Source organism: Streptomyces tibetensis, from assembly GCF_007655005.1.
In the GTDB taxonomy this organism is placed as follows: Bacteria; Actinomycetota; Actinomycetes; order Streptomycetales; family Streptomycetaceae; genus Streptomyces; species Streptomyces tibetensis.
Genome location: NZ_SZVW01000016.1, coordinates 57,672 through 113,571 on the forward strand (window position 1 = coordinate 57,672; position 55,900 = coordinate 113,571).

The following is a 55,900-nucleotide window of genomic DNA, read 5'->3' on the forward strand; positions in this document are numbered from 1 at the left end:
GTGAACCGGCCTACCTCCAACCGAAGTTGCAACCGTCAGATTCAGAGAATCAGGAGCACTCGCCGTGGCTGAGAAGACCTACAGAGTGTCCGGCATGAGCTGCGGCCACTGCGCCGCGAGCATCACCGAAGAGGTGGTGGAAGTCCCCGGCGTCACTCAGGTCGATGTCGACGTCCCGACAGGGCGGGTGGCAGTCCAAGGAGAGTCGGTCGACGACGACGCCGTACGGGCTGCGATCACCGAGGCGGGCTACGAGGTGACCGCCGCCGCACAGGGCGCCGCAGCCTGAACCGTATGCCCGGCCGACCGCCCTCGGCCGGGCGTGTGCCTCCAGGCGGGCCGGGGCCGTCCACGTGCCCCGGCCCGGCTGCGGGACCCGCCCCCCGCTTACATACAGCAGCCCCTACACCGCAACTAGGGAGTTCCCCATGCACCGTCCGACCCTGGCACGCAGCCTGCACCGTCTCGGCGCCCTCACGGCAGCCGCGTTTGTGGTCACTGTCGCCACCGCGGGACCCGCCGCGGCCCATGCCGAGGTCGAGGCGAAAGGCGCCCGGGCCCTCGACCAGAACGTCGCGCTGACCTTCTCCGCAGAGTCGGAGTCCGGATCTGCGGGCATCACCAAGCTGGAAGTGATCCTGCCCGAGGGCATCACAGCCGGCGACATCACCTACAAGCAGGGCCCGGACGGCTGGAAGCTCGCGCCTACCAGCCGGGGCTACACCGTTTCGGGACCGAAGCTCGCCGTAGGGGAGGACGCCGAATGCATCGTCACCGTACGGCAATTGCCCGATGCCGAGTCCCTCGTCTTCAAGACCCTGCAGACCTACAGCGACGGCAAGGTCGACCGCTGGATCCAACTGGACGATGAGGAGAGCGGGGACGGCCACGGACACGGCCATCCCGCACCGCGCCTGGACCTGAAGCCGGCCGCGCCCGGCGCCAAGGAGGTCAGTCCCACGCCCGCCGAGGAACCCACCACCGCCTCCAGCGAGCCCATTGCCCAGTCGCCCGCCCCGGCTTCCTCGGCGAAGCCCGCGGCCGACGACGGCGAGGACGACGACGGCATGCCCCTCGCCGTGCCCATCGGTATCGGTGGAGCCCTGCTCGTCCTCGGCGGCGGAGCATGGTGGCTCAAGGGCCGCCGCGCCGGGCGCGCCTGACACCGGACGTCCGGTGAGCCAGGGCGTTCGGCTGCCGCTCCGGCTCGGGAGCAGCCCTTACGCCCTTGCCGGGTGGTCCGGGCGGGCTTGTCGGCCGTTTTCATGGCCGAGGGATCTGGGAAGAGGAGCCGTGCCGGGTGGTGCGGCCGGCCTCCTCGATGTCCAGGGTGCGCACGCATCTCGCGCCGAGCTTGGGCACGCTCTCAGCGAGGAAGGAGTCGTCGGCGTTGGAGAGGATGACCAGCTTGTAGTGCTCGGCCACCTTCTTCAGCGGCTCCACCACGTCCGGGTGGGGTCCCCAGCTGCGGACGCCGTCGGCGAACCGCTTGCCCGCGTCCGGGACTGCCTTGGTGCCCCACTTGCGGCAGACCCGCTCGAAGGAGTCCTGCAGCACCTGCTCGTAGGGGTAGTAACTGCTGCAGGCCTGGTCGTAGCGGTAGCCGCGGAACTCGCGGACGAACCGGTCCCACTGCTCGGCGGGGATCTGATCGCCGACGAGCTCGTAGGTGATGGGGGTGATCGGGTACTCGATCAGGGTGTCGTAGCAGTCGAACGAGACGTATGTCGGGCGATTGTCAATACCTTCAGGTCGGCGCTCCCTCGAACCACCGTCGCCCTGCGTCGTTGGCTGATGCGCAGCGGGCATGGATCGAGCCGTTGCTTCCGGACCGGACGCCGATGCGGGGTGGACGCTGGAGGGATCACCGAGAGGTGATCGACGCGATCGCGTTGAAGTTCCAGAACAGAACGCAGTGGTGTGCCTGCCGGAGAATCACGGGAACTGGCGCGGTGTCCACAACCGTTGCGGATGTGGGCCGTCGACGGCACCTGGGGGCGGGTGTTCACCGCGCTGACGGCCCAGGGCGACACCGATGAAGACCTCGACTGGGCGGTCTCGGTGGATTCCACGATCGTGCGAGCCACCAGCATGCGGCCGAGGCCCGCAAGGAGGGGCCCCCGGTCGGCGAGCCCGGCGACCATGCCATCGGACGGTCCTGCGGCGGGCTGACCGCGCAGATCCGCCTGGCTGCCGATGCCCGCTGCCGCCCTCTGGCGTTCGTCCTTGCTGCCGGTCAGGCAGGCGACGCACCGGCCTTCACCGAGGTCATGGGCGCAGGAGCCGATGCCTTGGTCGGCCGACATCGCTGGGGCGGATGCGGGACAGCGCGGGGCGAGGTCGTACAGATCGACCTGGTTACCCATCAGTAAAGGCGGCGAGTGGTCAGCATGAGTCCTGCTGAAGCCTGTGAAGGCTTGCCGAACCTGCGAATCGTCGCGGAGGTGCCCTGGTGTGCGTAAGTCGTGAAGGTGCAGGTCAGGGTGAGTGGCAAACCCCCCCTTCGATGCCCCGCGATGCATCCTGCCCGCTTCCGATCAACCCCGTTCGCCCCTCGCTCGCTTCCCTGCACATTCCTTTGGAAAATGCCAAAGCGTTCACCTGCGCCCACCACATTCCGTAGTGTCGTGCTCACGTTCGCGGGAACGGCCGTGCAGGGGGAGGGGATTCGGCGTGCCCGGAATCGACGAGAGTCTGCTGGAAGCCATGCGCTTGCCAGGTGCTCGAGGGGCGTCGGTGGTCGACTGGATCAGTGGTCTCGCCCTGGGCGCGGTGGGTGACGCACCCGGTGGCGACGCGGAGGCGACGGCTGCGGAAACCGCCGAACTCGCCCGCCTCGCCACCGAGAGCGGCGCCCTCGCCCTCACCGCACCGCCGGGTGACGGCACCGGCGCATCGCCCGGCGGCGCTCCTGGCGACCCCGACGGGCCGTCCGGCAAGGAACCCCCCGTACAGGACCTGATCATCACGAACGCCGACTCGTACCACCTGCTCAGGTTCGTCACGACGACCTTCGACAGCACCGTGTTCGTGCACTTATGGCTCGACCGCAGCGAAGGGAACCTGGCCCTGGCCCGCATCCGGCTGGCCGAGCTGACGGACCGGCTGGTGCTCGGATGACCACATCGACCCGGGCCCCGCGCACGGGCGAACCAGCCTCGGCCCTGCTGAGCACCCTGGCCGCGCAGGGGGCGACAGGTGCCCTGTCCACCGAGTCGGGGATCGTCTACCTCGCCACAGGGCACGTCGTCCACGTCGAATCCGCCGTCACACCCGACCTCGGCGACCTGCTCACCCACAGCGGTGCGCTCGCCCCGGACGGCTGGTGGGAGGCGATCGACCAGGCCGGGCGCCGCTGCCGCGTCGGACGGCAGCTGGTGGACAGCGGTCAGCTCCCTGTCGGCGCGCTGGAACTGTGCCACCTGGGCGCCCTCTTCGACGCGGCGTACTTCGTCCTCGCCCACGACGGGCCGGCTCTCCGGTTCCGACCCGGAGCCGCACACTGGCTCGGCGCGGTCCGGGCCGTCCCGGTGGACACCGTCCTGCGCGAGTCCAGACGCCGCCGCGAACTGCTGCACCGCATATGGCCCGAACCCGCCGTCGACCGCGCTCCTCTCGCCCGCGTGCCCGGCCCGGACGCCGCCGACCTGCCGGCCCGCCGCGGCCGGACCCTCGCCCAGGTCGACGGTGTCCGCACCGCCGCCCAGATCGCCACGGCCCTGGCCTGCCGAACCTTCCACACCCTCGTGGAACTCCGACGCCTCGCCGCCGCCGGGCTGGTGGCTCCCGTAGCCCCCCTGGTCGCCGCCCCCGCCCCGACCCCAGCCCCCGCGACCGTGTCCGCCGAGCCGGGCCCCCCTCCTCGTCCCACCGCACGGGACGAGCCCGACACCGCACTGCTGCGACGGCTCCTGCACGCCTTGGAGGCACTGTGATCCGCGCGCGAAGACAGCGTGCCGAAAGGAGACTGCTCATGGCCGTCGAGACCGACGTCCTGGACGAACTGCGTCGGCTCCGCACCCGCGTACCCCGGCTCACGGGCTCCCTCGCGGCCACCGTCGACGGACTCGTCCTCGCCCACGACGTGCCGGACACCGAACCGGAGGGACTCGCGGCGCTCACCGCCGCCGCCCTCGGCGTCGCCTACCGCATGACCGACGCCGCCGCCCGCGGCGACTTCCGTGAACTGCTGGTGCGAGGCTCGGGTGGCTACGTCGCCACCTACGCCGCCGGAACCACCGCCGTACTCACCCTCCTCGCCGAGGACCGCGTCAACGTCGGCCGCCTCCACCTCGAAGGCCGGCGCAGCGGAGCCCGGATCGCCGACCTGCTGGTCACACGCGTGGGCCCGGGAACCGGCCGCCACGCCGACCGGCCGGCGCCCGAAGAGCACCTCGCCACGGTGCCCCCGGCCACGGACCGGCCCATCGGCACCCTCCCGGTACGCACCCCGCAGCGGCCCACGCACCAGCCGCGCCCGCAGACCGGCAGCTGAGCCACCCGAACTTCCTGACCCCTCGAAGTGGAAGACCCAAGGAAAGGAACCGAGCGCATGGCCAACACGGAGACCGCGCTGAAGGAATGCCTGAGCTCCATCGACGGAGCGACGGCCGTCGCCCTGGTCGACTACACCAGCGGCATGGCCCTCGGCACCCTCGGCGGTACCAAGGACTTCAACCTGGAAGTCGCCGCCGCGGGCAACACCGACGTCGTGCGGTCCAAGCTGCGCACCATGGAGCACCTGGGCCTGAAGGAGGAGATCGAGGACATCCTCATCACGCTGAACACCCAGTACCACCTCATCCGCCTGCTGAAGGGGCGCGGCGGCAGCGGACTCTTCCTCTACCTCGTGCTCGACGGGAGCAGGGCCAACCTCGCGATGGCCCGCCACCAGCTGCGCCGTATCGAAGCCGACCTGGAGGTCTGAACCGGCACCACCGGACGGGAGCCCTCCGCCACGCACGTGTCGCGGAGGGCCCCGGCACGCCGCACGGGGACGACATGCGTCCAGCCGCACGCGTCTACGGTATGTGTCATGACGGCACCCCTGGACGTGCTCGTGGTGGGCGCGGGCCCCACCGGACTCGCCCTCGCGACCCAACTGCGCGCCTACGACACCCCGTTCCGGATCGTGGACCGCTCAACGGACCGCGCCCGCGAGTCGCGCGCCCCGGCGATCCAGCCCCGGACCCTGGAGATGCTGTCCGCGTTCGGTGTGGCGGACGACCTCGTCGACCGGGGCAACGCGACGGTCGGGCTGCACCTGCACCTGCCCCGGCGGGTGCTGCGCGTCCCGGTGTTCGACGTCGGCTGCGACGACACGCCGTACCCGTTCCTGCTCTTCCTCCCCCAGTCGGAGACGGAAGCCACCCTGACGGCTCATCTGGCCGCACGGGACGTGATGGTCGAGCGCGGCACGGAGCTGCTGAGGGCCGAACCCGGGGGCGAGTACGTCACCTGCCGCCTGCGACACCGGGACGGGACCGAGGAGAGCGTACGGGCCCGCTACGTGGCCGGCTGCGACGGCGCGCACAGCACCGTGCGCTCCCAGGCCGGCATCGGCTTCGAGGGGTACGCCTATCCGCAGACGTTTCTGCTCGCGGATCTGGAGGCCGACGGACTCGAGCCGGGCGTCGCGCACACGTACATGACCGCGGCCGGCCTGTTGTTCTTCTTCCCGCTCGGCACTCCGGCCACCTGGCGGATGATCGCGATGCACCCACCGGGCAGTCCCGGCGGTAAGCTGAGCCTGGACCTCCTCCAGCGGATCGCGGACGACTGGACGCCTGACAGGCTGTCCCTGCGCGACCCGGTCTGGATGACGAGCTTCCGCATCCACAACCGCGGCGCCACCCACTACCGCAGGGGCCCCTTCTTCCTCGCCGGCGACGCGGCGCACATTCACAGCCCGGCCGGCGGACAGGGCATGAACACCGGCATTCAGGACGCGCTCAACCTGGGCTGGAAGCTCGCCCATGTCTGCCGCGGCGCGGCGCCCGAGGAGTTGCTGGAGACGTACGAGGCGGAGCGCGCCCCGGTCGGCCACGGCGTACGCCGCCTCACCGACCGTGCCTTCACCGTCGGTACGAGCAGCCATCCGGCCCTGCGGCTGGCTCGGACGCGACTCGCCCCGCACATGGCCCCGCTGCTGCTGCGAGCGACCGGCGCCCGGGCGCGCCTGTTCCGCACCGTGTCCGAACTCGGCATCCACTACCGCCGCGGCCCCGCGTCCGTCACCGGGCGGCACCGCCCCCGGCAGGGGCCCCGCGCCGGAGACCGACTGCCCGACGCCCCGGCCGGACTCCAGCGACGCGTCGCCGGACCGGGCTACCACCTCCTGCTCACCGGCCCCGCCCACGTCTGGCCCGATGACCTGCCCCCGGGCGGACGGCGCGACCTGCTGACCGTGCACCACCTGGGCCCGCGAAGCCCGTGGCCGGGCCTCACCCACGCCCTCGTACGGCCCGACGGATACGTGGGTCACCTGGCGGGTGGCACCGACCTCACGGGCCTGCGCGCCTACCTGGACCGCTGGCTGCCGACCCCCTAGGCCGGGAGGCCGGCGAGCCACTCGACCAGGAGCCGGTTGGTGTCGGCGGGACGCTCCTGCTGAACGAAGTGACCGCAGCCGTCCAGAAGGTGCGAGCCCCTCAGCCCGGGCAGCGTGGTCGGGTACGCCTCGATCGCGTCGGCCAGCCAGGTCGTCGACGCGTCCAGGGTGCCTCCGATGAACAGCGACGGCTGGGTGACAGGGGCACCGGCGAAGTCCGCCAGGTCCCACCAGTCGCGGTCCATGTTCCGGTACCGGTTCAGCGCCCCCGTCAGTCCGGTGCGTTCGAACTCCGCGGCGTAGACGTCGAGGTCGGCCTCACTCAGCCACTCCGGCAGCCGGCCGGCGGGGAACCGGTCGCGCAACCGACCGCCGCGGGCCACGAAATGAGGGTCGGCCTCGGGCCGCGTGTCCGCCGACAGGGCCGCGTAGAAGCCCGCGAGCCAGCCGCGCACGTCGGGCTCGATCTCCGCCTCGGCCCGGCCCGGCTCCTGGAAGTAGGAGACGTAGAACTCCTCGTCACCCCCCATCCGCGCGAAAACCTCACTCGGTCGCGGCCCGCCGGGCGGGGTGTAGGGCACGCTCAGCAGCCCCACCGCGCGGAAGATCTCCGGCCGGACCAGAGCGGAGGTCGCCGCGATGGTCGCGCCCCAGTCGTGCCCGACGAGCACCGCGGACGGCTCGCCCAGGGCCTCCACCACGGCGACGTTGTCCTCCACGAGCTCGAGCATCCGGTACGCGTCCCCCTCCGGGGGCCGGGACGAGCGTCCGTAGCCGCGTACGTCCACGGCGACCGCGCGGTATCCGGCCGCTGCCAGAGCCGGCAACTGGTGGCGCCAGGAGTACCAGGACTCGGGAAACCCGTGCAGCAGGAGGACGAGCGGTCCGGCGCCCTGCTCCACGAGGTGGGTGCGGCCGGCCGGTGTGGGCACCAGACGATGTGTGCGGTCGGCGACGGACGTCTGCGGCATGGATCCTCCCGCGATGTGAAGGGCGTTCGGTCCATCGATCATCCAGCGCCCGCCGCGCCGCACGCCAAGCCTGTTGCCGGATCGGCAAAAGGCTCAGCCGTGGTAGGTGATGTACCCGTTGCCGTCCGCGTCGGAGCCGCGCTTGGTGTACGAGTGCACGTCGGCACGGCTGCCGGACGGCTTGTACACGTAGATGGTGTCCTTGTCGTTGTTCCACATGAAGTTGCAGTTGTCGCGGTAGACGACGTTCTTGGAGTCGGAGTCGGCCCCGTTGCCGCCGCGCAGCTTCACGTAGTCACCCGGCTGAAGGGTGTGGCTCGCGGTGAAGGTGAACCTGTTGCCCGCGGCGTCCTTCACGACGTACCCCTTGAGGTTCACGGTCGTCGAGCGCGAGTAGTTCTTGATGGTCAGGTACTCCGCGGCGGTGTTCCCGCCCGAGCACCGGTTCGAGTCGCTGCCGGGAGCGTCGTACTGGATGCCCCGGATCTTCAGCGCGGAGTCGTACTCGGCGGCCTGGGCGGGAACCGCCGAGAGGGCGGTGAGAGCCCCGGCGGCGACGGCCGTGGTGGCGACAAGGCGTATACGCATGGATGTTCGTCCCCCCTGCATGACCTTCAAGTGAAGGCGATGTGATGGTTCGGTGAAGCATCCGGATCGTACACGCTTCAAGTACGCGGAAGGGCGGGTCCGGTGACATTGCCACCGAACCCGCCCCGCGGAATGTGAGACGTCGGGCGTGAAGCGTCAGGCGCCGCTGGCCCGCAGCATGTCCTCGCGCTCGACGATCTTCACGCGCTCGCGGCCCTCGGGCTCGCCCAGAGCCTTCTCCGCCGCGTCCAGCTTGTACCAGCCGTCCCAGGTGGTGAAGCGGATGTCTCGCTCGGCGAGGAACGCGTCCACGGCCTCGGGGTCGGGGGTGGCCGGCGTGTGCAGCCGACCGCCGGCGTAGTCCTCCAGCAGGTTCTTCACCGTCTCGTTGGCGTCGCCCTTGGTGTGCCCGATGAGGCCGATGGGGCCGCGCCGGATCCAGCCGGTGACGTACGTCGACTGCAGGTGCTCGCCCGTCTCCTGGACGACCCGGCCGCCCTCGTCCGGAACGGTGCCGGAGTCGATGTCCCAGGGCAGCTTGGGGAGTTTGTCGGACAGGTAGCCGACCGCGCGGTACACCGCGCCGACGTCCCAGGTGTTGAAGGTGCCGGTGCCCTTGACGTTGCCGGTGCCGTCGAGCTCCGTGCGCTCGGTGCGCAGACCCACGACCTTGCCGTCCTCGCCGAGGACCTCGACCGGCGACTCGAAGAAGTGCAGGAAGAGCTTGTGGGGCCGGTCGCCGGCGTCGCGGATCGCCCAGTTCTCCAGGGTCTTGGCCACCATGTCGGCCTGCTTGTTGCCGCGCCGTGTGGTGATCGAGCCCTCGTCGTAGTCGATGTCCTCGGGGTCGACGATGACCTCGATGTTGGGGGAGTGGTCCAGCTCCCGGAGCTCCATCGGGCTGAACTTGGCCTGCGCGGGGCCGCGTCGGCCGAACACGTGGATCTCCTTGGCCCTGTTGGCCTTCAGACCCTCGTAAACGTTGGCCGGGATCTCGGTCGGCAGCAGCTCGTCCGCCGTCTTGGCGAGGATGCGCGCGACGTCCAGCGCGACGTTGCCGACGCCGAGCACGGCGACCTTCTCCGCCTCCAGCGGCCAGGTGCGCGGGACATCCGGGTGACCGTCGTACCAGGACACGAAGTCCGCGGCGCCGTACGACCCGTCGAGGTCGATGCCCGGCAGTGAGAGCGCCCGGTCGGCCGTCGCACCGGTAGCGAAGATCACGCCGTCGTAGAACGCGCGCAGGTCGTCCAGGCCGATGTCCGTGCCGTAGTCCACGTTGCCGAAGAGCCGGATCTGCGGTTTGTCGAGCACCTGGTGCAGGGCCGTGATGATGCCCTTGATCCGCGGGTGGTCGGGGGCGACGCCGTAGCGGATCAGGCCGAACGGGGCCGGCATGCGCTCGAAGATGTCTATGGACACACCGGGTTCGGCGGCCACCTCGGACTTGAGCAGGGCGTCGGCGGCGTAGATCCCGGCGGGGCCGGATCCGACGATGGCGACCCGCAGGGGGCGGGGCATGGTCAGGTTCCCTTCGAGCGGCGACAAGCGATCTCAACGGGAAGCTTAAACTAAGGCATGCCTAACCCGGTACGAGGGTCCGGTCTATGAGCTCATAAGGCTACTTTATGACAAGTCCCTGGTGGCGCTTATGGCGAGGCTTACGGCCGTGCTCACCGCCGTCTCAGGGCAGGGACTGCTCCGCCCAGATCACCTTCCCCGCGGGCAGATAGCGCGTCCCCCAGCGCTCCGCGAGCTGCGCTACGAGGAACAGGCCCCGCCCGCCCTCGTCCGTCATCGTCGCGTACCGCAGGTGCGGCGAGGTGCTGCTGCTGTCGAACACCTCGCAGATCAGGTTGCGGTCCCGCAGCACCCGCACGCGCATGGGGCCGCCGCCGTACCGCAGCGCGTTGGTGACCAGCTCGCTCAGGATCAGCTCCGTGCTGAACGTCAGCTCCTCCAGGCCCCACTCGGCCAGCTGCCGGCTGACCGCCGCCCGCACCTCGCCCACGGCGGCCGGGTCGGCCCGCACCGGCCACTCCGCGACGTGGTCGGCGGTCAGCGCCCGGGTACGGGCCACGATCAGCGCGATGTCGTCGCTGGATCGGGCCGTGAGCTGCGATTCGAGCACGACCCGGCAGGTGTCCTCCGGAGACTGCCCGGCCCGGCCCAGCGCCTCGCGCAGCATCTCCAGCCCGACGTCGATGTCCCGCTCCCGGTCCTCGACCAGCCCGTCGGTGTAGAGGACGAGCCGGCTGCCCTCCGCCAGTTCCAGCTCCGCCGTCTCGAACGGCAGGCCACCGAGCCCCAGCGGGGGACCGGCGGGCACGTCGGGGAACTCCACGCTGCCGTCCGGGTGGATCAGCGCCGGCGGCGGATGCCCGGCCCGCGCGACGGTGCAGCGCCGGGAGACCGGGTCGTAGACGGCGTACAGACAGGTCGCGCCGGTGACCGGGGCGCTGCCGTCCTCCTCCGTCTCGTCCTGGTCGATCCGGCCGACCAACTCGTCCAGCAGGGCGATGAGTTCCTCGGGCGGCAGATCGAGTGCGGAGAAGTTGTGCACGGCGGTGCGCAGCCGCCCCATCGTGGCCGCGGCGTGCAGCCCGTGGCCGACGACGTCCCCGACCACGAGCGCGACCCTGGCACCCGACAGCGGCAGCACGTCGAACCAGTCGCCGCCCACCCCGGCCTGCGCCGGCAGATAGCGGTAGGCGATCTCCAGGGCGTCCTGCTCGGGCAGGTTACGGGGGAGCAGGCTGCGCTGGAGCGTCACCGCCATGCTGTGCTCGCGGGTGTAGCGGCGGGCGTTGTCGATGGAGACGGCGGCCCGCGCGACCAGCTCCTCCGCCAGGGCCAGCTCGTCCGTGTCGAAGGGTTCCGGCTTCTCGTAGCGCCAGAAGCTCACCACGCCGAGTATCAGGGTGCCGGCTCGCAGCGGCACGGTGATCAGCGAGTGGATGCCGTACGCGACGATCTGCGCGGAGCGCTCCAGGTCCTGCGCCCGCCAGCCCGGGGCCTCACCCAGCCGGGGCTCCAGGACGGGACTGCCCGTGGCGAGGCTGCGGCCCTGCGGGGAGGACTCGACGAACCTGATCCGCTCCCCGGACGGATAGAGCGGCGCGTCCTTGCGGATCCCGCTCACCGCGGTCCGGCTGAGCGCGGCCGCCGCGTTCGGCTGCCCGCCGCCCAGCACCGCGTCGAACAGGTCCACGGTGACGAAGTCGGCGAACCGGGGCACGGCCAGTTCGGTGAGCTCCTCGGCGGTGCGGGTCACGTCCAGGCTGGTCCCGATGCCCACTCCGGCGTCGTACAGCATGTTGAGCCGCTCGCGCGCGGTCTCGGCCCGCCCGGACAGGGCCCGCAGCTCCGTGGAGTCGCGCAGGGTGGCGACGCTGCCGGGCGGGACGCCCGCACGGTCCGTGGTCCGCTGGTTGACGGCGAGGAGCCGGTCCCCGACCAGGTGCACCTCGTCCGTGGCGACCCGGCCCGAAGCCAACAGGTCGGCGATGCCCGGGTCCAGACCCAGACCGAGGACGTGCCGGCCCTCGGCGTCGGCGGGCAGCCCGAGCAGGCGGTGCGCCTCGTCGTTGGCGAGCAGCAGGGTGCCCCCGTCGTCGACGATGAGCACGCCCTCGCGCACGGCGTGCAGCACGGCGTCGTGGTGTTCGTACATCCGGGTCATCTCGTGCGGCCCGAGCCCATGGGTCTGGCGCAGCAGCCGCCGGCTCACCAGCGCGGCACCCGCCGTCGCCAGGGCGAGCGCCGCGGCGGCGGCCGCGAGCACGAGCGGCAGCTGGCGGTCGGCGGTCCCGCCCACGTTCTTGGTCGTGATCCCCGCCGAGACCAGACCCACGACCCGGCCATCTTGGTCCTTCACCGGTACGACGGCCTGGACGAGCGGGCCGAGGGTGCCGTCGACCTCGTCGGTGAAGGACTTTCCGGCCAGCGCCGGCGCGATCGTCCCGACGAACTTCTTCCCGATCCGGTCCGGCTTGGGGTGGGTGTAGCGGATCCCGTCGGTGTTCATGACGACGATGAAGTCGACCTTCGACCGCTCACGGGCGGCTTCGGCGCGTGGCTGGAGCACAGCGGTGGGATCAGGTCCCTGCAGCGCCTCGACGGTGCCCGGTGCGTTGGCGAAGGTCTCGGCGACGGCGAGCGAACGGTTGCGGGCCTCCTGCGTGGTGTCGTGCCGCACCTGCAGCACCAGCGCCACGACGGCCGCCACGACCAGCAGCAGCACGATCACCACGACGAGCAGGAACACCTGTCCGGCGACGCTGCGTCCGCCCAGCACCGACCGCAGCCCCGCCACCGGTTGCCACCGCGACGGGCCCGCCTCCCGCCGCTGCCGTGCCGACGGCGCAGCGCCGGGCCGCAGGGGCGATCGAGTCCCGGATCGACCCATGAGTCGGACCATGTGCCATGTCTACACTGCCGGGCTCCGGGAGGCGAGGGGCATCACCCATGGTGACAGGGGGTTCTCACCGTTTCATCACGTCCGAGGACCTGCACGGGCTCCCTGCCCACCGCACACCGTACGACGGTTTCAGGCGCCCAGCGAGCGGGCCAGCTCGTTCGTGGCACGGGCGATCTCGCGGTCCTCGTCGGCCAGCAGCCGGCCGAGCTCGCCGCGCCGGGCCCGCACGGCCTGGCGGGCCGCACGCTCCCACACCACCGGGTTCTCCCGGTGGTTCAGCAGTTTCGGATAGACGGCGGCGGTGCTCTCCCACTGCCGGGCGTCGGCGATGCTCTTGAGCAGCCGGATGATCTGGGCACGGCAGGTCACCTGCGGCAGCTTGGCCAGCTCCCACAGGAACGGAACAGTGGCCGCCGTCGCCTGCTCCACGACGAAACCGAACTGGCAGATCCGTTTCCGCAGGTCGTCGAGGGCGGAGCGGGCGGTGTCGGCATCACCCGCGGCGATGCCGTTGAGCAGGAGGGGAATGGCCGCCGCCGAGCCGGTGGAGTCCTGGATGTCGCCCCACGGCACGCGGTCCAGTGCCGTGAGCGGCGTGTTCCGGGCCGTCCCGGTGGGGGCGTCGGGGCGCTCGGGGCGCTCGCTGCTCGGGTGTTCCGTCGAAGCGCTGCGCATGGCGAGGGGCCTTTCCGCGGCAGTCGTGTCAGATGGGTGGACAGGGTGCGGCCGGGCGGGTCGACAACCAGGCCCAGACCGTCTTGCCCGCCGGGGTGCCGGGGGACCAGCCCCACTCCTCGGACAGGGCGTCGACGATGCACAACCCCCGGCCGTGCTCCTCCAGGGCGACACCGGTCGGCGCGAACACGGGCGGGTGGTCGTCGAGGTCGGAGACGGTGACCAGCAGGTGGCCGGGATCCAGGAGGAATCCGAGCCGGATCTCCGGCACACCGGGGGTTCTCGGCGCCGCGTGCGTCGCGGCGTTGGCGGCGAGCTCGGTGATGACGAGGGCCGCGTCGTCGCAGCGGTGGTCGAGTGACCAGCCGTGCAGGGTGTCGCGGGTGAAGGACCGGACTCGGGCGAACCCCTCCCGGCTGCACTCGACCCGCAGGGTGGCCGAGGCGGACAGGGCGCCGGAGAACTGCGGAAGTGTCTTCGGCACCGAGGGCGGGATCCCGTACGGCATGACCTTGTGCGGGTCGGCCGGCACGGTATGACTCGCTCCGGGTGCGCCTGCGTGCGCCGCAGCCCCACTCGGCGGCCGGAGCACGTGCTGCGCAGGTGATGACACGGCATCTCCCCGATGCGACATCAGGACACGGCGCCCGCCCGGGGGTTGACGCCGCAGCTATTATCCACGCTGAAGGCGTCCGCGTGCAATTGCACGAGAAATTGCGTGAAAATCCAGCCGTTGTGGGTACGCAAGCCGGGACGAGTGCGGTCGAAGGGACGCGGCCGCCCTCGGAGGAACGGCCGGGCGCACCGTGCCCGGCGGGGAACGAGAACAGCAAGGAGACTGCGGTGCCACCAGTGCAGAACGGAGTGCAGGCAAGCTCGTTGGACGCCTGCTGGATCAAGAGCCGGCACAGCAACGCCGAGGGCAACTGCGTCGAAGTCGCACCCCTCGTGGACGGCGGGATCGCCGTGCGCAACTCCCGTGACCCCGACGGCCCCGCCCTCGTCTACACCTCGGCGGAGGTGGCGGCGTTCCTGGCCGGCGCGAAGGACGGCGAGTTCGACCATCTGCTCTAGTTCGGCCACCTGCTCTAGTTCGACCACCTGCTCCGCGGAGCGGTGCCGTCTCGCGTGCGGTGTCACGCCCCGGAGGTGAAGCGGAGCCCAACTCCCCACTTCTGCCGGGCTGCTTGGGTGGATGCGTGAAGACCTGGTGAAGTGCGATAGTGTAAGTCGCCCTTTGTGCCGGTCTGCTGGGAGTCAGGATGTCCGCCGCGTCGCATCGCATCTCCCGTCTGGAACCTTACCTGGACAGGCCCGAGCCGGCGCCGACTCTGCTGAAGATGCTGGTCGGTGTGCAGCTCGCCGGCTTCCGGGAGGACGCCGGGCTCGCCCAGGACCAGGCGGCGCGCGCTGCCGGGTTCAGTGCCGCGAAGCTGTCCCGCATCGAGTCGGGCAAGGGCCGCCGCCCGCCGACGGAGAACGACGTCCGCACGCTGCTCGAGCTGTACGGCACCGACGACTACGAGGCCTCGGTGCTGCTCAAGCTGCTACAGCGGGCGGGTGAGCCGGGCTGGTGGCAGCGGTACGACAAGCGGCTGATGCCCGAGTGGTTCGACCGGCTGGTCGGACTGCAGGAGGCCGCCGCCACCATCCGTACCTTCGAGATCCAGTACGTGCCCGGCCTGTTGCAGACTCCCGCCTACACCAGGGCCGTGGTGGAGCGCGGCCTGCCGAACGCGCCGGCCGGTGAGGTGGAGCGACGCGTCGAACTGCGCAGGCACCGCGCCCGGTTGGTGTCGCGGGCCGACGCCCCGCAGCTGTGGGCGATCATCGACGAGTCCGTGCTGTTGCGCGTCCTGGGCAGTGCCGAGGTGATGCGGGAGCAGCTCGCGCACCTCGTGGAGGTGGCCGAACGCCCCAACGTGACGCTGCAGATCGTGCCGCTGAGCGTCACCAATGCCTCGGCCCCGGCCATTCCGATCACGTATCTGCGCTTCGGCGGCCTCGATCTGCCCGACGTGGTCTACCTGGAGCACATCAAGAGCGCGAACTTCCTCGAGGACCGCGACGAGACCGAGGAGTACCGGATCGCGCTGGACCGGCTCGCGGACGAGGCACTCAAGCCCCGTGACTCGCTGGAGCTGCTGCGGCAGACCATGGAGCAGCGCTACCTCTGACGCGAGGGTGCCCGGCGCGGGACGACGGCCGTCCCGCGCCGGGCACCACGGTCACTTCTCCAGGGGAATCCTCCCGACTCCGCCGAACTCGATCCACTCGTGCGTGAGCTGACGGGGCGTCACCTCGGTGTCCGGGCGCCAGGTCGACACCTCCACGAGCCCGGGCTGGAGGATCTCCAGGCCCTCGAAGTACGTCTCCACGTCCTTCGGTTCCCGCACGCGGCCCCAGTGGCCCTGGGTCGCCTGGTCCATGAAGTTCGTGACGAAGGCGCGGACCTCCGGGTCCTCGCTGACCAGCTGGCACATCACCATGAAGCTCCCGGGCGCGAGCCGCTCACGTACGCGGCGGGCCACCGCGAGCGGTCCGTCGGTGTCGCTGTCCGGGATGCAGTGGAACACCGAGTTGAAGAGCACGCACACCGGCTCGTCGAAATCGATGAGCCGCTTGGTGTCCGCGTGGCCGAAGATCAGGTCGGTCTCGCGCAGGTCCGCGTGGATGACGGTCGTGCGCTCGTCCTGCTCCAGCAGCGCACGGCCGTGGACCAGCACCATCGGGTCGTTGTCGACGTAGACGACGTGGGTCGTGGGGTCGATGCGCTGGGCGACCTGATGCACGTTGTCCTGCGTCGGCAGACCTGACCCGTGGTCCAGGTACTGGCGGATGCCGTACTCCTCGGAGAGGGTTTTCACGACCCGCTGGAGGAAGCGCCGGTTGTTCAGGGCGAGGCGGCGCGTGCTGGGCACGACCTTGTCGAGTTCCTCGCACGCCGCGCGGTCCGCCGCGTAGTTGTCCTTGCCGCCCAGGTAGTGGTCGTACATGCGCGCTGCCGTCGGCACGTTCGCGTCGATCTCGGTGGACAGCTGCTTCTCGGAGTGCATCGTTCCCCCTGCAAGGTGCCGCGCCAACGGACTGGCTGGACAGGAAGTACATCCTAGGGAGCGGGAGTTGGGCGGGCCAGCCCACTGGCCGAGGTGCCCCCCGATCGAACGACAAGATGATGGGCACCCACCCTGCCGCGTGTGCCCTATGTCGCGATCTGTGCACTTTGTGTCACATGTGCTCGCGCGGGTACTCGCGGACCACGGTGTCGTCGTGGGAGGTGGGACCGTGGACCAGCCGGCCGACCGGATCACCGACGTCTGGGGCGCGCGCACGCCGTACGCGCCCGGCACCCCCTGGCCGTCCCGGACCGACACGCACCTCGCGGCGGGGCTCGGCGAGCGAGACGTGGAGCGGTGGGTGCAGGCCGCCTCGCTGCTGCACTCCAACGGCGACGCGATGGACATCGCGCTGCGCGAGGGCCGCATCGTGGGCGTCCGGGGCCGGGCCGCGGACCGGGTGAACCGCGGGCGCCTGGGGCCCAAGGACCTCCACGGCTGGCAGGCCAACGCGTCCCCGGACCGGCTCACCAGCCCCCTCGTCCGCGAGGACGGCCGACTGGTGGAGTGCGACTGGGACACGGCCATGAACCGGATCACAGCCCGCACCCGGCAGCTGCTGGACGACAAGGGGCCGGGCTCCATCGGCTTCCACACCACCGGCCAGCGTTTCCGGGATTGGAGCAGGACCTGCTGGCCGCCGCCGCGCGGCACCGCACCGACCACGAGTTCCACCATGTCGCCCTGGACATCGCCCGCTGGTCACGCGAACACGCCGCCCGGCTCGCCGACGCGGGCCGCGACCACGGCCTCGACCTGTCCGGCCCGCGCGGCGACCCGTCGCCCAGGGCTCTGGCCGCGCTGCGGGAGAAGGCCTCCGAAGCACTCGGTCGCCGCCCCGAGTCCGGACTGCTGCTGCTGAACGATCTGCGGGACCTGCACCTGGCCGCCGCACGCAACTCGCTCCACTGGGAGATGCTCGCCCAGGTGGCACAGGCCACCCGGGACGAGCCGCTCCTGACGCTGGTCGCCGACTGCCACCCGCAGACGCTCCGGCAACTGCGCTGGACCAACACCATGGTCAAGATCCTGGCGCCGCAGCTCCTGAGCAGCGTCTGACGGGGCCCGTCACCGCCGCTGCGCGGCGATCATGGCCCGGTACCAGTGGTAGCTGTCCTTCGGTGTCCGCTGCTGGGTGGCGTAGTCGACGCGCACGATCCCGAAGCGCTTGTCGTAACCGAAGGCCCATTCGAAGTTGTCGAGCAGCGACCACACGTAGTAGCCGCGCACCTCCACCCCGGCGTCCATCGCGGCCCGCAGCGCGGCGAGATGGACGCGCAGGTAGGCGACCCGGCCCGGGTCGTGGACGGCCCCGTCCGGGCCGGCCTCGTCGTCCTCCGCGGAGCCGTTCTCGGTGATGAGGACGGGCGGCAGGGCCTGGCCGTACCGCTCCCTGAGCCCCACGAGCAGATCGGTGAACGTGTGGGGCGCGACCGCCCAGCCCATGGCGGTGCGCCGCACGCCGGGCATGGGTACCTCCGCGTACCGGTTGTCGGTCGCGACGCGCCGTGAGGGGTCGCTCTCACGGTAGGGGGCGTCGGCCACGACGATCGGCCGGTAGTAGTTGATGCCGAGGAAGTCCAGGGACCGGGAGACCAGTTCGAGGTCGCCGTCCCGCCGGAAGTCCTGACCGCTGATCAGCTCACCCCACGTCTCCTCCTCGGCCGCCGGGTAGCGGCCCGCGAGAAGCGGCTCTGTCCACACCAGGTTGTGCAGGGTGTCCGCACGGGTGACGGCGGCCCGGTCGGCGGGGGAGCCGGTCGCGGGCAGGTGGTGGTCGAGGTTGAGGGTGATGCCCACCTCGCGCACCCCGGCCGCCCGGAGCGCCCGTACGGCAAGGCCGTGCCCGACCAGCAGGTGGTGGGCGGCGGCCAGCGCGCCACGGCCCTCGCGGGCGCCCGGGGCGTGCCGGCCGACGGAGTACCCGAGGAAGGCGCTGCACCAGGGCTCGTTGAGGGTGATCCAGCGTGGCACGCGGTCGCCCAGGTGCTCCGCGACGACGGCCGCGTACTCACCGAACCGCTCGGCGGTCTCCCGCACCCGCCAGCCGCCGCCGTCCTCCAGGGCCTGCGGAAGATCCCAGTGGTAGAGGGTGGCGGCCGGCGCGATCCCCGCGGCCAGGAGCTCGTCGACCAGCCGCGAGTAGAAGTCCAGCCCCTTGACGTTCACCGGACCGGAACCGTCCGGCACGATCCGCGGCCAGGCGATCGAGAAGCGGTACGAGCCCACGCCCAGCTCACGCAGCAGCGCCACGTCCTCCGGGTACCGGTGGTAGTGATCACAGGCGACATCACCGGTGTCCCCGTTCGCCACCAGCCCCGGAGTGTGGCTGTAGGTGTCCCAGATCGACGGCCCGCGTCCGTCCTCCTGCACCGCTCCCTCGATCTGGTACGAGGCGGTCGCGGCCCCGAACACGAAGCCGGGCGGAAAACTCGGAAAGTCAGTCATGCCCTCCACCATGCCCGGGGCCGCGGGCAGCCGTAATGAGAACCGCTAATCTGGACATACGATAATTTATCGAAAGCCTGAAGGCGTGTCCGCAACCGCTATTCTCACGGCCCCGGCCGCCTTCCCAGGAGAAGCTCATGGGCGACTACTACGATCTCGGCACGCACCGCCGTCCCGTCACCACGTCCTCTCCCGATGCCCAACTCTGGTTCGACCGCGGTTTGATGTGGACATACGCGTTCCACCATGAGGAAGCCGTCGCCTGCTTCGAAAAGGCGGCCGAGGCCGACCCGGACTGCGCCATGGCCTATTGGGGTATCGCCTACGCGCTCGGCCCGAACTACAACAAGCCCTGGGAATTCTTCGACGGCGAAGAACTGACGCGAACAGTGGAGCGCACGCACACCGCAGTGGAAAAGGCCCATGAGAAGGCCGCCCGCGCCACCTCGATCGAACAGGCCCTCATCCGCGCGCTGCGGGCGCGCTACCCGCAGTCGCAGGCGGTCGAGGACTGCTCGGTGTGGAACGAGCCCTACGCGGACGCCATGCGCACCGTCTACGAGCTGGCGCCCTTCGACCCGGACATCGCCACCCTGCACGCCGACGCAGCGATGAACCTCACCCCGTGGCAGCTGTGGGACCTCAGGACCGGCCGGCCGGCCGAGGGCGCACGGACCATTGAGGCCAGGGCCGTGCTGGAAGACGCCCTCGCCACCGAGGCCGGCTTCCGGCATCCCGGCATCCTGCACCTGTACATCCACCTGATGGAGATGTCGCCGACGCCGGAGCAGGCCCTCACCGTCGCCGACCGCCTGCGCGGCCTCGTGCCCGACGCCGGGCACCTGCTCCACATGCCCTCACACCTGGACGTCCTGTGCGGCGACTACCGCCAGGTCGTCTCCGCCAACAGCGACGCGATCGCCGCCGACGAGAAGTACCACCGGCAGGCCGGCGCGATGAACTTCTACACCCTCTACCGGGCGCACAACCACCACTTCAAGATCTACGGCGCGATGTTCCTCGGCCAGGCGCAGGTCGCCCTGGACACCGCCGCCCAGCTGGAAGCCGCCATCCCCGAAGACCTGCTCCGTGTCCAGAGCCCGCCGATGGCCGACTGGCTGGAGGCGTTCCTGGCCATGCGCGTCCACGTGCTGATCCGCTTCGGCCGCTGGACCGAGATCCTGGAGCTGCCCGCCCCCACCGACCCGGAGCTCTACGCGACGACCGTCGCCATGCGGCACTACGCACGGGGCGTCGCCCTCTCCGCCACCGGCGAGGTCGACCGGGCGGAGACCGAACGCGCACTCTTCCGTGAGGCGGTCGGCCGGGTGCCCGAGACCCGGATGCTGTTCAACAACACCTGCCACGACATCCTCGCCATCGCCTCCGCCATGCTGGACGGCGAACTCGCCTACCGCCGGGGCGAGTACGACCTCGCCTTCGCAGCCCTGGAGCGCTCCATCCGGCTGGACGACAACCTGCCCTACGACGAGCCCTGGGGGTGGATGCAGCCCACCCGCCACGCCTACGGCGCCCTGCTGCTCGAGCAGGGCCGCGTGGCGGAGGCGGAGGCCGTCTACCGTGCCGACCTCGGCCTCGACGACACCCTGCCCCGCCCCCTCCAGCACCCGGGCAACGTCTGGGCCCTGCACGGCTTCCACGAGTGCCTGCTGCGCAGTGGCAAGACCGGCGAGGCGGCCCTCGTGGCCCACCAGCTCAAGCTGGCGAGCGCGCTGGCGGACGTACCCGTCCAGGCGTCCTGCTTCTGCCGCCTCGACACCACCCCAGGCCCCCAGCCGGCCGACGGGTGCTGTCACTGACCGGGGGGTATCACGGCCCGCTCAGCGGCTCGTGCCCACGCGCGGTTCCGGTACCAGCAGACACAGCCCAGCTCACATCCGCTCAGCAGGCCCTTCAGATGCTCGAGAGGAAGCCGGCCAGGTCCACGTTTGAGCTGCGCTTTTCCGGTCACTCGGTGCGGTGACCCCGTAGTCGGACACGACGTGGAGTGAACGAACCGTGGCTGGAGAGCAGAAGGGCAAGGCCAAGGCCGAGCAGGCCAAGGGCAAGGCCAAGGAGACGATCGGCCGTGCGGTGGGCAACGAGCGCCTGACGGCCGAGGGCAAAGCGGAGCAGTCGAAGGGTGACGCCCGGCAGGCCAAGGAGAAGACCAAGGACGTCTTCAAGCACTGAGATCACATCGCGGTGCCGCGTCCCCGTCGCGGGACGCGGCACACGCATGCCGGGCAGCCGGTCGAGGGGGCGGTCTGCCGCCGCCGGCCCAGTCCCTCCTCGGTGGACGGGCCCGCGCGTTCTCGCCGCGGACCCCTTCCGTACGCACTCGTTGCGCAGCGGCACACCCCGCCTGCTCCTCGTCCCCGGGCCCCGCCACCGCCGCGGCCGGCCGGCAGCGGGACGACTCCCGGCTCATCCGGACGCGCGCGGCGTCCTGGCCACGAGTCCCACGCCGTACGGCGGCTGCGGCGCACCGATGCCACAAGTGGCGTCCCTCATCGCATGTCCGCACGGCAGCGTGCCGGTTCCCAACTCGCCCCGCCTCTTGACGTGTTGATTGCCGTCCTAAAACATTCGGGAAGCTCGATCGACTCTGCGCGGTTCTGTTCGCTCCCGAAGGGAATCCATGTCCAGCAGACATCGCCTCGCCCGAACGGCACTGGCGATCACCGTCCCCCTGGCACTCGGCGTGGGCCTGGTCGCCGTGCCTCCTGCCACCGCTGCTGCCGCAGATCCGCCGGCGAACGCGGTCACGGTACGGATCGACCCGTCCTACCGGCAGCAGGAGTTCGAAGGGTGGGGCACGAGCCTCGTCTGGTTCGCCAACATCACCGGCCGCTACCCGGAACCCATCCGGCAGAAGCTCGCCGACATGCTGTTCGGCGAGGACGGACTCCGCCTCAACATCGCGCGCTACAACATCGGCGGCGGCAACGCCCCCGACGTCCGCAAGGACTACATGAAGACCGGCGCGACGATGGACGGCTTCTGGAAGGCTCCCGAGGGCACCACCAGGCAGGACACCGACTGGTGGAACCCGGACGATCCCGGGCACTGGGACTGGTCCGCCGACCCGGGCCAGCGCTGGTGGGTGGACCGCGTCAAGAGCAAGGTGACCCGCTGGGAGGCGTTCAGCAACTCACCGCCCTGGTTCCAGACCGTGAGCGGCTACGTGTCGGGCGGCTTCGATGCCAACACCGACCAGATACGGGCGGACCGTGTCGACGACTTCGCCACCTACCTGGCCAAGGTGACCGACCAGCTGGAGAAGAAGCACCGCATCTCGTTCGACACCATCGCCCCGCTCAACGAGCCCAACACCAACTACTGGGGCACCCAGATCGGCGCCGACGGACAGCCCACCGGCGGACGCCAGGAAGGCGCGCACGCCGGTCCGGAACTCCAGCAGAAAGTCGTCCTGGCCCTGCAACGCGCCCTGGACAAGGCGAGAACGCACGCCACGATCTCCGCGATGGACGAGACCAACCCCACCACCTTCGTCCGCAACTGGAACGCCTACGACAGCTCGGCCCGGGCCGCCGTCGACCAGCTCAACGTGCACACCTACGGCACCGGCATGCGCACCAGCGCCCGCGACAGCGCCAAAGCCGCCGGCAAGCCGTTCTGGATGAGCGAGGTCGAGGGCACCTGGGGGACCGGCACCGACTTCACCGGCATGGAACCCGGGCTCGGCATCGCCACCCGAGTCGTCGAGGACATCCGTGAACTGGAGCCCTCCGCCTGGGTGTTGTGGCAGCCGGTCGAGGACTCGATCCCCCAGGCGCAGGCCGGCAAGAACTGGGGCAGCATCCACATCCCGTTCAACTGCACCTCCGAGGACACCTTGGAGAGCTGCCCGATCAAGACCAACACGAAGTTCCACACCCTGCGCAACTTCACCCATCACATCCGCCCCGGCGACCACTTCGTCAAGGTCGACGATCCCTCCAGCGTCGCCGCCGTACGCAAGTCCGGCCGCGGAGCGACGGTGGTGCACGTCAACAACGGCACCACCCCGCGGGCGGTGACCCTGGACCTGACGAAGTTCCGGCGGGTCGCCCGCGGTGCCACCGTGACGCCCGTGGTGACCAGTCACGACGGCGCCCTCGTCCGTGGGACACCCGTGAAGGTCGAGAACGACTCCGCCACCGTGACGGTCCCCGCCAAGTCGGTGACCACCCTCGTCGTCGACGGCGTGTCCGGCACCGCGAAGGACGCCGCGCTGGTCCGGGCCGGTCACGTCTACCGCCTCCAGGGCACCCAGAGCGGCAAGTCCCTGGCACCCTCCGCAGAGGGCGACGGCGTCGTCGTGCGCACGGCCGACCAGGCCTCCAAGTCCCAGTTGTGGAGCGTGAAGCGGCTGACCCGCGGCGAGAGCAACCGCGAACGCTACGCCCTCGTCAACGCGGTCGACGGCAGGCGCATGGCCGTACGCGACGACGAGGCCGTACTCGAAGACGGGGACACGCCGGCCGCACGCTGGATCATGTCCACCACCGGGGACGGCAGTTGGACCTTCGTGAACGCCGCGACGGGCCGTCTCCTCGACGTCGTCGGCCAGTCGACGGCAGACGGGGCCCGGGTCTCGGCCCACCTCCCGACCTCCAACGCCAACCAGCGCTGGGGCGTCATCGATGAGACGGTGCTCAGCACGGAGCCGGCCAAGGCCTTCACCGTCCCCGGGCGCGCCCCCGAACTGCCCAGGACCGTGACGCCCGTGTTCCCGGACGGAGCCCGGGGCGCGCTCCCCGTCGAGTGGGCGCTGCCCTCGGACTCACGCTGGAGCAAACCCGGGACGGTACGCGTGAAGGGCCGGGCCACCGATGCCCTCGGCCGGACCGTCCGTGCCGAGGCGGTCGTCACCGTGGACACCATCGCCGCCACCCTGCCGGCCCGCGCCAAGACCTACACCGGCGGCCGGCCCGACCTGCCCGCCACCGTCACCGGCGTGGGACGACACGGCGGAACCGCCGACCTTCCGGTCACATGGAACCCCGTGCCCGAGAAGGCGTTCGACGACACCGGTGTGGTGAGCCTGCGCGGCACGGCCCGGGTACCCGGTGGGGAAACGGCAGCGGCGACCGTACGCGTCCAGGTCACCGAGCCGAAGGAGACCAACTCCGCGCGCGACGAGGGCGTCACAGTCGGCGCCAGCTACACCGAGAGCGGCTACTCCGCCGAGGGCCTGCGCAACGGCACCACGTCGGAGAAGGCCTGGTCGAACTGGAGGTCCGGCACCAAGAACCCGTCCGACACCATCACCTTCACCCTGCCGGAGGCACACGATCTGACCCGGGTCATGACCCACTTCCACCGTGACGGCGCCAACGTCAGCTTCGCGGAGTCCCTCAAGGTGCAGGTGCGAGGTTCCGACGGCACCTGGTCCGACGCGAGCGACCAGGTCGCCGTCGGCGCCGAGGGAACGCCCGTGGCCGACGTTCCGGTGCGGGCGACCGGCCCGTCGACGGGCGTGCGGGTCGTGATGACGGCCAGGCCGGGCGGCTACATCACCCTCGGCGAGATCGAGGTCTACGCGAAGGTGCCGGGCGTTGCCGCGGACGCGGCTGCCGCCTCGGTCGAACTGGACGGTGTGCCCCTGGCCGGCTTCGACCCGGACCGGACGAGCTACCGGGTGGCCGTCGACCGCCCGGACCGGGCCCGGGTCACCGCCACGCCGCGTGACCCGTACGCGAAGGTGACGGTCCGGACGGACGCCACCGGGGGCAGGACGGCCCACATCGTCTCCGTGACCGGCGAAGACGGCTCACGGACACGGGAGTACAGGGTCGAGCTGACCCGCCGCTGACAGCCGCAAGGCGCTCGAAAGCACACGAAAGCGCGGGGCCCGCACGCCCCGCGCTTTCGTCTTCAGGGATGGACCGGATCAGACGGCCGGAGCCGGGTACGTCGGGTACTCCACGCCGGAGACGTGCTGCACGACGCGGATGACCTGGCACGAGTAGCCGAACTCGTTGTCGTACCACAGGTAGAGGATCGCGTTGTCGCCGTCGACCTTGGTGGCGCCGGCGTCGACGATCGAGGCGTGGCGCGAGCCGATGAAGTCGCTGGAGACCGCGTCGGGAGCCGTGGTGAAGTCGATCTGGCGCTTGAGCGGCGAGGTCAGGGAGACGTCGCGGAGGTGGTCGAGGACCTCCTCGCGGGTGGTCTCACGGCCGAGCCGCAGGCTGAGGATCGCGATCGAGACGTCCGGGACCGGGACACGGATCGAGCTGCCGGTGATCGGCGCCTTGAGGTCGGGAAGCGCCTTCGCGACGGCGGAGGCGGCACCGGTCTCGGTGATGACCATGTTGAGCGGCGCGGACCGGCCGCGACGGTCGGCCTTGTGGTAATTGTCCAGGAGGTTCTGGTCGTTGGTGAACGAGTGGACCGTCTCGACGTGGCCGCGCAGGACCCCGAACTCGTCGTCCATCGCCTTCAGCGGCGGCACGATCGCGTTCGTGGTGCAGGACGCGCAGGACAGGATCTGCTCGTCCGGCTTGATCGTGTCGTGGTTGACGCCGTGCACGATGTTGGGGACGTCGCCCTTGCCGGGAGCGGTCAGCACGACCTTGTCGATGCCGGGGCGCAGGTGCTCGGACAGGCCCTCGCGGTCGCGCCACTTGCCGGTGTTGTCGATGAGGATGGCGTCCTTGATGCCGTACGCCGTGTAGTCGACCTCGGACGGGTCGTTCGCGTAGATCACCTTGATCGCGTTGCCGTTGGCGACGATCGTGCTGTTCGCCTCGTCGACGGTGATCGTGCCCTGGAACTGGCCGTGGATGGAGTCGCGGCGCAGCAGCGAGGCGCGCTTGACGATGTCCTGCTCGCCGCCCCCGCGCACCACGATGGCCCGCAGCCGCAGACCGTTGCCGGAGCCGGACTTCTCGATGAGCAGCCGGGCCACGAGCCGGCCGATACGGCCGAAGCCGTACAGAACCACGTCCCGGCCCTCACGGCGCTCGATCTTGTCGGCGCCCGTGGCACCGGCGACGGCCTCCGCGGTGAACTCCGCCACCGACAGACCGCGGTCGTCCTCGCGGTACGTCGCGGCGAGCATGCCGATGTCGATCTGGGACGGCCCGAGGTCGAGCTCGGCGAGGGTCTCCAGGAACGGCAGCGTCTCGGTGACCGAGAGCTCCGCACCGGCGATCTGCCGGGCGAACCGGTGGGTCTTGAGGATGCTGACCACCGACTTGTTCACCAGGGAGCGGCTGTGCAGCAGGACCGTCACGTCCCGCTCCCGGTGCAGCTTCCCGATGATCGGGATCATCGACTCCGCGATCTCCTCGCGGATCTTCCAGTTGGTGAACGAGTCGTCGTTGACAGTCACGAATCCATCTTTCGAGCTAGGCGGCGCTCATATGTTAAACCGTCCACTTTCCGGGTCGTGAACGGGGTGCCTCAGGCGCGGTCGGCGGACGCTCCGCGCGCCGCGAGGGGCAGCGCCTGAGACGATCGAAAACGGGTCATCAGCGGTTCTTCCACGCGAAGGACGCGAGTGGGGTGCCCCTGGACCGCGAAAGGGGTGGCCATGGACTACGACTCAGTGGTCGACGAGCTGTACACCCTGCGCCCGGAGGAGTTCACCGCCGCCCGCGCCTCCGCCATGGCCGCCGCCCGCACCGCCGGCGACCGGGAACTCGCCGAGCGGATCCGCGCGTTGCGCAAGCCCAGCCTCGCCGCCTGGGTCAGCAATCTCCTGGTCCGCAGCAGCCCCGGTGAGGTCGAGCCCCTGCTGCGCCTGGGGGAGGGGCTGCGCCAGGCCCACCAGGACCTGGACGGCGCACAGCTGCGCGAGCTGAGCCGCCGGCAGCACGCACTCATCCGGGCCCTGTCCATGCAGGCGCGCCGGCTCGCGAAGGAGGCCGGGCATCCGATCGGCGAGAGCGTGCAGCGTGAGGTCGAGAACACCCTGCACGCCGTGCTGGCCGATCCCGATGCCGCCCGGGCCTGGGCCGGCGGTCGCCTGACCAAGCCGCTGAGCGCGACGGTCGGCTTCCCCGCCGTCGCCGAGGGAGCCCGGCCGCCGCGCCCCGCACCCGCGCCCGCGCCCTCCCGCCCGGGCAGGAAGGCGAGCGAGCAGCAGCGGCGCCGACTGGACCGGGCCCGCGAGGACGCCGAGGCCGCCGAGCGCGAGCTGCGGGAGCTGCAGGACGAGGCGGAGACGGCGGGCCGGGCGGCGGCGGAGGCGAAACAGCAGGTCGACGGCGCGCAGCAGCGTGTGGAGGAACTCACCGAGGAGCTGGAACGCGCCAGGAGCGACCACCAGCAGGCCCGCTTCGCCGAACGGGCCGCCCGGGAGCGGTCGCGCACCGCCGACCGCCGGGCCCGCGATGCCGGCCGCAGGGCCGCGACAGCCGCCGCCCAGCTCGAACGCCTGACTTCGCCGGACGCCTGACCTCGCCGGACGTCTGACCGCCGGACGCCCGGCCTCGTCAGGTGCGTGACCTCGCCGGATGCGTGGCCCGCGAAGCGGCACGGCGGTGCGCGACACCCGGCGCCCGCGAGGGGGCCATCATGTCGCTGTGACTGAGCTCACATGCCTCAAGTAAGCCGCCCCGCAAGCCCTCACACTCCCGACACCAAAATTGAACCGTTCGTTTTCTTGAATCAATCGTGTTTGTGTGGCTAGGTTGATCCCATGACCGCAACCGGGAACCCGACCACCGCCGAGGAGCTGCGAGGTGCAGGCCTGAGGGTGACGGCCGCCCGTGTCGCGCTGCTCGAGGCCGTGCGGGACGGTGACCACCTCGGCGCCGAGGCGATCGCCTCCGAGGTGCGCGGCCGCGTGGGCCACATCTCCGTCCAAGCCGTCTACGAGGGGCTGCACGCCCTCACCGCGGCAGGGCTCATACGCCGCCTCGACCCACCCGGCAGCCCGGCGCTCTACGAGGGACGGGTCGGCGACAACCACCACCACCTCGTGTGCCGCTCGTGCGGAGCCGTCGCCGACGTCGACTGCGCGGTCGGCCACGCCCCTTGCCTGACCGCGTCCGACGACCGTGGCTTCGCCGTCGACGAGGCCGAGGTCATCTACTGGGGCCTGTGCCCCGCCTGCTCCACCGCCCGCAGTACCTGATCCACCCGAGCGCGTGCCCCCCCCGAGCGTTCTCGCGTACCCGATCCACCCGAGCGTTCCCGAGCACGTGATCCACCCGAGCACCGTGATCCACCCCGTCCGGAAGGATTTCCATGACTGAGAACCACGACGCGATCGTCACCGACTCCAAGTCGGAGGAGACGGGAGGCGGTTGCCCCGTGGCCCACGGCCGCGCCCTGCACCCGACCCAGGGCGGTGGCAACCGCCAGTGGTGGCCCGAGCGGCTCAACCTGAAGATCCTCGCCAAGAACCCCGAGGTCGCCAACCCCCTCGGTGGGGACTTCGACTACGCCGAGGCCTTCAAGAACCTCGACCTCGACGCCGTCAAGCAGGACATCGCCGAGGTGCTGACCAGCTCGCAGGACTGGTGGCCCGCCGACTTCGGCAACTACGGCCCGCTGATGATCCGTATGGCCTGGCACAGCGCCGGTACGTACCGCATCAGCGACGGCCGCGGCGGCGCCGGCGCCGGCCAGCAGCGCTTCGCCCCGCTCAACAGCTGGCCGGACAACGGCAACCTCGACAAGGCCCGCCGTCTGCTGTGGCCGGTCAAGAAGAAGTACGGCCAGTCCATCTCCTGGGCCGACCTCCTGATCCTCACCGGCAACGTCGCCCTGGAGCAGATGGGCTTCGAGACCTTCGGCTTCGCCGGCGGCCGCGCCGACGTCTGGGAGGCCGAGGAGGACGTCTACTGGGGTCCCGAGACCACCTGGCTCGACGACAAGCGCTACACCGGCGACCGCGAGCTGGAAAACCCGCTCGGCGCCGTCCAGATGGGCCTCATCTACGTCAACCCCGAGGGCCCGAACGGCAACCCGGACCCGATCGCCGCGGCCCGCGACATCCGTGAGACGTTCCGCCGCATGGCGATGAACGACGAGGAGACCGTCGCCCTGATCGCCGGCGGCCACACCTTCGGCAAGACCCACGGTGCCGGCCCGGCCGACAACGTCGGTGCCGACCCCGAGGCCGCCTCCATGGAGGAGCAGGGCCTGGGCTGGCGCAGCACCTACGGCACCGGCAAGGGCGGCGACGCCATCACCTCCGGCCTGGAGGTCACCTGGACCGCCACGCCGACCCAGTGGAGCAACGGCTTCTTCAAGAACCTCTTCGAGTTCGAGTACGAGCTCGAGCAGAGCCCGGCCGGCGCCAACCAGTGGGTGGCCAAGGACGCCCCGGAGATCGTTCCGGACGCGCACGACTCCTCGAAGAAGCACCGTCCGAAGATGCTCACCACGGACCTGTCGCTGCGCTTCGACCCGATCTACGAGCCCATCTCCCGCCGGTTCTACGAGAACCCGCAGGAGTTCGCGGACGCCTTCGCCCGCGCCTGGTACAAGCTGACCCACCGTGACATGGGCCCGAAGTCGCTGTACCTCGGCCCCGAGGTCCCGGCGGAGACCCTGCTGTGGCAGGACCCGCTGCCGGAGGCCGAGGGCGAGACCATCGACGACGGCGACATCGATACCCTCAAGACCAAGCTCCTCGAGTCGGGCCTGTCCGTCTCGCAGCTGGTGTCCACCGCCTGGGCCTCGGCGTCCACCTTCCGCGGCAGCGACAAGCGCGGCGGCGCCAACGGTGCCCGCATCCGCCTGGAGCCGCAGCGCGGCTGGGAGGTCAACGAGCCCGACGAGCTGGCTCAGGTCCTGCGGGTCCTGGAAGGCATCCAGCAGGAGTTCAACTCCGGCGCCGGCGCCAAGAAGGTCTCCCTGGCCGACCTGATCGTCCTCGGCGGCACCGCCGCGGTCGAGAAGGCCGCCAAGGAAGCCGGTTTCCAGGTGGAGGTCCCCTTCGCCGCGGGCCGTGTGGACGCGACGGAGGAGCACACCGACGCCGAGTCCTTCGAGGCGCTCGAGCCGACCGCCGACGGGTTCCGCAACTACCACGGCAAGGGCAACCGCCTGCCGGCCGAGTTCCTGCTGCTCGACCGCGCCAACCTGCTCACCCTGAGCGCCCCCGAGATGACCGTCCTGGTCGGTGGCCTGCGGGTGCTGGGCGCCAACTACCAGCAGTCCCAGCTCGGCGCCTTCACCAAGACGCCCGGCTCGCTGACCAACGACTTCTTCGTCAACCTGCTCGACCTGGGCATCTCCTGGAAGTCCACGTCCGAGGACCAGACCACGTTCGAGGGCCGCGACGCCGCCACGGGCGAGGTCAAGTGGGCCGGCTCCCGCGCCGACCTGGTCTTCGGCTCGAACTCCGAGCTGCGCGCGCTGGCCGAGGTCTACGCGAGCGACGACGCGAAGGAGAAGTTCGTCAACGACTTCGTCGCGGCCTGGGTCAAGGTCATGAACCTGGACCGGTTCGACCTGGTCTGATCACCCCCGCATGACAGGACGCCCGGGCCGGGAGGCCCGGGCGTCCTGTCAGTTGCCTGAGAGATCGTCAAAAGGCGTTCAAGGTAAGAACATCACTTACCCAACTCTCACCATGAAACGGCAAGGACGGCGGCCGTCCGCGCATTCGGGCATACGTTCTGGCCCGTGAACTCACATGCCACCTCCCACAGAGGCACCGGCCCTGAACCGCACCCCTTCGCCGGTTCACGGCCCCCCGCCGGCGGTACCGTCCGCCGGACCCTTCTGCGCACCGCGCTGACCGGGGCCGCGGCCCTGGGCGCGGGTCTCGGTGCCGCGCGCCCGGCCACCGCCGCGCCCGCCGGCTCCGGACCCGCGGAGCCACGCCCCGGCACCCCGGACGAGGCCCTGAGGGAACTGGCCGCGGGCAACCGCCGCTGGCGCGCCTTCCGGGAACGCCACCCGCACGAGAACCCGGCCATCCGGCGGACGTTGGCCACCGCACAGCACCCCTTCGCGGTCGTGCTCGGCTGCATCGACTCGCGAGTGCCCCCGGAGCTGGTCTTCGACCAGGGCCTGGGCGACCTGATGACCGTGCGCACCGCCGGCGAGGTCCTCGACGAGGCCGTGCTCGGCAGCGTCGCCTACGGCGTCCTGGAGCTCGGCATACCGCTGGTCGTCGTGCTCGGCCACCAGTCGTGCGGCGCGGTGCGCGCCGCGGTGTCGGCGGAGCAGTCCCAAGAGCGACTGCCCGCCCACATGCAGTACCTCGTCGACCAGATAAGCCCCGCCATAGACCACGGCCAGGAAGGGGACGCCCGGATCGACGCGACCGTGAGCGCCAATGTCCGGCTCGTGCGCTCCCGGCTGGCCGCGGAACCCGAACTCGCCGCCAGGATCGGCACCGGCAAGCTGGCGATCGTCGGCGCCCGCTACGAGCTCACGACCCAGGCGGTCCACCGCCTCGCCTGAGGACAGCCGGCCCGGTCCGCCGCACACGACGGCGGACCGGGCCGTTCCGTCAGACCCGGAGCGGATTGAACCGAGCCGCGGCCATCAGGTACCAGGCCGTCGCCCCGGTGTGCCGGTACGGGTAGTAACCGAAGCCGAAGCCCGTATCCAGCGGGCTGCTGGCGGACACGACCCCGCTGCGCTCGGGCAGGGGTCTCCCCCCGACGGTCTGGTCGTCGCCCAGCAACTCCTGCGCCCGCTCGATCGAGGCGAGCAGACGCCTGGCACGCGCCTCGTCGGCACGCGCCCCGCGATCGCGCAGCGCGAGCGCGAGATGCGCCGTCCCCTCGAACCACACGCCGTTGCGGTCGGGCTTCGGCCGGCCGTCGGCGATCGGCGTGCCCTCGTTCGCGAGGAGGCTCGCCGAACTGAAGGTGACCCCCTTGTACGACTGCCCTGCGGGCACCGTGCTGTTCGTGCGCCCGGAGTGGTCCAGGACGGCCAGCTCGGCCACGGCCCAGTCCAGCGAACGGGAGTGGCGGCGGGAGGCGAGGGCGAGGTGCGTCCAGGTCTGCGTGTCCTCCGGAATCGGGGACCTGTTCACCGTCACACCGTCGTTCGTGCCGGTGTAGAAGAAGCCCCCGGCCGGTTCCCACATCCGGCGCACGAAGGCCTCGGCCCGCCCGCGCCGCTCCAGCCACACCCGGTCACCGGTCAGCCGGGCCAGCCGGCCGAACAGGCAGAGCAGGTCGGTGTTGTGCTCGGTCGAGGTGAACGGCAGCTTCTGATTCGCCCCGTCCACCCCGAACTTGTAACCGCCGAGGGGCTCATCGGTCCGGCCGGTCCGCTCGATCCACTCGCCGATCCGCACGGCACCGTCGAGGAAGCGGCGCGCGCCGGTGCGACGGGCCAGGGCGCCGAGCGCGATGCCCGCCCAGGCCATGTCGCCCACGGCCGTTCCGGTGAAGCCGAACTGCGTCCCGACATTGGCGGTGCCGTCGGCCCGCACGAAGCCGTCGGGCTGGAGTGAGCCGTCGTAGAAGGTGTACGGCCCCACGTTGTAGGCCTGCCGTAGCCTGCCGTCGTCGTACGCCGGGTCGTGACTCTGGGCGTGGAGCAGGGCGTCGCCCAGCGCCGCGGCCCTGGTCAGGCCGGCGGGGGTGCGGGCCGCGAGGTGGGCCAGGAGCGCGAGGGCGTTGTCGTAGGTGAACGCGGTGCTGAACAGCCCGGCCTGGTCGGTGTAGCTCTGCGTCAGGCGGAGGTCGCCGTGGTCGGGGTAGGCGTCCACGGCGGCTGCGAGAAAGGCGTGCCCCCGGGCCGGGGCCGATGCGGGGCGGGACCCGGTGGAGCCGGCGGCGAAGGCCTGCCTCGAGGCGGCGGTGAGCCCTGCGGCACTGATGCCGAGTCCGGCACCGATGAGCGAACGCCGGCTGAGCGCCGGGCCCTGTCTGCCAGTCATGGATCTCCCTTGAGAGCGCTCTCAATCGATGGTCGCTCATTGTGCTGGCGCTCCGGGGCAGGGTCAACGCTTGGTGCGAAAGGGAGAGTTGGAGGGAAACGACCGGGGAGTGGATCACTCGCAGACGATCTCGTCACGCGGTGTGTAGTGCGTGCGGTACGGCTCCCGCTTCACTTCCCGGCCGTCGTCGTAGAAGACCCGCTCCACGGTGACGTCGAAGCCTTCGAGCGGTGTCTGCGGCACGCACTCCTTGTCGTGGCTCACCTTCTTCTCCGGCTGCTTCACCTCGGTGCGCGGACCCGTGACGGACTTGATCTCGTCGTACTTGCGGGTGCCGAGGAAGGAGACGGTGACGGAGGTGTCGGTGGACTCGGCCTGGATGTAGATGGCCTTGCCGGAGTCGTTGGTGAACCGCAGGTCCAGGCTGCCCCAGGCGACCGTCGCCTCGCGGCCCTCCGGGTAGCGCTCGATGTAGAACGAGTGCGCTCCGTGCTCCACGGGCTTGACCCCGGCGAAGAACAGCGCGTTGTACACGGTCGTCGCCACGGACGAGACCCCGCCGCCGGAGGCCTTGGTGAACTTGTCGTCGAGGATGATGATGCCGTCCATGAAGCCGTTGGCCTTGGTGCGCTCACCGACGGTCCGGTTGAAGCTCCAGGTCTCGTCCGGCTCGACGACGGAGCCGTTGATGAGCTGCACGGCCCGGCCTATGTTCTTCGTGCGGTACTCGGCCGGTTCGAAGTGGACGGTGAAGGAGGACATCGTCTCCGTCAGCCCCAGCCGCGCGACGTTCTCCCGGGTCACCTCCGGCTGGGTCCGGCGTACGTCCACCTCGCCGCTGCGGTCGGCGCCCGACCGGGTGAGCAGGGGCAGTACGGCCTTCCCCAGGGCCTTGTCCGTGACGGACCGGCCCACCGTGGCGTCCTGGACCACCACCGCCTTGTCGCCCTCCGGCCGCAGCTTCGCGTTCTCGGCGGTCGTGGTGATGTCGTTCAGCGGGCCGGACACGGCGGGCTCGGCGCGCAGGCCCTTCGCGTCGAGTTCCGGTCCGAGCCTGCCGTTGCCGTCCGGCCGCATGGTCAGATGTTCGCCCAGGGTGTCCGGGCCGACGGTGAACCGCTTGCCGGCCGCGGTGAGCGTGACGGGGCCCGACACGGCCGGTTCCGCGAAGGTGCGCACCGCCCGCTGTACCTCGTCGGCCGTGATCTTCGGCCGGCTCTCGCGGGCGGGCAGGGGAGTGGCCGTACCGGTGCCGCCCCGCAGGAAGGCCTCGCGCAGGGGCCGGACCGCGGCGTTCACGTCCAGGGCGTACCCGGTCCGCGGTGCGACGGTCTTCACCCGCCCGTCGTCGAAGGTCACGGCACCGTCCCTGACCTTCTGGTCGAGCCCCTTCGCCAGGTGCCCCAGGGCCGTGCGGGCCTTGCCCTCGTCGAGGTGTACCACCGGTTCGATGTCGCCACCCGAGCGGAAGAACCCGCCGAACACGCTGAACGGATCGGCGCCGGTGCGTGCTGCCCGGTCGACGGTCTCCTGTATGTCGTAGGACAGGCCCGCACGCTCCGGATCGACCCTGCCGGTGCGGTCACCGACCTTCACGCGCAGCTCCCTGCTGCCTGCCGCCCCCAGCTTTCGTTCCAGCTGCGCCACCGCCTCCGCGCGGTTCAGCCCCCCGATGTCCACCCCGCGCACGGTCGTCCCGGAGTCGATGTGGCCGCCCGTGAGGACCAGCCCGGCGAGATACAGACCGCCGACCCCCACGGCCAGCGCACCACCGGCCAGGGCGACGGGCGGGAGGGAGGTGATACGTGGGACGAGGGCTGTACGGGGGCGCATGGGTCTCCTGAAGATCGATACGAGGGTGCACCCGTGACGCGACGCTGCTGCGGGCAAACACATCCAGCTATCCACACATCGGAGGCAAACCGATATGGCCCAGACCACTTATGTCCGAGATCATTCCGGAATCGGCGAAACCGGCCTCCCGCCCGGCCCGGCCACAGAGTGATAACGACGAACAACGAACGGGGCGTTGGCACGGTCTAGGCCACCATGAAGATCTCTTTCCTGATCCACAACGCCTACGGAATCGGAGGCACGATCACCACCACGTTCAACCTGGCAGGGGCCCTGGCCGAGCGGCACGACGTGGAGATCGTCTCCGCTTTACGTCACCGGGAACGCCCCCACCTCGTCCTGGACCCACGAGTGCGGCTGCGGGCGCTGGTGGACCTGCGCAAGGAGGCGGACGACCCGCTGCACCAAAGACCGGCGAAGGTGTTCCCGCCCGCCGAGTACCGTCACCACCAGTACAGCGAGCTGACCGACCGGCGCATCGGCGAGTGCCTCGAAGGGCTCGACGCCGATGCCGTCATCGGCACCCGCCCGGGCCTCAACGTGCACATCGCCCGCCAGGCCCCGCAGCACGTCCTGCGTGTCGGCCAGGAGCACCTCACGCTGGACAACCACTCGCCGCGGCTGCGCACCGCCCTGCGCCGCGCCTATCGCCGGCTGGACGTGATCACCACGGTCACGGAAGCGGACGCGGCCGCCTACCGGCGCAAGATGTGGCTGCCCGGCGTCCACGTGGAGGCCCTCCCCAACAGCGTCCCCGACCCCGGCCTGCCTCCCGCGGACAGCACGGCCAAGGTGGTGATCGCCGCGGGCCGCCTGGTGCCGGTCAAGCGCTACGACCTCCTCATCGAGGCGTTCGCCCAGGTCGCCGCGGCGCACCCGGACTGGCAGCTGCGCATCTACGGCAAGGGCGAGGAGCAGGCCAACCTGCGCCGGCTCATCGAGCGGCTCAGGTTGTGGAACAACGTGTTCCTGATGGGGGCCGCCACCCCCATGGAGGCCGAATGGGCCAAGGGATCGATCGGTGCGGCCGCGTCCAACTTCGAGCCGTTCGGCATGACCATCGTCGAGGCGATGCGCTGCGGGCTGCCCGTCGTCAGCACGGACTGCCCCTACGGCCCCGGCGAGATCATCGAGGACGGAACCGACGGCCGGCTCGTACCGGTCGGGGACCGTGACGCGCTCGCCGCGGCCCTGCTGGAACTCGTCGGCGACGACGAGCGGCGTCGCCGCATGAGCCGAGCCGCCCTGGACAACGCGCGCCGCTTCGCCCCCGGCCCCGTCGTCGCGCAGGCCGAACGCCTGCTGGAAACCGCCGCCGCGGCCAGGAGCACCGGCCGCCCGGCCGCCCCGCAGGACCACCGCACCCACAGCCCCCTGGCCGGCCGGGGGCACGCGGCCCGCGACGCCGCCCAGGCCGCTGCCGCCGGCGTACTGCGCTCGATACGAAAGGGACGCCGATGAGCACCCCGGAAGACAAGTCGACCCGCACGCACGAGGGCACGACGCCGAGCGCGCCGCACGGTGGCACGATGCCGGCCGCGTCGCACGAGGGCGCACCGACGAGCACGCCGCGCGAGGGCCCGGAGAGTGCGATGCCGGGCCCGCAGCACGACACCCACCTGCGGGCTCACTGCACGATCGACGCCGACGGCCGGATCACCTTCCGGCTGCCGCCGACCTCCGACGAACACCCCCGGCTGCTCCTTCGGCTGCGGCCCAAGAAGGGCCTGCCCGAGACGACCGTCCACGTCCTCGATCTGGAGACCGACCGGGCCGACGGCCACCGGCACGCCGTACTGGAACCGCGCCCGGTCCTCGACGAGGGCCGCTGGGACGTGTACCTGCTGCCGGAACCGGGTGCCGAGCGCCGACGGCTGCGCCCCGGCCTGCGGGACCTGCGCACCCTCGTCGACGGCCATCTGCGCGACCGCCCCTCGCCGGTCGCGGTCCGGATCCCGTACGCCACGAAGGACGGCTTCCTGGCCCTCAGGGCATGGCGGCGCACCGCCCACGCGGAGGCCCGCGGCATCGACCTCACGGACCGGACCATGACGGTCACGGCCCGTCTGCACGGTGCCGGGCTCCGCGAGGACGCCACCGTACGCCTGCGCCTGCGGGGCACCGACACCGTACGCACCATCGTCCCCCGGCTCGACGGCGACGGCAGGGGCTTCTCCTTCACCGCCGGTCCCGGGGACCTGAGGGGCGACGGCGGGGAAGCGACCCGGATCTGGGACGTCTTCGTCCGTCCCACCGCCGAGGGACGGCCCGTCAGGCTCGGCCGGCTGCTCGACGACGTGGCGGACCGCAAGCACGTGTACGTCTATCCGCCGATCGAAGCGGACGGCCGCACTCTTCGCCCTTACTACACCGTCGACAACGACCTCGCGATAGAGGCGACGTAAGACCGATTCGCCGAAATGCCCGAAATGAAAATTCCTGGAGTTTCGGATGGTTGTTTCGGTGATGCGCCGCGACAGCCGTGTGTGGATTCTGTGCGAAGCGGCGGCAAAAGGGGGCAGGGGCTCGTTCTCAACAGCCGCAAAACGGAAGAGGACTTGCGGCCAAAAGCAAACTCAAGTACCTAGATGAATCATGAACCTGTTCAACCGCGTTGTGCCGTCCCGCCGGCAGGCACCGCTCCCCCCACAGCGCCCCACCGGCGCACCGGCATCCTCCACTGCCGTGCTGCCGGACCCTCACCTGGCGAATCTGTCCGGTGAATGGGTCGTCGACCCCGCGCACAGCAGGATCGGCTTCTCCGTCCGGCATGCCATGGTGACCACCGTGCGCGGTTGTTTCCTGGAGTACGAAAGTCGCCTCTACTTCGACGCGCACGACCCCGCACGGTCACGGGCCGACATCACTCTGTTCACCTCCAGTGTCGACACCGGTGTGGAACAGCGGGATGCGCATCTGGTCGGCCGTGACTTCCTCGATGCCGCGACCTATCCGCGAATGCGCTTCACCAGCACGGCGGTGGAGCAGACGGGCGCCGACCTGTTCAGCATGTCGGGCGAGCTGACCATCAAAGGCGTCTCCCGCCCGGTGGTGCTCGACATGACGTACATCGGAAATGTCACCGACCCCTTCGGCTACGACCGGGTCGGCTTCGACGGCACGACCACGATCAACCGCTCGGACTGGGGTCTGACCTACAACAGCAGGCTGGCCGAGGGCGGCGCGATGGTGAGCGAGAAGGTGCGCCTGCAACTCGACATCGCCGCCATCCGCACACCACCGTCGGGCGGCTGACCGCCCCAGGGCACCTCAGGACCCCGTGTCGGCCCCGGCCACGACCCGGAACGTGGCCGGGCCGAGCGTGAGCACCCCGTCGCTCAGCGGCGTGCACCGCACACCGCCATGGCCGCGCAGGGCTCGCTGCGCGCCCGGGCCGATGGTCACGTCCATCCAGGCACAGGGCCGCGCGGGACGCTTCACGGCGAACACCACCGGCCCGGTACCGCAGTCGAGGGAGATCGTCGCACCGACGCAGGAGTCGATGTCGACCCCCCTGAGCAGGATGTTCCGCCGGGTGTGCCGCAGATCGGCGTCGGCCGGGAGGCCCTCGGAGGCCATCATGGTCACCGTCGCGTTCCGGTGGGCGGGCCGGGCGTAGTAGCGGTCGCCGACCAGCCCCAGTTCACGGCGTACCTCCACCCGGGTGACGCGCTCGTCGGACGGGCCGGGGGAGGGCCCGTCGGACGGCCGCCCGGCCAGTCGGTGAGCGGGCGAGACCAGCAGCTGCAGCACGTCGACCTGGCTCATGACGCCCAGCCTAGGTCCTGGGGATCAGCGGGGCGGTGGTCACTCGTCCGGCCGTCGCCGAAGCCCGCCGTCCTCCACGGGTGTCCGGCCGTCCGCCGTCTCGCCCGCGGTGAGGTGCTCCAGCACCTCGACGAGCTCCTGGCAGGCGCGCTCCACGGAGCGCCGTGTGTAGATCTGCTCGGTGATCACCGCCGAGAGGATCAGGGCCGTGAGCGCCATCGCCCCGTTGAAGGCCTGCAGCTTCATCATCACCTCGACCCGGCTGAGCCGTTCGAACGGTCCGACGCGGTCGGTCGCCGCCACCGTGGTCATGACCGAGGCGAAGAGAGCGCACAGCAGGCTGCCCGCCAGCTGGAACCGCAGGGCCGCCCAGATCAGCAGGGGGTAGACGAGGAACAGCAGACTGATCGAGCTGTGCGCGGCCACCGGCACGAGGCAGCAGGCGATGAGCGCCAGCCCCGCGGCCTCCTTCCAGCGCGACAGGGGCAGCGGGAGGCGCACGCGGGACAGCAGGAGCAGCACCGGCGTGACGATGAGCACGCCCATCGCGTCACCGACCCACCAGGCCAGCCACACCGCCCAGAAGCCGGGCCACTCGATCCGGTCCGTGGCGATCAGGATGCCGGCGCCCGTGGTCGAGCTGATCAGCGTGGCGGTGAAGGCGCCCAGGAAGACCAGCGCGAGACCGTCCCGCAGCCGTGCCAGGTCGGTGCGGAAGCCGGCCCGCCGGAGCAGCAGGTACCCGGCCACGGGGGCGGCCGTGTTGCCCGCCAGGACGCAGAGGGCCGAGGGTGTCAGGGAGGTGAGGGACAGGATGACGAAGAAGGCGCCCAAGGCGATCCCGGGCCAGCAGCGCAGTCCGAGGATCAGTAGGCAGGCCACGGAGACGCCGGTGGGGGGCCAGATGGGGGTGACGACCGCGCCCTCGACGACCAGTTCCCGCAGCAGCCCGAGTTGCGCGGACACGTAGTAGCAGGCGGCGACCGCCAGCGTCTGCACAGCGACGACGACCGGCGTACGCAGATCCTGGCTACCCACCACAGCAGCCATGAGACACCGGGGCCGACGCCTCGGCGAGGCGGGAGCGGGCGTCGTGCCGCCCTATGGCTGAGCGTCCGGCCCGTCGAGACCGACCACCAGGACGGCGGCGTCGTCGTCGTGCCCCACGCGCTCGGCGCCCTTGATCACGGCGGCCGCGAGGGCGTCCACGTCCATGCCCGCCACGGCCGCGATGCCCGCGAGGCGTGTCACCTGGTCGAGGCCCTCCTCCAGCCGCATGGACGGCCCCTCCACGACACCGTCCGTCAGCAGGACGAACACGCCGCCCGTGGTGAGCTCGTAGCGGGTCACCGGGTAGCGCGTCCCGGCCTGCACCCCGAGGGGCGGCCCGCCCTCGTCCTCGGTGAGGCCGGACTTCCCGTCCGCTGTGGCCCAGACGCAGGGCAGATGCCCGGCCCGGGCGCTCTCCAGCACGCCGGCACACGGGTTGAGCCGCATGAACGTGCAGGTGGCGAAGAGGTCGGAGCCCAGGGACACCAGCAGATCGTTGGTCCGCGCCAGCACCTCGTCCGGATCGCTGGTGACCGACGCCAGTGCCCGCAGCCCGGCCCGCACCTGCCCCATGAAGGCCGCGGCCTCGATGTTGTGGCCCTGGACGTCGCCGATGGACAGACCGATCCGGCCGTCGCCCAGAGTGAAGGCGTCGTACCAGTCGCCGCCCACGTTGAGGCCCCGGTAGGCGGGCGCGTACCGCACGGCCAGATGCAGTCGGCGGGCCATGGGCAGGTCGCGCGGCAACATGCCGCGCTGCAGCGCGATCGCCAGCTCGACCCGGGACCTCTGCATCTCGGCCTGCGCACGCGCCTGAGCCGTCAGGGCCCCGAGCCGGGTCAGCAGCTCGTCGCCGTCGTCCGTCGTGCCGGTGCGGGACATGGATCACTCCGGCGGGGGTGGCCACGGTAGGTGACGACCCGCGAAGGCAAATCACCCGATTTACGTCCATAGGATGATACTCAGGCGAACGCCGCCGCGACGACTTCACGGCTTCCGGAAGCCCCCAGCTCCCTTCCGGTGAGGCCTCGGAACCCGTGCGCCGCCCCACCGCCGCCAGCACCGACGTCACGCTGATGAGCAACGCCCAGGCACCGGTAGCGCACGAGCGCCAGGTCGAACAGATGTCAGGCCCGGCAGACGTAACCGCCCACCGCCGCGTACAGGCCCGCCGTACAGCGGGACACCGGCGCAGGCCCGCGTCTCGGTCCAGGCGAAGCGAGCAGCCGGCGAAGCGGTGTGGCCGAGGGGCCGGCGATGTCGGCGGGGATCATGGCGCCGTGCAGGACGGCCGCTCGTGCCTAGCGGTTGCAGGGAACCTCCCTGCCCGGAGCCCGTTCGTCCGGGTACTCCCGTGCCTGGGCCACGGCCTGCCGCAACAACCCGGCCAGCCGCTGCTCGGCGTCCGGGGCGGCGCACAGCACCCGGAGGGCGTGTTCCAGGTGCCGACGCCCCGGGCCGCGCCACCACAGCAGATCGGCCATCCGGGCCGCCGCACCTCCCGCCGGCGCGTGGGTGACTCTGCCCGCCCTCCGGCGGCATGCACGGCCGTACCGCGCCAGACGCCGCGACGAGGGGCGCACCAGGCGCGCCGCCTCCACCACCGTGCCGACCAGCAGCGGTGCGTAGTCGCGGCCCGAGGGGTGGGCGTCCGCGAGGTCGGCGGCCAGCGGCCACAAGGCGTGCCGGGCGCCGTCACCGACACTGTCGTTGACCACACGGGCCAGGGCCGCGAGCGCCGGATGCGTCCCGGCCGGGCTGTCGGTGAACCGGCCGGAGGCCAGCAGGGCTGCGGCCTCCATCAGACAGGCACCGTCGTCCGGGTGCAGATGGGCGAAGCGCCCGGGCGACGGAAGGCCGTCCGGGGCCCCGGCGGGCGACTGCGCGGGCCACGGACGGCCGGGAAGAGTGGTCATGGACGGCCTCCGGTTGTGATCACAGACCGGTGGCGGCGTGCAGGAGCAGATAGAGCGCCGCTGCCGGGATCCCCGCGCCGGGAAAGGTCAGGATCCAGGCGGTACCGATCGAACGGGCCACTTGCCAGCGTACGGCGGAGAAGCGCCGGGTGGAACCGGCACCGAGAATGGCCGCGGTGATCGTCTGGGTGGTGGAGATCGGCGCCTTCACCAGGAACGCGGTCGTGTAGAGGACGGCCGCGGCCGCGGTCTCGGCGGCGAACCCGCGCGGCGGATCGAGGTGCACGATGCGCCGCCCGAGGGTGGTGATGATGCGACGTCCGCCGGTGTACGTGCCGGCCGCCATGGCGATCGCCACGGCGGCGATGACCCACACCGGCACCGAGAAGTCGTCCTGCCAGCCGGCCGTGACCAGCGCCAGCACGATGACCCCCATGGTCTTCTGCGCGTCCTGCAACCCGTGCCCCAGCCCCATGGCGGCCGCCGAGACGCTCTGCGCCGCACGGAAGCGCCGCATGGTGCGCCGGGGTGCCGAACGCCGGAACACCCACAGGATGCCCGTGTGCAGGAGGTACCCCAGCACCACGCCGACCAGCGGGGACAGCAGCATCGGCAGGACGACCTTGTCCAGGATGCCCGACCAGTGCACCGTGGCGGACGCGGCGAGCGCGGCACCGACCAGCCCGCCGATCAGGGCGTGCGAGGACGAGGTGGGCAGCCCGCGCCACCAGGTGAAGACGTTCCACCCGATGGCGCCCAGGAGCGCGCACAGGACGAGCAGCAGCCCGGAGGTCGCCTCGGGCGCCCCGATGATGCCGCTGCCGACGGTCTGGGCGACCCCGGTTCCCAGGAAGGCGCCGCAGAAGTTCATCACCGCGGCCATGGCCAGCGCCAGGCGGGGCGTCAGGGCCCTCGTGGAGATCGAGGTGGCGATCGCGTTCGCGGCGTCGTGGAAGCCGTTGGTGAAGTCGAACGTCAGACCCACGACGATGATCAGCACCACGAGAGTGAGCTCCATGCCCGATCACCTTTCGACAGCCCGGCCGCACGGTTCCATCGTGCGCTTCCAGGGCGGAGCGGGCTGTGCGACTACGCCACGTGAGGCGGACCGCGGGACGGAACCCAGGGACACGGATACCCGGCTTTACGGTGTTCGGATGCGATCTGTACCGACATGGACGCTGGTGTCGTCGGGGTGTGCCCCGGTTTTCCTGATCATGGGCTGGCTGCTGGCGGCAACGCTGCAGGGGCACCCGTACGACCCCGCCGCCCAGACGATCAGCGTCCTGGCGGCTCCCGGAAACTCGGGGTCCTGGCTGATGACGGCGGCGTTCGTCGCCCTGGGGTGCTGCCACCTGCTGACCGCCTGGGGTCTGCGCCCGGCCGCGACGGCGGGGCGGATGGCCCTGGCAGCCGGAGGTGTGTCGGCGCTCGCGGTGGCCGTGTTCCCGGCGCCGAGCAGCGGTGGTTCGCTGAGCCACGGTTCGGTCGCCGCCGTGGGCTTCGCTGTCCTGGCGGCATGGCCCGTGCTGGCCGCCCGGGCCGGTGCCGCCGTGCCGTGGGCCCTGCGCCCCTTTCCCTCCCTGGGGGCGACCGCCGTCATGGCGGCCGGCGCGACCTGGTTCCTGATCGAGCTCCACCTCCATGGCGCGGCCGGTGTCGCCGAGCGCGCCGTGACGACCCTCCAGTCGGTATGGCCCTTCGTGGTCGTCGTCTCCTGCCTGCGTGGATCCCTGCGTGACGGGTGCCCGGGCTGACCCAGCGCTCCCCATGTATTGACAGGTACGGACCAAAGCGCAACTCTGAGAGCGCTCTCAGAATCGGTCGACTGTCGAACGGAGGCAGAGCGTGTTGCGAACTCTCACGCGCCGGGCCACAGCCGTGGGGCTGTCCCTGGCCACGGTCCTCGCCGGCTCACTGCTGGCGACCGGAACGGGTGCGCCGGCCCATGCCGCCGTCCCGGCGACGATCCCGCTGAAGATCACCAACAACTCGGCCCGCGGCGAGCAGCTGTACGTCTACAACCTCGGCACGGACCTCTCGACCGGACGTCAGGGCTGGGCCGACGCGGGCGGCACCTTCCATCCCTGGCCGGCCGGCGGCAACCCGCCGACCCCCGCCCCCGACGCCTCGATCCCGGGCCCGGCGGCAGGGCAGTCGGCCACGATCCGCATGCCGAAGTTCTCCGGACGCGTGTACTTCTCCTACGGCCAGAAACTGATCTTCAAGCTCACCACCGGAGGCCTGGTCCAGCCTGCCGTGCAGAACCCGACCGACCCCAACCGGAACATCCTGTTCAACTGGTCGGAGTACACGCTCAACGACTCGGGCCTGTGGATCAACAGCACACAGGTCGACATGTTCTCCGCTCCCTACGCCGTGGGAGTGCAGCGAGCCGACGGCAGCACCGCGAGCACCGGACGGCTCAAGACCGGTGGCTACAACGGCTTCTTCAACGCCCTCAGGGGGCAGCCCGGAGGCTGGGCCAACCTGATCCAGACCCGTCCGGACGGCACCGTACTGCGTGCCTTGTCGCCGCTGTACGGTCTGGAGACCGGCGCTCTGCCGGCCACCGTCATGGACGACTACATCGACCGCGTCTGGCAGAGGTACGCCACCTCGACCCTGACGGTCACCCCGTTCGCCGACCGGCCCGCCATCAAGTACTACGGCCGGGTCTCCGGCGGCGTCATGAACTTCACCGACAGCGCCGGAGCGGTCGTCGCCGGTTTCCAGAAGCCGGACGCCTCCTCCGTCTTCGGCTGCCACGGGCGGCTCGACGCCCCGAACGACCAGGTGCGCGGCCCGATCTCACGCACGCTGTGTGCCGGATTCAACCGCTCCACCCTGCTGGTCAACCCCAACCAGCCCGATACCGGCGCCACCGACTTCTACAAGGACAGCATCACCAACCACTATGCGCGCAAGATTCACGCCCAGATGGCGGACGGAAAGGCTTACGCCTTCGCCTTCGACGACGTGGGCCATCATGAATCGCTCGTCCACGACGGCAACCCCCGCCAGGCCTATCTCACGCTCGAACCCCTCAACTGATCTGCCTCGCCATGCCGTTGGTGCCACGCACTGATCGTGGCGTCAACGGTCTTCCGGGTGGACGTACATGAAGTCTTGGTCAACGTCGCGTCGAGGGAGCAGAGTTGGCCATTCATCAGTTCTGAAATCAATTACAACTTTGCCATCTCTTGGTGTAGCTGGACCGTCGATTACGTGAGCCTCATGGACATCACGAGTGACCGCAAGCCCTGCCGGAACAAGGGTGATTGTGGCCACTTTCCCCCCCACGTACCATCGAGAGGCAGCAACGATGACGATGAAGCACACCCTGCGGTACGGCAGCCGCACGCTCACGTTGGCGGTGACCGCACTCGGGGTGATCACGGCGGCCGTGCCGGCCGCGGCCGGGGAACAGCCCACCGCGGAGCAGATCATGGCCGACTGCGCTTCCGGAGAAGGCAAGTGCGGCTTCAATTCCCCGCAACTCGGCAAGACCTATCTCGGTGAGCCGCGCCAGGTCTCCGACCTGCTCTTCAACTGCACCGAGTCACCTGCCTCCCAGTCGATGTCATGGGCCGACACCGTGGGCTCCTCCCATTCGGTGGGAGGCTCGGTCACAGTGGGCGGCGGCATCGAAGGCATCATCACGGCGAGTGTGACCGCGACCTACAACTACACCTGGCAGAGCTCTCACACGGAGACGAGTTCCTTCACCGTGACCGTGAAGCCGGGAGAAGTGGGCTGGATCTCCCGTGCTCAGGTGATGCAGCAGATATCCGGCACCTGGCAGACCCATTACGACGACCCCAAGTGGGGCCACTACTACTGGTTCGTGCCCGACACCGTCACCGGCCCTGCTCCGAACGGTACGGACGGCAAGCACAGCGCGGTCGTGGTCAAGTCCCGCTCCATGACAGCCGACGAGAAGAAGCTGTGCGCCGGCGGCTCCACCCGGAACAAGGTCTTCGTCCGCAGCAGTTGATCCGGTCCGCCCTGGCAGTGGGGCTCGCCGTGTCTACTTCGGGTCGCGATGGAAGAGAGACGTGGACCAGAGGTAGCCGAGCACCGCCAGCCCCACGCACCAGATCACCGCCAGCCATCCGTTGTGGCCGATCCCGGTGCCGAGGAGCAGACCGCGCAGGGTTTCGATGGCGGGGGTGAAGGGCTGGTACTCGGCGATCGGCTGGAACCAGCCCGGCATCGCGTCGACCGGCACGAAGGCGCTGGACAGCAGCGGCAGGATCATCAGCGGCATCGCGTTGTTGCCGGCCGCCTCGGCGTTCGGGCTGACCATGCCCATGCCGACGGCGATCCAGGTGAGCGCCAGGGAGACCAGCGTCAGCAGCCCCACCGCCAGGATCCACTCCTGCACGGAGGCGTCCGTGGTCCGGAACCCGATCGCCACGGCCACGGCCCCGACGAGCACAGCACTGGCCACGCACTGCAGCACACTGCCGAGGACGTGCCCGATGAGCACCGACCCCCGGTGGATCGCCAGGGTGCGGAAGCGGGCGATGATGCCCTCGTTCATGTCCATCGCGACGGACACCGCGCTGCCGATCGTGGTGCCGCCGATGGTCAGCATCAGGATGCCCGGGACGAGATACGCGAGGTACTCGGACCGGTCGGCATCACCGCCCCCGATGCCGGCGCTCATGGTGTCGCCGAAGATGTAGGCGAAGAGCAGCAGGAGCATGACCGGGGTGAGCAGGAGGTTGAGGGTGAGGGAGGGGTAGCGCCGGGCGTGGAGGAGATTGCGGCGCAGCATGGTGGAGGAGTCGCGCAGTGCGAGGCTGAGGGAACTCATCGGGCGTTCTCCTGGGGCTGGTTGGGCTGGTTGGGCTGGTTGGGCTGGTTGGGCTGGTTGGGCTGGTGGGCGGTGCCGGCCGGGCCGGTGAGGGCGAAGAAGACGTCGTCGAGGTCGGGGGTGTGCACGGTCAGTACGTCGGCCTCGATGCCGGCCGAGTCCAGCCAGTCGAGGATGGCGCGCAGTTCGCGCTGGCTGCCGCCGCTGGGGATGTGCAGCGCGAGGGCTTCGTCGTCCCGGGTGACCTCGCGCAGAGCGGAGGCGGCCGACCGGTACGCGGCCGGGTCGGTGAAGCGGAGCCGGACGTGTCCGCCCGGGATGAGCCGCTTCAGCTCTTCGGCGGTGCCCTCGGCGGCGATCCGGCCGTCGTTGAGGACGGCGATCCGGTCGGCGAGCTGGTCGGCCTCCTCCAGGTACTGGGTGGTGAGGAAGGCGGTGACGCCCCCGGAGACCAGCTCGCGGATGATCTGCCACATGTTGTGCCGGGAGCGCGGGTCGAGGCCCGTGGTCGGCTCGTCGAGGAAGATGATGCGCGGGTTGCCGACCAGAGTCATGGCGATGTCGAGGCGGCGCTTCATACCGCCGGAGTAGGTGGAGGCGGGTTTCTTCGCGGCCTCGGTGAGGTCGAAGCGATCCAGCAGCTCGGCGGCGGCCTGCCTCCCCTCGCGCTTGGGCAGGTGGTGCAGGTCCGCCATGAGGAGCATGTTCTCCTCGCCGGTGATCAGGCCGTCCACGGCGGAGAACTGGCCGGTGACACCGATCGCGGCGCGTACGGCCTGGGAGTGGGTGGCGAGGTCGTGGCCGGCGACCTGGGCCTGTCCGCCGTCGGCGGTGATGAGAGTGGAGAGGATTTTGACCGCGGTGGTCTTGCCGGCACCGTTCGGCCCGAGCAGTGCGAACACGGACCCGGCCGGGATGCGCAGATCGATGCCGTCGAGGACGGTCTTGTCGCCGTAGGACTTCCGCAGACCGACGGCGGAGACGGCGGCGGGTGACGAGTGATCACGGGTGGACGTGGACATGACAGATGAAGGCATGGTGCCCTCCTTGAGAAGAGAGCCCTCCTTGAGAAGGCTGAAGCGGGAGGGGAGGGGAGTGGGGCCGGTCGAGGACGCGGCGCTCAGGCCTTGGCGCGGCGGATGTCGATGGTGCCCCAGTTGGTGCGGGCTCGGACCTTGACGGTGTTCTCGGTGTGTTCCGGGGCCTCGGACGTGGCGAGCGAGTTGCGCACCTGTCCACGCTGGGAGCTGACGTCGAGCCAGGCGGCGGTGCCCTCGCGAATTCCCACCTCGATGACGCCGTTGGAGGTTTCCAACTGCACCTCACCCTGGCTGACTTCGCCGAAGCGCAGGTAGCCGTTGGTCGCGGTTCCCGTGACCGACGCCTCGGCACGTGCGATGTCGCTACCGCCGTTGGTGCCGCTCAGTCGCAGCTCGCCGGTCACGGCGCCGACGGTCGTGGTGCCGTTCGAGTTCTTCAGGACCGCGGGACCGTCGATGGTGCCGACGCGCACATCGCCGGTGCTGCTCGTGATCTCGGCCATGCCCTCCACCCGGTCCACGGTGATCGAGCCGTGCGACGCGGTCAGCTTGACCGGGCCGGTGGCGTCGAAGCGGATGTCGCCCACCGAGGTCTTCACACAGACCTCGCCGAGCCTGCCCTCGCCGAGCACCTGGACCCAGGCGCCGGTCATGTCGACGTGCGAGCCCATAGGGAGTTCGACGGTCACGTCGACGACGCCGGTGCGGCCGAGACCGAACAGGTTGGCCTTGGGTGTCCAGACGGTCAGGACGCCGCCCACGTACGTGACTTCGGTCTGTTCGGCGGTCCGCACGTCCGGCTCCCGTTTGGGGTTCCGGGGTTGCACCTCCACGACGGTGTCGAGGCGGTCGCCCGCAGTGAATTGGATGGAACCGGCCTCCACGCGTGCCGTGACCGAGACCGCTTCAGGAGTGTCGAAAGAAGGCATGGCTGTCCCGTCCTCTTGGGTCCTCAGAGCGTCCCCGCTGGTGGGACGTGGTGTGGGTGACGTGGTACGGGCTGGGGGCGGCTAGCGCACCCAGCCCGTGAAGCTCTGTCCGAGGGTCTTGGACTTCTCCGTCGTGCGCGGCCGGGTTCCGCCGTCGACTGCGGCTGCCACGGCTCGTACCAGCCATGCGTTGACCGACAGACCCTCGCGGCTCGCGGCTTCCTCGGCGCGGGCCTTGAGGTGGGCCGGCAGGCGCAGATTGACGCGGGCGGTGCCGCCTTCGTCGCCGTCTGCCGGGGCCGATGCCGGGGGCCTGGTGAGCGGTTCGACGGCCGTGGCCGGCTCCTCGGGCGCACTGTCGTGGGTGGGTGGCAGTGCCACCACGAAGTCGGGGTCGAGCCCGCGCAGCCGTACGTCGACCGAGCCGGGGGCGAGTTCGCGAGTGATCTCGTCCGTCGCGGCGGAGAGCACGTTGAGCAGGGTCAGCCGGGTCGCCGACTCCAGAGGGGCGGTGAGTCTCTCGGCCAGCTCACGAGCTTCATCGCCACCGGCTTCGGCGGCCACAGCGAGTTCCCGGCGAAGGTTCTCGACGTACGGGGTGAGGTCCATGGCGCCATAGTGGCATCACTGTGGCGCCATGCGCAAGGCTCTTGTGGCGTCACCGTGCCGATGTCGGCCGTGGAGGCGCGAGTGTGGCGTCAAGTGGCACCCTGTGGTGTCACATCGCGACAGGTGACGCCAGGCATCGTCATGCGGCACCGCCATGGGACGTCGGGGGGCGCCACGCGACGCCGGGTGGCGCCATGTGGTGTCGGGTGGCGCAATGTGGTGTCACGTGGTGCCGTCTGGTGCGTCGCGCGGTGCTCTTCAGGCCACGCTGATCGGCCCCGCCGGACGGTTCTCGCCCGGCGGGGCCGATCGCAGGAGCGGGCAGGACGGAAGGTGGCCCGCGGTGTCGTCACCTGCTCGCGGCGGTGGTCACGGTCGCGGGGTCCACACCGGTCAACTCGACGATGCGGTGCGGTGCCACACCGGCGGCGAGCGCCTTGCCGATCAGGCCGTCCCGCCCGTCGGCGCAGTCACGGTAGGCGAGCAGTTCCTGCTCGACCCGGGCCAGCGGCTCCGGGACCATCTGGTGGCGCAGGCGGCTCAGCTCCTCCTCGCTCAGCGGAACGGGCAGCCGTTCCGCTCCCTCGGGCACGGCCGCCGTCTCCTCCGGCGGCAGCAGGCGCAGGTGGGGCGAGGCCGGCGTGGTTCCTTGGGCATCGAGCCAGGCGCGGACGGCGGGAGTTTCCATGCACGCGAGTTCACCGACGGCGGCCGGCGACACGCCGAGCTGGGCGGACGCGTCGTCAAGCAGGAACAGGTAGGCGTCGTCGGTCATCCTCGGCTCCTTCTCCACAGGGTGTTGAACGACATCCCATTACCCCGCCGAGCCCGGATTACCGCCGGATGGCAGGGCACTCAATCGAATGAGACGGCACGGCTCCGGGTCTCGGTGATGTGGAGGTCTATGTACGAGGCGAGAGTCAGCGCGTCCCGGGGGTCGTCGGCCCTGAAGGCGATCCGGCGCAGCAGGAGGACACCGTCGAGGGCGATGCCTTCGCGGGCGAGGACGAAGAGCAGGGTGAGGAAGGCACAGCGGGCGTTGCCGTCGTCGAAAGGGTGGAAGAAGCAGACGTCGAGGTAGGCGCGTGCGGCCCGAGCAGTCAGGGGGAGGGGCCGGTCGGCGTCCTGTGCGCTCTCGGACAGACAGACGTCCAGTCGGCTCTGGATGTCGGGGGTGATGCCGTAGCGTTCTCGGCCACCCTTCGCGAAGGCGGGGAGGTTGCGCAACGGCGGGGGCTGCGGGGTGTCCAGGACGTGCTGCTGCCAGCGCTGCAGCAGCGCGAAGTCGAGGCGGGCGCCGCGTGCGGCGTCGGCCCGCAGCAGTTCCAGGGCGGCGAGCAGGCCCTGGGCCCGGGCCGGGTCCAGGGCGCCGTCGAAGCCGTGGATGTCCTCTGCCGCGCCGTCGCGGTACGGGGTCACCGGTCCGTTCACGCCACTGTCCCGGGCCTGCTGCCACGGCACGCCCTCACGCACGGCGAGCCAGCGCTCGAGGTGGTCCGTAGGCGGCTCGGGGGAGGGTGCGCGGTCAGCCGGCCGCAGGGACCGCGCGAGGCGCTCCGCGACATCGTCGACCAGTGCGTGGTCAGGGCCGGTCCAGCTGTCGAACCGGCCGCCGATCGCGCTGTCGACCAATCCCCCCGCGACGTCGGGTGCGACGTCCCAGCGGTCGAGGAACCAGGTGAGTACCTGACGGCAGTGCCCGTGCCAGCCGCTGCCGCACCCGGTACGGTCGGTCACCTGAAGGATCAGGTTGCGGGCCGCCCGGTCCCACAGGATCCGGTCGTCCTCGACGGTGCGCAGGTCCAGCGGGTACGCCTCGATCCATCCGGCGAGACTTTCGAGCCACGCACGCCATTCACAGAGCGCCGCGACCACGCGGGTGAGCGTCTCCTCGGGAGTGGTGACGGAGTCGCGCGGGCAGCACCAGTGCCCGACCGGCCCGCCGTCGAAGTCCCCTTCGTCGTGGGACCAGCGCCAGCCCGCCGCCCAGCGTCCGTAGTACTCCACCAGGGCTTGCGACATGGCATCGGCCCACGGTGTGGCCTCGTCCCGGTCCCAGGTGCTCATCACCGGATCGGCGAAGGGGACAGCCGGCCGACGTGGCACACACCGGGCCGGACCGAGCGAGTGAACGACCTGTGCCGCCGACGCGGCGTCGAAGGGGTGACGGGCGGGGTCCACCTCGTCCCAGTTCAGAAACCCAGGGGCCAGCGTGCGTATCACCGCGCCAGCCTGCCACACCCGTCCCGGGCCCGACCAAGCGAATTATCGGCACTCGCACTCCACTCCGTGCGTGCGGACAAGTGGCCCGCCCCAGCCCGTCAGCCGTCACCGTTGCCCGTTAGCCGTTGCCCGTTGCCCGTTGCCCGTTGACCGTCAGCTGCCAGTCGCCAGTCCGCCAGGCTCAGATCCCGGCTCCGGTGGTCTCCCACCCTGCTTCCCCCTCTTCCAGGGCGGCCTCCCAGGGGCGCGGGCCGGTGCCGTCGGTCCAGGCCTCCAGGGCCTCCCGGTTCACGCACCCGATCCCGCACTGCTCGGCGTACTCCACCGCCGGCGCCGTGAAGTCGCTCGTGCAGACCAGTACGGCGACATCGGCCTCGTGCACGGTGAAGCATGTGCCGCCGAAGCGCTGCAGGTCCTGGGATCCGACCCGATGCGACTCGCCGTAGTGCTTGCACTGGATGACGACCCGGCGCCCGTCGGGCGTCACGGCCAGGACGTCGGCGCCCAAGTCACCGGCACCTCCCACCACTTCGACTTCGGTGCAGCCGTCGCGTTCGCAGAGTCCGGCGATCGCCTCCTCGAACTCCTCCGGCGTCAGGGCGTCGTAGTCGACGGCCACGGCGACGGTGTCGGCCTCGGCGCCGGCGTCGGCGTCGGTGAGAGCAGGGGGGAGAGTGGGCGCGGACGCCCGCTGAGCGGGGACCGCCGAATCTTCCAGCGCCTCGGCCGCTTCCCTGGCCGCCTCGTCGAGCGCTGCCGCGGCCCGGCGTGCCACTCCCGCCAAGCGCCAGCGGCGCCGCAGCCCCAGGCAGCCCGCGACAGCCATCGCCACCAGCACGAACACCCAGGCGGGACGCCGCTCGGCGGCGCCCGCCGCCACGCGAGCGACGAGTCCCAGGACACTCACGAGCACGGCGAGGAAAACGAAGAACAGGGCCGTCGACCGAAGATCGAACCCATAGCGGCGCCGCCTCACAAACGGCTTACGACGCACAGGCGTTGTCACGACATCCCCCCTCATTCGAGCCCCCTCATGGGGCCGACAGCAAGATCACCCCCCACCGTCTTCCCAAGATCACCACCTTCATGAGGGCATCGGCGTCGCGGCAAGGGAACGGGAACAGCACACGAACCGGTCCCAGAGAGCCAGGGAGTTTTGCGGGCGCACCCGCGCAAGCAGCGAGCCAGGGTTGCACGTGACCTCACCTGGTCCGTCGCCCGGTGGAGGTCTACCCGTTCGCTCGGCGCCGGAGGGACCGGTCCATCGCCGAGTGGTCCGCACTGGAGGAACGCCGGGCGCGACAGCGGCTGCGAGCCCAAATAGGGACTGTGATGGGGCCGGTGCATACGTCATCGACGAACTCGCCCTCGTAGCCGCGGCCTCGGTGGACATCCCCTCGGCACGTCATCGGCGCAGCTCGCTCCGGCACGCATGGCCGCAGCCACACGCCACCACGGCAGCGTCGGCTTCCTGGTCCTGACCGCGGAGAAACGCGGCGATCTCGTCGCGAGTGGGACTGTTCGGCAGGGGGGCCGGCTTGTCCCGAAGGAACGTGGTGACGACCGCGGCGGCACGGTCGTTGTTGCCGTCCAGGCCGTTCCACATGTGGTGTCCGACGCAGGGCATGTACTGCGTCCGCTGGATGGCCGGGTCGTGGGCGAGGATCTCGGTCGCCCACCGGCGGACCTGCGAGGAGCACTCGGCGATCATCAGCATAGCGGGGGTCCGGGACTGCCCCAGTCGCCGTGTGATGGAGGGTGAGTCCTTGACCGTCTGCTGGACGCGGAGGCTGGCGGCGGGGCTGAAGGAGAAGTTCCGTGCGGTGTCCTCGGCGGGGATGCGGTGTGCGTCGCGCGCACAGTAGGCGGACGCAGTGTCACTGCCGAGGTCTGCGGCGGTGAAGGCGTTGGCGCCTTCGGCCTGGCCGATCAACCCGGTGTCAGGGGTGAGGAGTCCCAACCGCATGAGGCCGAAGGCCACGCCGTAGCGGGGGAGATGGGTCGATCGCGGCCCGGTCATGGCCGGCGCGAGAGCCCGTGCGGATGTGCGCCCCTTGGGCTCGGTGAGCTGTGCGGTGGGTCCGTCCATGGGGCCGGGTTCCGCGATGATCGCCCGGTGCAGGCGCGTTGCGACGCCCCGGTCGGCCAGGGCCCGGGTGAGTACGACCCCGCCTGAGGAGAATCCGAGAACGTCGGCCTTGCCCCTGCCCAGACGGTCGACGAAGGCGGCGAGATCACGGACCGACCGATCGATCGAGTACTGGCCCATGGGGAGGAGGTCGCTTCGTCCGCCGCCTGCCTGTTCGTAGGCGTAGACGTCGTGGCCCCGGCGTGCCAGGAGTTGCAGGAATCGGTGGTCGAGTACCGAGATGCCGCGGACCGGCCCGCCGTTGACGTACACCAATGGGACGGGGTGCCGGGACGCGGCGTTCGAGGGCGGGTAGTGGTACACCGCGACCCGGCTGCCCGTCTCCAGTTTCCAGTGGTGCGTCGCCACGAACGGCAGTGCGGGCGGGTACTGCCGTGCCGTCGGCACCGTCGGGATGCAGACCGTCGCGGTCAACGCCGCCGCCACAGTCACCGGCAGGAACGGCACGAGCCGGGCCGCCCGGCTGTGGCGCCGAGCCCGCCACACCGCGAGGACAGTGCCGATCCCGAGGGTCGTCGACCATGCGGCGAGCCCCGAGCAGGCGCCGTTCGTGAGGGCGATCAGCGCCAGAAAGACGACGGTCAGTGCGACGACAGCGGTCAAGGCTATGGATAAGCGCCCGGTGAAGCGCGCGAGACGTGGGACGAGTGCGGGCACGACGACCTCCAACAGTTTTGTAACGCCGTTTCAAAACTACGTTATCAAATGAGGGTTAGGGTGTCGGTCGTGGGTAGGCCGAAAACGAACGACGAGGCAGTCAGGGAACGACTTGTGGTGTGCGCGGGCGAGTTGCTGGCCACGCGGCCGCGGGAGTCGGTCACCGTCCGCGCCGTGGCCGCCGCCGCCGAGACGTCGACGACGGCGGTGTACTCCCTCTTCGGCGGCAAGGACGGGCTGATCGGCGCTGTGCGCGACCGAGCCGTCGTCGGCCTGTTCCGAGAGGTGTCCGCGGTGCCGGCCTCCGCGGACCCGCTGGCCGATCTCTACGCGCTCGCCGTCGCCTACCGTCGCTGGGGGTGCGGCCACAGCCACCTGTACACGGTGCTGTTCGGGGGTGTGCAGTCCTTCGACCCGTCAGGGGAGGTCGGTGCCGGTGACCCGATCCGTCCGCTCCTCGCGGCGATCGACCGAGCCGTGACGGAATCCGTCCTCGCCGGCGAAGCGACGTCGATCGCCCTGTCGATCTGGGCGGCGATGCACGGGGTCGTGACGCTCGAACTGGCCGGTGCCCTCGACGCCGCCACGGCCGATTCAGCCTTCAGGTCGACGGTTCACGCCACGCTGCGCGGATGGACCACGCCTGCGGTGTTCAGCAGCCTTCGCCGAGCCGAAGTCGGTCCTTGATCCGACAAGCGCGGGCGCGCTCGTGCTTGGAGCTCGGTTCCCTCAGGCGGTGCGGCGGATCAGGAGTACGTGGTCGGTGACTTCGGCGGTGCGCCCATCCGGCCCGGTCGCGATACCGCGGAGCGCGTCGGACCGCTCGACCGTCCATGTCCCCGGGGTCAGATCGATTCCGGCGGCGACCTCCCGCGGGCTCGGGTACCGGATGCCGGCATCCTGGTTCCACGACCAGGGCGCGGTCGAGCCGTGGTCGACCACCAGCAGTCGTCCGCCCGGGCGCAGCGCATGAGCGGCTGAGCGCAGGACCGTCGACCGGTCCAGTCCGAAAGGGGTGTGCAGATAGTGGGCGCAGATCAGGTCGAAGACGCCGGACGGGAACGAGATGTGCAAGTCGTGCCGTACCGCGACGACACGGTCACCCAGGCCGTGTGAGCGAGCGAGGGCCGTGAGCCGCTCGACCGCCACAGCCGAGATGTCGACCGCGGTCACGTGCCAGCCTCGGCCGGCGAGCCACAACCCGTCGCCGCCCTCACCGCATCCGAGGTCCAGCGCGTCACCGGGCGCAAGACTGAGGTCCGTCACGGCCTCGGCGAGACGCGCATTGGGTCGTGGGCCGTCGTCGGCCGGTCGGGCCGCGTAGACGTCGTCCCAGAACCTGACCGCATCGGTGGTGCTCGTGGGGCCTCCTCGTGTCGGTTGCGCCCAGTCTCGCCAGGCCTCCGCGGCTCGGCACGCGATGTTGCGGTTCCGGCAAACGCCCGTGCGGTCGAAGACGCGCCGAACCCCCGGCCGACGGCGGTGTCCGTCTGCCGGGGGAGTGTGGTGCGGGTCAGTTCGAGAAGGGAACGGCGTCGGCGGGATCGGCATGCCAGTTGGTGGCGACGGGCCGGTCGACCGTGGCGGTCTCCGGAAGGGTGAGGGTGACGGCGTTGGTCTCGTCGCCGGCGACGGACAGGTGCAGGAAGTCGAACTGCTTGCCGTGATCGCCGTTCGTGGTCTTGGGGTTGATGCCGGCGTACGCGGCGGTGGAGCCGGACAGCGTGACCCGTTCACTGACGCTGTGCTCGGCCGGCGCCACCTCGGTGTCGGCGGAGGAGCCGAAAGAGGCGGAGGGGAAGACGCCGTCCAGGTAACAGGCGATGCCGGACTTGGCCTTGGCGGTGACGAGGAAGTAGCCGCCCGCCTGCGTCTTCAGGCTGACCTTGAAGCTCAGGTCCTTGGTCGCGCAGGCCCGCACGGCGTTGCTCCGGCTGTCGGTCGTGGCCGCGGCCGTGGTGGTCGCGGCGGCGGTGACGGCCACTGCGGCGACCGCGGCCAGGGCGAGGCGGGCGGAGGGGGCGGCAAAGCGCGAACGCATCGAGATCTCCATGGTGCGAAGTGGGTTGTCCAGCGGGCTGCTTGGACGGCCTCAGCCTGTTCCGTGTTTCGTCCCGCCCGCCACAACCCGCGGTCGGTTCGGGACGCTGGAACGCTGGAACGCACGCTGACCAGCACGGAAGCCGACAGCCTGGAACGGTGTACCGGGACGCGGACGGCAGGCGGAAGCGGCCTTCGACCACCGAGCAGGCCAAAGCCGGCAGCAACCAGCCGTCGGCATCGCGTTCTGCGG

The 55,900-nt window shown here is 70.6% G+C and carries 51 protein-coding genes and 2 pseudogenes (1 of these 53 running past the window's edge); 25 read left to right on the forward strand and 28 right to left on the reverse strand.

The features are described from left to right. Positions 1 to 64 precede the first annotated feature (64 nt). Positions 65 to 289, forward strand: coding sequence for a heavy-metal-associated domain-containing protein (locus FDO69_RS26540; protein WP_104782376.1), 225 nt, complete (start codon positions 65 to 67; stop codon positions 287 to 289). 139 nt (positions 290 to 428) lie between these two features. After that, the gene (locus FDO69_RS26545; protein WP_104782377.1) at positions 429 to 1,163 is read left to right on the forward strand and encodes a DUF1775 domain-containing protein; all 735 of its coding nucleotides are present in this window, start codon (positions 429 to 431) and stop codon (positions 1,161 to 1,163) included. Positions 1,164 to 1,263: 100 nt separating this feature from the next. On the opposite strand, the gene FDO69_RS26550 is transcribed toward FDO69_RS26545, so the two are convergent. Beyond that, a complete protein-coding gene (locus FDO69_RS26550; protein WP_234388115.1) occupies positions 1,264 to 1,809 on the reverse strand; it encodes an HAD family hydrolase in 546 nt (181 codons plus the stop codon). 864 nt (positions 1,810 to 2,673) lie between these two features. Here FDO69_RS26550 and FDO69_RS26560 point away from each other — a divergent pair. The 5 genes from FDO69_RS26560 to FDO69_RS26580 all read left to right on the forward strand — a co-directional run bounded on the left by FDO69_RS26560 (position 2,674) and on the right by FDO69_RS26580 (position 6,550). Then, entirely contained in the window at positions 2,674 to 3,120 is a 447-nt protein-coding gene (locus FDO69_RS26560) for a hypothetical protein (protein WP_104782379.1), read from the forward strand. Continuing rightward, positions 3,117 to 3,935 (forward strand): hypothetical protein, encoded by an 819-nt coding sequence (locus tag FDO69_RS26565; protein ID WP_104782380.1) that lies wholly within the window; start codon positions 3,117 to 3,119, stop codon positions 3,933 to 3,935. The genes FDO69_RS26560 and FDO69_RS26565 overlap by 4 nt, the downstream gene beginning before the upstream one ends. Before the next feature lie 38 nt (positions 3,936 to 3,973). Further along, on the forward strand, positions 3,974 to 4,495 hold the full coding sequence (locus FDO69_RS26570; protein WP_104782381.1) for a roadblock/LC7 domain-containing protein: 522 nt from the start codon (positions 3,974 to 3,976) through the stop codon (positions 4,493 to 4,495). A gap of 57 nt (positions 4,496 to 4,552) precedes the next feature. Further along, positions 4,553 to 4,927, forward strand: coding sequence for a roadblock/LC7 domain-containing protein (locus FDO69_RS26575; protein ID WP_104782382.1), 375 nt, complete (start codon positions 4,553 to 4,555; stop codon positions 4,925 to 4,927). Positions 4,928 to 5,035: 108 nt separating this feature from the next. Then, positions 5,036 to 6,550, forward strand: coding sequence for an FAD-dependent monooxygenase (locus tag FDO69_RS26580; RefSeq protein ID WP_104782383.1), 1,515 nt, complete (start codon positions 5,036 to 5,038; stop codon positions 6,548 to 6,550). Here the strand turns inward: FDO69_RS26580 and FDO69_RS26585 are convergent. The 6 genes from FDO69_RS26585 to FDO69_RS26610 all read right to left on the reverse strand — a co-directional run bounded on the left by FDO69_RS26585 (position 6,547) and on the right by FDO69_RS26610 (position 13,838). Then, positions 6,547 to 7,521, reverse strand: a complete 975-nt coding sequence (locus FDO69_RS26585) for an alpha/beta fold hydrolase (RefSeq protein WP_104782384.1) — start codon at positions 7,519 to 7,521, stop codon at positions 6,547 to 6,549. The genes FDO69_RS26580 and FDO69_RS26585 overlap by 4 nt on opposite strands. Positions 7,522 to 7,614: 93 nt before the next feature. After that, positions 7,615 to 8,109, reverse strand: coding sequence for a lamin tail domain-containing protein (locus FDO69_RS26590; protein WP_104782385.1), 495 nt, complete (start codon positions 8,107 to 8,109; stop codon positions 7,615 to 7,617). Between the two features lie 156 nt (positions 8,110 to 8,265). Further along, complete coding sequence (locus tag FDO69_RS26595) at positions 8,266 to 9,630, reverse strand: FAD-dependent oxidoreductase (protein ID WP_104782386.1); 1,365 nt, start codon at positions 9,628 to 9,630, stop codon at positions 8,266 to 8,268. Between the two features lie 163 nt (positions 9,631 to 9,793). Then, positions 9,794 to 12,529 (reverse strand): SpoIIE family protein phosphatase, encoded by a 2,736-nt coding sequence (locus FDO69_RS26600; protein WP_170320945.1) that lies wholly within the window; start codon positions 12,527 to 12,529, stop codon positions 9,794 to 9,796. Positions 12,530 to 12,658: 129 nt separating this feature from the next. Continuing rightward, complete coding sequence (locus FDO69_RS26605) at positions 12,659 to 13,204, reverse strand: hypothetical protein (RefSeq protein WP_104782387.1); 546 nt, start codon at positions 13,202 to 13,204, stop codon at positions 12,659 to 12,661. A gap of 28 nt (positions 13,205 to 13,232) precedes the next feature. Continuing rightward, complete coding sequence (locus tag FDO69_RS26610; protein ID WP_420878543.1) at positions 13,233 to 13,838, reverse strand: ATP-binding protein; 606 nt, start codon at positions 13,836 to 13,838, stop codon at positions 13,233 to 13,235. A gap of 209 nt (positions 13,839 to 14,047) precedes the next feature. Here FDO69_RS26610 and FDO69_RS26615 point away from each other — a divergent pair, with 209 nt between their 5' ends. Both FDO69_RS26615 and FDO69_RS26620 read left to right on the forward strand, forming a co-directional pair. Next, positions 14,048 to 14,278 carry a DUF397 domain-containing protein gene (locus FDO69_RS26615; RefSeq protein ID WP_053668903.1) on the forward strand — a complete coding sequence of 77 codons (231 nt, stop codon included), beginning with the start codon at positions 14,048 to 14,050 and terminating at the stop codon, positions 14,276 to 14,278. A gap of 188 nt (positions 14,279 to 14,466) precedes the next feature. Further along, complete coding sequence (locus tag FDO69_RS26620) at positions 14,467 to 15,381, forward strand: helix-turn-helix domain-containing protein (RefSeq protein ID WP_104782392.1); 915 nt, start codon at positions 14,467 to 14,469, stop codon at positions 15,379 to 15,381. A 51-nt stretch (positions 15,382 to 15,432) separates the two neighbouring features. Here FDO69_RS26620 and FDO69_RS26625 read toward each other — a convergent pair whose 3' ends face one another. After that, the gene (locus FDO69_RS26625; RefSeq protein ID WP_104782395.1) at positions 15,433 to 16,260 is read right to left on the reverse strand and encodes an SAM-dependent methyltransferase; all 828 of its coding nucleotides are present in this window, start codon (positions 16,258 to 16,260) and stop codon (positions 15,433 to 15,435) included. A gap of 229 nt (positions 16,261 to 16,489) precedes the next feature. Between FDO69_RS26625 and FDO69_RS42285 the strand changes: the two are divergent. Together FDO69_RS42285 and FDO69_RS26635 are read left to right on the forward strand one after the other, a co-directional pair. Then, positions 16,490 to 16,933, forward strand: a pseudogene (locus FDO69_RS42285) (molybdopterin-dependent oxidoreductase); the annotation flags it as partial. A gap of 5 nt (positions 16,934 to 16,938) precedes the next feature. Continuing rightward, a complete protein-coding gene (locus FDO69_RS26635; RefSeq protein ID WP_104782397.1) occupies positions 16,939 to 17,379 on the forward strand; it encodes a hypothetical protein in 441 nt (146 codons plus the stop codon). A gap of 9 nt (positions 17,380 to 17,388) precedes the next feature. Here the strand turns inward: FDO69_RS26635 and FDO69_RS26640 are convergent, their stop codons facing one another. After that, the gene (locus FDO69_RS26640) at positions 17,389 to 18,768 is read right to left on the reverse strand and encodes a GH1 family beta-glucosidase (protein ID WP_104782399.1); all 1,380 of its coding nucleotides are present in this window, start codon (positions 18,766 to 18,768) and stop codon (positions 17,389 to 17,391) included. A gap of 137 nt (positions 18,769 to 18,905) precedes the next feature. On the opposite strand from FDO69_RS26640, the gene FDO69_RS26645 reads away from it, so the two are divergent. From FDO69_RS26645 to FDO69_RS26660, 3 genes are all read left to right on the forward strand, one after another. Continuing rightward, positions 18,906 to 20,588 (forward strand): tetratricopeptide repeat protein, encoded by a 1,683-nt coding sequence (locus FDO69_RS26645; protein ID WP_104782401.1) that lies wholly within the window; start codon positions 18,906 to 18,908, stop codon positions 20,586 to 20,588. Positions 20,589 to 20,787: 199 nt separating this feature from the next. Next, a complete protein-coding gene (locus tag FDO69_RS26650) occupies positions 20,788 to 20,961 on the forward strand; it encodes a CsbD family protein (RefSeq protein ID WP_104782404.1) in 174 nt (57 codons plus the stop codon). A gap of 448 nt (positions 20,962 to 21,409) precedes the next feature. Further along, positions 21,410 to 24,589: a glycoside hydrolase gene (locus FDO69_RS26660; protein ID WP_104782409.1), complete on the forward strand. Its 3,180-nt coding sequence runs from the start codon at positions 21,410 to 21,412 to the stop codon at positions 24,587 to 24,589. A gap of 78 nt (positions 24,590 to 24,667) precedes the next feature. Here FDO69_RS26660 and FDO69_RS26665 read toward each other — a convergent pair whose 3' ends face one another. Continuing rightward, positions 24,668 to 26,113, reverse strand: a complete 1,446-nt coding sequence (locus FDO69_RS26665; protein ID WP_104782411.1) for a glyceraldehyde-3-phosphate dehydrogenase — start codon at positions 26,111 to 26,113, stop codon at positions 24,668 to 24,670. A gap of 201 nt (positions 26,114 to 26,314) precedes the next feature. Between FDO69_RS26665 and FDO69_RS26670 the strand changes: the two genes are divergently transcribed. The 4 genes from FDO69_RS26670 to FDO69_RS26685 all read left to right on the forward strand — a co-directional run bounded on the left by FDO69_RS26670 (position 26,315) and on the right by FDO69_RS26685 (position 31,152). Next, on the forward strand, positions 26,315 to 27,181 hold the full coding sequence (locus FDO69_RS26670) for a hypothetical protein (RefSeq protein ID WP_104782734.1): 867 nt from the start codon (positions 26,315 to 26,317) through the stop codon (positions 27,179 to 27,181). Between the two features lie 243 nt (positions 27,182 to 27,424). After that, on the forward strand, positions 27,425 to 27,862 hold the full coding sequence (locus FDO69_RS26675) for a Fur family transcriptional regulator (protein ID WP_053668911.1): 438 nt from the start codon (positions 27,425 to 27,427) through the stop codon (positions 27,860 to 27,862). Between the two features lie 113 nt (positions 27,863 to 27,975). After that, a complete protein-coding gene (katG, locus tag FDO69_RS26680; protein WP_104782414.1) occupies positions 27,976 to 30,201 on the forward strand; it encodes a catalase/peroxidase HPI in 2,226 nt (741 codons plus the stop codon). Positions 30,202 to 30,366: 165 nt separating this feature from the next. Beyond that, complete coding sequence (locus FDO69_RS26685; RefSeq protein ID WP_104782417.1) at positions 30,367 to 31,152, forward strand: carbonic anhydrase; 786 nt, start codon at positions 30,367 to 30,369, stop codon at positions 31,150 to 31,152. A 49-nt stretch (positions 31,153 to 31,201) separates the two neighbouring features. On the opposite strand, the gene FDO69_RS26690 is transcribed toward FDO69_RS26685, so the two are convergent. Continuing rightward, positions 31,202 to 32,590, reverse strand: coding sequence for a Tat pathway signal sequence domain protein (locus tag FDO69_RS26690; RefSeq protein ID WP_104782419.1), 1,389 nt, complete (start codon positions 32,588 to 32,590; stop codon positions 31,202 to 31,204). Positions 32,591 to 32,704: 114 nt separating this feature from the next. After that, positions 32,705 to 34,423 (reverse strand): VanW family protein, encoded by a 1,719-nt coding sequence (locus FDO69_RS26695; protein WP_104782421.1) that lies wholly within the window; start codon positions 34,421 to 34,423, stop codon positions 32,705 to 32,707. Positions 34,424 to 34,639: 216 nt separating this feature from the next. On the opposite strand from FDO69_RS26695, the gene FDO69_RS26700 reads away from it, so the two are divergent. The 3 genes from FDO69_RS26700 to FDO69_RS26710 all read left to right on the forward strand — a co-directional run bounded on the left by FDO69_RS26700 (position 34,640) and on the right by FDO69_RS26710 (position 37,699). Then, positions 34,640 to 35,905, forward strand: coding sequence for a glycosyltransferase family 4 protein (locus FDO69_RS26700; protein ID WP_104782423.1), 1,266 nt, complete (start codon positions 34,640 to 34,642; stop codon positions 35,903 to 35,905). 131 nt (positions 35,906 to 36,036) lie between these two features. Continuing rightward, positions 36,037 to 36,849, forward strand: coding sequence for a transferase (locus FDO69_RS26705; RefSeq protein ID WP_104782736.1), 813 nt, complete (start codon positions 36,037 to 36,039; stop codon positions 36,847 to 36,849). Positions 36,850 to 37,039: 190 nt separating this feature from the next. Further along, positions 37,040 to 37,699, forward strand: a complete 660-nt coding sequence (locus tag FDO69_RS26710; protein WP_104782425.1) for a YceI family protein — start codon at positions 37,040 to 37,042, stop codon at positions 37,697 to 37,699. A gap of 15 nt (positions 37,700 to 37,714) precedes the next feature. On the opposite strand, the gene FDO69_RS26715 is transcribed toward FDO69_RS26710, so the two are convergent. From FDO69_RS26715 to FDO69_RS26735, 5 genes are all read right to left on the reverse strand, one after another. Next, on the reverse strand, positions 37,715 to 38,212 hold the full coding sequence (locus tag FDO69_RS26715) for a molybdenum cofactor biosysynthesis protein (RefSeq protein WP_104782427.1): 498 nt from the start codon (positions 38,210 to 38,212) through the stop codon (positions 37,715 to 37,717). Positions 38,213 to 38,251: 39 nt separating this feature from the next. Further along, complete coding sequence (locus FDO69_RS26720) at positions 38,252 to 39,262, reverse strand: MASE1 domain-containing protein (protein WP_170320946.1); 1,011 nt, start codon at positions 39,260 to 39,262, stop codon at positions 38,252 to 38,254. A 51-nt stretch (positions 39,263 to 39,313) separates the two neighbouring features. Further along, the gene (locus tag FDO69_RS26725) at positions 39,314 to 40,144 is read right to left on the reverse strand and encodes a PP2C family protein-serine/threonine phosphatase (protein WP_104782433.1); all 831 of its coding nucleotides are present in this window, start codon (positions 40,142 to 40,144) and stop codon (positions 39,314 to 39,316) included. Between the two features lie 419 nt (positions 40,145 to 40,563). Further along, on the reverse strand, positions 40,564 to 41,178 hold the full coding sequence (locus FDO69_RS26730) for a hypothetical protein (protein ID WP_104782436.1): 615 nt from the start codon (positions 41,176 to 41,178) through the stop codon (positions 40,564 to 40,566). Between the two features lie 19 nt (positions 41,179 to 41,197). Continuing rightward, a complete protein-coding gene (locus FDO69_RS26735) occupies positions 41,198 to 42,196 on the reverse strand; it encodes an inorganic phosphate transporter (RefSeq protein WP_104782438.1) in 999 nt (332 codons plus the stop codon). Positions 42,197 to 42,335: 139 nt separating this feature from the next. Between FDO69_RS26735 and FDO69_RS26740 the strand changes: the two genes are divergently transcribed. The 3 genes from FDO69_RS26740 (at position 42,336) to FDO69_RS26750 (ending at position 45,175) form a co-directional block, all read left to right on the forward strand. Continuing rightward, positions 42,336 to 42,935: a DUF998 domain-containing protein gene (locus FDO69_RS26740; protein ID WP_104782440.1), complete on the forward strand. Its 600-nt coding sequence runs from the start codon at positions 42,336 to 42,338 to the stop codon at positions 42,933 to 42,935. A gap of 91 nt (positions 42,936 to 43,026) precedes the next feature. Beyond that, entirely contained in the window at positions 43,027 to 44,232 is a 1,206-nt protein-coding gene (locus tag FDO69_RS26745; RefSeq protein WP_104782442.1) for a glycoside hydrolase family 64 protein, read from the forward strand. A 271-nt stretch (positions 44,233 to 44,503) separates the two neighbouring features. Continuing rightward, the gene (locus FDO69_RS26750; RefSeq protein ID WP_104782444.1) at positions 44,504 to 45,175 is read left to right on the forward strand and encodes a hypothetical protein; all 672 of its coding nucleotides are present in this window, start codon (positions 44,504 to 44,506) and stop codon (positions 45,173 to 45,175) included. Between the two features lie 33 nt (positions 45,176 to 45,208). On the opposite strand, the gene FDO69_RS26755 is transcribed toward FDO69_RS26750, so the two are convergent. The 8 genes from FDO69_RS26755 to FDO69_RS26790 form a co-directional block, all read right to left on the reverse strand. Continuing rightward, entirely contained in the window at positions 45,209 to 46,000 is a 792-nt protein-coding gene (locus FDO69_RS26755) for an ABC transporter permease (RefSeq protein ID WP_104782446.1), read from the reverse strand. After that, entirely contained in the window at positions 45,997 to 47,037 is a 1,041-nt protein-coding gene (locus tag FDO69_RS26760; RefSeq protein ID WP_234388116.1) for an ATP-binding cassette domain-containing protein, read from the reverse strand. Before FDO69_RS26760 ends, FDO69_RS26755 begins: the two co-directional genes overlap by 4 nt. A gap of 83 nt (positions 47,038 to 47,120) precedes the next feature. After that, positions 47,121 to 47,969: a DUF4097 family beta strand repeat-containing protein gene (locus FDO69_RS26765; protein WP_104782450.1), complete on the reverse strand. Its 849-nt coding sequence runs from the start codon at positions 47,967 to 47,969 to the stop codon at positions 47,121 to 47,123. An 81-nt stretch (positions 47,970 to 48,050) separates the two neighbouring features. Then, positions 48,051 to 48,578, reverse strand: a complete 528-nt coding sequence (locus FDO69_RS26770; protein ID WP_104782452.1) for a toxin-antitoxin system HicB family antitoxin — start codon at positions 48,576 to 48,578, stop codon at positions 48,051 to 48,053. 349 nt (positions 48,579 to 48,927) lie between these two features. Continuing rightward, positions 48,928 to 49,353, reverse strand: coding sequence for a DUF6003 family protein (locus FDO69_RS26775; protein WP_104782454.1), 426 nt, complete (start codon positions 49,351 to 49,353; stop codon positions 48,928 to 48,930). Between the two features lie 80 nt (positions 49,354 to 49,433). Further along, positions 49,434 to 50,645: a cell filamentation protein Fic gene (locus tag FDO69_RS26780; protein ID WP_324827455.1), complete on the reverse strand. Its 1,212-nt coding sequence runs from the start codon at positions 50,643 to 50,645 to the stop codon at positions 49,434 to 49,436. A gap of 337 nt (positions 50,646 to 50,982) precedes the next feature. Then, entirely contained in the window at positions 50,983 to 51,807 is an 825-nt protein-coding gene (locus FDO69_RS26785) for a restriction endonuclease (RefSeq protein WP_234388117.1), read from the reverse strand. Between the two features lie 399 nt (positions 51,808 to 52,206). Further along, positions 52,207 to 53,553: an alpha/beta fold hydrolase gene (locus tag FDO69_RS26790; protein WP_234388118.1), complete on the reverse strand. Its 1,347-nt coding sequence runs from the start codon at positions 53,551 to 53,553 to the stop codon at positions 52,207 to 52,209. A 123-nt stretch (positions 53,554 to 53,676) separates the two neighbouring features. Here FDO69_RS26790 and FDO69_RS26795 point away from each other — a divergent pair, with 123 nt between their 5' ends. Then, a complete protein-coding gene (locus FDO69_RS26795) occupies positions 53,677 to 54,294 on the forward strand; it encodes a TetR/AcrR family transcriptional regulator (RefSeq protein WP_104782741.1) in 618 nt (205 codons plus the stop codon). Between the two features lie 42 nt (positions 54,295 to 54,336). On the opposite strand, the gene FDO69_RS26800 is transcribed toward FDO69_RS26795, so the two are convergent. The 3 genes and pseudogenes from FDO69_RS26800 to FDO69_RS26810 all read right to left on the reverse strand — a co-directional run. Then, complete coding sequence (locus FDO69_RS26800; protein ID WP_104782744.1) at positions 54,337 to 55,029, reverse strand: class I SAM-dependent methyltransferase; 693 nt, start codon at positions 55,027 to 55,029, stop codon at positions 54,337 to 54,339. A 91-nt stretch (positions 55,030 to 55,120) separates the two neighbouring features. Beyond that, complete coding sequence (locus FDO69_RS26805) at positions 55,121 to 55,648, reverse strand: DUF4232 domain-containing protein (RefSeq protein ID WP_167526691.1); 528 nt, start codon at positions 55,646 to 55,648, stop codon at positions 55,121 to 55,123. A gap of 226 nt (positions 55,649 to 55,874) precedes the next feature. Next, a pseudogene (locus FDO69_RS26810) lies at positions 55,875 to 55,900 on the reverse strand (DNA-binding transcriptional regulator) (its annotated part continues 285 nt past the right edge of the window); the annotation flags it as partial.

Excerpts from the sequence above, each read along its gene's own strand:
- FDO69_RS26670 (WP_104782734.1), top strand. The coding sequence starts at position 26,315 with ATGGACTACGACTCAGTGGTCGACGAGCTGTACACCCTGCGCCCGGAG.
- FDO69_RS26715 (WP_104782427.1), bottom strand. The coding sequence starts at position 38,212 with ATGAGCCAGGTCGACGTGCTGCAGCTGCTGGTCTCGCCCGCTCACCGA.
- FDO69_RS26755 (WP_104782446.1), bottom strand. The coding sequence starts at position 46,000 with ATGAGTTCCCTCAGCCTCGCACTGCGCGACTCCTCCACCATGCTGCGC.
- FDO69_RS26620 (WP_104782392.1), top strand. The coding sequence starts at position 14,467 with ATGTCCGCCGCGTCGCATCGCATCTCCCGTCTGGAACCTTACCTGGAC.
- FDO69_RS26765 (WP_104782450.1), bottom strand. The coding sequence starts at position 47,969 with ATGCCTTCTTTCGACACTCCTGAAGCGGTCTCGGTCACGGCACGCGTG.
- FDO69_RS26640 (WP_104782399.1), bottom strand. The coding sequence starts at position 18,768 with ATGACTGACTTTCCGAGTTTTCCGCCCGGCTTCGTGTTCGGGGCCGCG.
- FDO69_RS26600 (WP_170320945.1), bottom strand. The coding sequence starts at position 12,529 with ATGGTCCGACTCATGGGTCGATCCGGGACTCGATCGCCCCTGCGGCCC.
- FDO69_RS26590 (WP_104782385.1), bottom strand. The coding sequence starts at position 8,109 with ATGCGTATACGCCTTGTCGCCACCACGGCCGTCGCCGCCGGGGCTCTC.
- FDO69_RS26690 (WP_104782419.1), bottom strand. The coding sequence starts at position 32,590 with ATGACTGGCAGACAGGGCCCGGCGCTCAGCCGGCGTTCGCTCATCGGT.
- FDO69_RS26675 (WP_053668911.1), top strand. The coding sequence starts at position 27,425 with ATGACCGCAACCGGGAACCCGACCACCGCCGAGGAGCTGCGAGGTGCA.
- FDO69_RS26750 (WP_104782444.1), top strand. The coding sequence starts at position 44,504 with ATGACGATGAAGCACACCCTGCGGTACGGCAGCCGCACGCTCACGTTG.
- FDO69_RS26605 (WP_104782387.1), bottom strand. The coding sequence starts at position 13,204 with ATGCGCAGCGCTTCGACGGAACACCCGAGCAGCGAGCGCCCCGAGCGC.
- FDO69_RS26710 (WP_104782425.1), top strand. The coding sequence starts at position 37,040 with ATGAACCTGTTCAACCGCGTTGTGCCGTCCCGCCGGCAGGCACCGCTC.
- FDO69_RS26570 (WP_104782381.1), top strand. The coding sequence starts at position 3,974 with ATGGCCGTCGAGACCGACGTCCTGGACGAACTGCGTCGGCTCCGCACC.
- FDO69_RS26705 (WP_104782736.1), top strand. The coding sequence starts at position 36,037 with ATGCCGGGCCCGCAGCACGACACCCACCTGCGGGCTCACTGCACGATC.
- FDO69_RS26625 (WP_104782395.1), bottom strand. The coding sequence starts at position 16,260 with ATGCACTCCGAGAAGCAGCTGTCCACCGAGATCGACGCGAACGTGCCG.
- FDO69_RS26725 (WP_104782433.1), bottom strand. The coding sequence starts at position 40,144 with ATGTCCCGCACCGGCACGACGGACGACGGCGACGAGCTGCTGACCCGG.
- FDO69_RS26780 (WP_324827455.1), bottom strand. The coding sequence starts at position 50,645 with ATGAGCACCTGGGACCGGGACGAGGCCACACCGTGGGCCGATGCCATG.
- FDO69_RS26580 (WP_104782383.1), top strand. The coding sequence starts at position 5,036 with ATGACGGCACCCCTGGACGTGCTCGTGGTGGGCGCGGGCCCCACCGGA.
- FDO69_RS26660 (WP_104782409.1), top strand. The coding sequence starts at position 21,410 with ATGTCCAGCAGACATCGCCTCGCCCGAACGGCACTGGCGATCACCGTC.
- FDO69_RS26775 (WP_104782454.1), bottom strand. The coding sequence starts at position 49,353 with ATGACCGACGACGCCTACCTGTTCCTGCTTGACGACGCGTCCGCCCAG.
- FDO69_RS26575 (WP_104782382.1), top strand. The coding sequence starts at position 4,553 with ATGGCCAACACGGAGACCGCGCTGAAGGAATGCCTGAGCTCCATCGAC.
- FDO69_RS26595 (WP_104782386.1), bottom strand. The coding sequence starts at position 9,630 with ATGCCCCGCCCCCTGCGGGTCGCCATCGTCGGATCCGGCCCCGCCGGG.
- FDO69_RS26700 (WP_104782423.1), top strand. The coding sequence starts at position 34,640 with ATGAAGATCTCTTTCCTGATCCACAACGCCTACGGAATCGGAGGCACG.
- FDO69_RS26730 (WP_104782436.1), bottom strand. The coding sequence starts at position 41,178 with ATGACCACTCTTCCCGGCCGTCCGTGGCCCGCGCAGTCGCCCGCCGGG.
- FDO69_RS26740 (WP_104782440.1), top strand. The coding sequence starts at position 42,336 with ATGCGATCTGTACCGACATGGACGCTGGTGTCGTCGGGGTGTGCCCCG.
- FDO69_RS26585 (WP_104782384.1), bottom strand. The coding sequence starts at position 7,521 with ATGCCGCAGACGTCCGTCGCCGACCGCACACATCGTCTGGTGCCCACA.
- FDO69_RS26720 (WP_170320946.1), bottom strand. The coding sequence starts at position 39,262 with ATGGCTGCTGTGGTGGGTAGCCAGGATCTGCGTACGCCGGTCGTCGTC.
- FDO69_RS26770 (WP_104782452.1), bottom strand. The coding sequence starts at position 48,578 with ATGGACCTCACCCCGTACGTCGAGAACCTTCGCCGGGAACTCGCTGTG.
- FDO69_RS26735 (WP_104782438.1), bottom strand. The coding sequence starts at position 42,196 with ATGGAGCTCACTCTCGTGGTGCTGATCATCGTCGTGGGTCTGACGTTC.
- FDO69_RS26645 (WP_104782401.1), top strand. The coding sequence starts at position 18,906 with ATGGGCGACTACTACGATCTCGGCACGCACCGCCGTCCCGTCACCACG.
- FDO69_RS26760 (WP_234388116.1), bottom strand. The coding sequence starts at position 47,037 with ATGCCTTCATCTGTCATGTCCACGTCCACCCGTGATCACTCGTCACCC.
- FDO69_RS26550 (WP_234388115.1), bottom strand. The coding sequence starts at position 1,809 with ATGCCCGCTGCGCATCAGCCAACGACGCAGGGCGACGGTGGTTCGAGG.
- katG (WP_104782414.1), top strand. The coding sequence starts at position 27,976 with ATGACTGAGAACCACGACGCGATCGTCACCGACTCCAAGTCGGAGGAG.
- FDO69_RS26695 (WP_104782421.1), bottom strand. The coding sequence starts at position 34,423 with ATGCGCCCCCGTACAGCCCTCGTCCCACGTATCACCTCCCTCCCGCCC.
- FDO69_RS26545 (WP_104782377.1), top strand. The coding sequence starts at position 429 with ATGCACCGTCCGACCCTGGCACGCAGCCTGCACCGTCTCGGCGCCCTC.
- FDO69_RS26565 (WP_104782380.1), top strand. The coding sequence starts at position 3,117 with ATGACCACATCGACCCGGGCCCCGCGCACGGGCGAACCAGCCTCGGCC.
- FDO69_RS26610 (WP_420878543.1), bottom strand. The coding sequence starts at position 13,838 with ATGTCGCATCGGGGAGATGCCGTGTCATCACCTGCGCAGCACGTGCTC.
- FDO69_RS26805 (WP_167526691.1), bottom strand. The coding sequence starts at position 55,648 with ATGCGTTCGCGCTTTGCCGCCCCCTCCGCCCGCCTCGCCCTGGCCGCG.